A 56,819-nucleotide genomic window follows, 5' to 3' on the forward strand; every position below is an offset into this window, starting at 1 on the left:
GCGCGGATGACCGTCGAGACCGTCGGCGAAGACGTCTGTCTCACGGGTTACCCGCAGTACGCCGAGAAGGAGGGTTCATCATGTTTACCGGATTAATCGAAGAAATCGGCGTTATGCGCCGCATACACAAGCAGGGCCAGGCGATGGTCCTGACCCTCGGCGCACGCCTGGTGCTGGAAGATGTAAAGCTTGGCGACAGTATAGCGGTCAACGGCGTCTGTCTGACCGTCGTCGCCTATGACAAGGAGACCTTTTCCGTCGATGTCATGCCGGAGACGTACCGCAAAACGAACCTCGCATCGCTTCAGACGGGAGCACGCGTCAACCTGGAACGGGCGATGCCGGCGAACGGCCGTTTCGGCGGACATCTCGTGCAGGGCCACGTAGACGGCACCGCCCGGATCCGGGCGAGAACGCCGGAGGAGAATGCGGTCGTCTACCGGCTGGAGCCGGACGACGATGCTGTCCTCCGCTACATGATTGCGGGCGGCTCCATCACGATCGACGGTATCTCGCTTACGCTTACAGACGTGACCGACAGCACGTTTGCCGTTTCAATCATTCCGCATACCCTGGCCCAAACGATTCTGCAGGACAAACAGCCCGGGGACAGCGTGAACATCGAATGCGACGTGCTTGGGAAATATATTGAAAAGCTGCTCCGCGCGGGTCCGGGCGGGAAGACACATTCTTGCGGCGGACAGGGCGGGCTGACCGAGAAGTTTTTGGCGGAGAACGGATTTTTCTGACGGTAAGCCGAACGGTATTTTTTTGAAGGAGGGAACAAAATGACAGAGAGAGAAACCTATTCGTTTCATTCGATCGAAGAAGCGGTCAGCGACCTGGCCGCAGGGAAGGTCATTATCGTCGTGGACGACGAGGACCGCGAGAACGAAGGCGATTTCATCGCCCTGGCGGATAAAACGACGCCCGAGGTTATCAATTTCATGATCAAGGAAGGCCGCGGTCTCGTCTGCGCCCCGATCACGGAAGAACGGGCGCAGGAACTGGACCTGCCTCCCATGGTATCCCGCAATACCGATTATCACGGGACGGCTTTTACGGTGTCCGTCGATCATGCGGAAACTACGACGGGGATATCGGCCCACGAGCGCTCCCGGACGATCCGGGCCCTCATTGATCCGGAAGCGAAGCCGCTTCATTTCCGCAGGCCGGGGCACATATTTCCCCTGATTGCGAAAAAGGGCGGCGTCCTGCGCCGCGCGGGTCATACGGAAGCGGCCGTCGACCTGGCACGCATGAGCGGCTCGTATCCCGCGGCGGTTATTTGCGAGGTGATCAAGGAAGACGGAACGATGGCCAGGGTCCCCGATCTGATGGAGGTTGCCCGCATTCACGGGCTGAAGATCATTACGATCAAAGACCTCATCCATTACCGGAGTGAAAAGGAAAACCTGGTCAAACGCGAAGTGGAGGCGAAGCTGCCGACGGATTTCGGTACGTTCCAGGCCATCGCGTATACAAACCAGCTGGATCAGAAGGAGCATGTCGCGCTTGTCAAAGGGAATATCGACGGTTCGGTCCCGACGCTGGTGCGCGTGCATTCCGAGTGTCTGACGGGAGATGTGTTCCACTCCCACCGCTGCGACTGCGGTCCCCAGCTCGCTGCCGCTCTACAGCAGATAAACGATGAAGGAGCGGGCGTGCTGCTCTATATGCGCCAGGAAGGGCGCGGCATCGGACTGATCAACAAGCTTAAGGCCTACGTGCTGCAGGAAGAAGGCCTCGATACGGTCGAAGCGAACGTCAAGCTGGGATTCGCTCCCGATCTGCGCGACTACGGAGTAGGGGCCCAGATTCTGAAAGATCTCGGAATCCGGCAGATTCGCCTTCTTACGAACAATCCTCGCAAGATCAAGGGTTTGGAAGGCTACGGACTGGAGGTCGTCGAAAGAGTCGCGATCCAGATGCCGCATAATGAAGATAATGCCAGATATCTGCATACCAAGCAGGAAAAGCTCGGTCATTTGCTCCAATTTGATCCAAACTGATGGTTTTTTCTAAAAATCTCTTTTTATCTGCGTCATCAATTTGTATACTAGAAGGAGTCGGTTATTGTGGTAAAAAATTATGAAGGTCATCTGATTTCCCAAGGACAGAGATACGGCATCGTTGTGGGCCGTTTCAATGAATTTATTACGTCCAAGCTGCTGGGCGGAGCGCTCGACGCGCTAAAGCGCCACGGAGTGGAAGATACCGAAGTCGAAGTCGCCTGGGTACCGGGCGCATTCGAAATTCCTCTGATTGCACAAAAACTGGCGGAAACCGGCAAGTATGACGCCGTCATTACGCTGGGTACCGTTATTCGCGGCTCCACGCCTCACTTTGATTATGTTTGCAACGAAGTGGCCAAAGGCGTTTCCGCCATTTCATTAAAAACGGGTGTTCCGGTTATTTTCGGAGTCCTGACGACCGACTCCATCGAACAGGCGGTGGAACGGGCCGGCACGAAAGCGGGCAACAAAGGCTGGGATGCCGCCGTTACCGCGATAGAAATGGCTAATCTTACGAAGCAGCTGCAGGGCTGACCGCGGTTTTTGAACTCGCGCCTCCCTACAGCGCTTAGCAAGCGATTCGGAGCCCCGGCCACTTAGGACGGGGATCTTTTTTTGGGAGAGCAGATTCATGAAAATGCTGTATAAACTTGAAGCGTTCGAAGGGCCGCTCGACCTGCTGCTTCACTTGATCGATAAGTCCGAGGTCGATATTTACAATATCCCGATCAAGGACATTACGGAGCAGTACATGGAATATGTCCAGGCTATGCACGAGCTGGAGCTGGAAGTGACGAGCGAATTTCTGGTCATGGCCGCCACACTGCTGGCGATCAAGAGCAAAATGCTGCTGCCGAAACCTCCCGTACTCGATCTGGACTTCGATTATTACGAAGAGGACGACTTCGATCCGCGGGCCGAACTCGTGCAGAAGCTGATCGAATACCGCAAGTACAAAGCGGTTGCCGATCTGCTGCGCGACAAGGAAGTGGAGCGGAGTCTTGTGTTTACGCGCGAGCCCGAGGACTTGACGCCCTACGTTCCCCAGGTGCAGGAGAATCCCGTTAAAGGGCTGGACGTCAATGACCTGATGCTGGCCTTCCAGCGGACGCTTCGGAAGATGGTGCACCGCAACCAGGTCACCAAAATCCGGCGGGACGAAATATCCGTGAAGGACCGGATTGTGGATCTGGTGGAGCTTCTGCGCAATAAAGGCGGGCGGCTCCTGTTCTCGAAGCTTTTTGAAAAGGAATGCAGCCGCGAGGAAATCGTGGTCACGTTTTTGGCATTATTGGAACTGATGAAGATGAAAAAGATTCAATGCTTTCAGCACCGGCTGTTTGAAGACATCGTCATTCAGGCCAAAGAGGGAGAGATGACGGATGGACTTTCAACAGATGAAATCGATTATTGAAGGGCTGCTTTTCGTGGCGGGAGACGAGGGCCTAGACAAGAAACAGCTCGCCGATATTCTGGAGACGGACGCGCACATCGTCACCGAGCTGGTCGAAGAGCTTCAGGAAGACCTGCGCAGCGGAGGCAGGGGGATCCAGATCACGAGGGTTGCCGGTGCCTATCAGATGACGACGGTTCCGGAGCATGCGCCTTATTTCGAACGGCTGGCCTATTCTCCTTCCCGTTCCTCTTTGTCGCAGGCCGCGCTTGAAACGTTGTCCATCATCGCTTACAAACAGCCGATCACACGGGTGGAGATCGAGGAAATCCGCGGGGTCAAATCCGAACGGGCCCTTCATACGCTTATGGCGAAGGAGCTCATTGTGGAAACAGGGCGCGCGGAAGCGATCGGACGGCCGATTTTATACGGGACGTCGAAGCCTTTCCTGGAATACTTCGGCCTCAGTTCGATCGACGATCTGCCGGAGTCGCCGGCTTTTGTCGGCGATTTCGATCTGGAGGAAGAGACGAAGCTTCTTTTTGACAAATTGAACGGGGACGAAACCGACCAGCTGACTTTCGAAGATTTGGGACGGGATCTGCTGGACGGGCTGGATGCCAAAAACGCCGGTTTGTCCGTGGACAACGGGGAGGACTTGACGCTCTTGGAAAATGACGGTGAGAAGCCCGCCTCTATTCCGGAACGGTACGAATTTACGTCATCGTCACCGAACGATTGGGAATTTCCAGAAGTGCCTGAACTGCCGGAACTGCCTGAAGGGCTTGCCAAAGATCCGGACGTACCTGACAAAGAATAAGCAAAAAGAGAAGCGTCTTGGCTTGCGGTATGCAAGCGGGGCGCTTTTTTTGGGTCGGGACCGATGCCCGGGTCTCACAAAATGTTTGAATGATCTGGATGGAGCGGGTGATACTAGGAAGGTCGGTTTGCGGGAGGAGGGTACCTGTGTTAATCGGGGGAATAATAATCGCCATTGCGCTTGTTTTGGTCCTGGCGGCCGTCTTGGCCATGCTCAGCTCCGTTCAATTTACGTTTTACTGGAACCGGGTCGGGGAAAATGACGAAATGTACGTTCAGGTCCGTGCGCTGTACGGCTGGATTAAATACCGGTTTAATGTGCCGGCCATTCAGTTCAACAATCTGGTTGATGGACTGACGCTGAAAATCAACCAAGCCGATCAGAATAAGATGGATATCACTAAAAAAAGCAAAAGCAAAATCGATAAAGAGTATATTCAGGCTTTTTACCGCGAAGGAAAAGACCTGCTGCGGCACACGCAAGGGCTAAACGCCTGGTTTAAACGCACCATGAGCGCCTTTCGCTGCACGGAGCTAAAATGGAGCACGGGAATCGGGGCCGGCGACGCGGTACAGACCGCTATTCTGTCCGGAACCGTATGGACTTTGAAATCGGCGGCTGTCGGGCTGCTGACGAAATATGTGCCGCTGTCCGCCATTCCGAAACTGGCTGTAAATCCGCAGTATAACCGTACCGCTTTTCAAATCGAGTTTGTGTGTGTCATTCAGGCTAAAGCGGCGGCAATCGGTCTTTCCGGATGCAGACTGATCTACAGGATTATCAGAACGCCCGGAGGATTGCGCGCCTGGTTCCGGCTCCTTCGTCAAGTCATTCCCGGAGACAGAACGCGCGCCAAAAGGCCGGAGCCGGCCGCGACGTAAAACCGGCACGGGCTTAGGGCGGTTTACATACGAAGATCATTCCCGGGGCAACCTATCGGATGCAGACCTAACACTCCTTCAAGCATGGAACTTCCGCTTTGAAGGAACCAAAGGAGGAGACTTCATTGACCGATCATCCGATTCAAGGGCTGATGAAAACAGCCATGGAAAACATCAAGCAAATGGTGGATGTGAACACCATTGTCGGCGATCCGGTAGAAACACCGGACGGCAGCGTCATTATGCCGATCAGTAAAGTCGGGTTCGGTTTCGCGGCAGGCGGCAGCGAATTCACGACGGAAACTCTTCCGGACGTGGGGAGCCGGGGCGGGCTTGAGAAAGCGGCCGTGGAAATGCCGTTCGGCGGCGGAAGCGGCGGCGGTGTCTCCATTACCCCGATCGCGTTTCTTGTCGTAGGCAAGCATGGCGTCAAGATTGTGCCGCTCGACAATCAGACTCATCTGATTGAGCGTCTGATCGACTCCGCTCCGCAAATCGTGGACCGTGTGCAGTCCATGATCAAGCAGGGCGGAAGCGCTTCGGGTCTTGGCGGTGCGGGTACTTCGAACATTAATATCGAAGCGGACACCATCAAAATGTAACTTCTTCTCCCGCCATGCGAAAAGCCCGGAATCGGATCAAACCGATTTCGGGCTTTTTTACCGTTTTGGCAGGGTAACGGATTTCCGTGGTCAGGGCAGAAAAATCATGTAGCGGAAATAGAGATACAACTGTGAAATAAGCAGCGAAACGAAGGTAATGGGCGCTCCGATTTTAAGGAACTCCAAATAGCTGAATCCTTTGCCTTCTTTAGCGGCAATGCCGGCTACAATGACATTGGCGGAAGCGCCGATCAGAGTCCCGTTGCCTCCAAGACATGCTCCCAGGGCCAGAGACCACCAGAGCGTGTTGATCTCCATGGAATCGACAGGAAGCTGCATGTTCACGGCCATATCTTTAATAAGAGGGATCATGGTGGCGACGAAGGGGATGTTGTCGATGGTGGCGGATGCTATCCCCGATCCCCATAAAATAAGCGGAGCGGCGAGCCTCACGTCTCCTCCCGTAACGTTCAGCACCTGCAGAGCCAGACTTTTAATGATGCCGACTTCCTGCAAGGCTCCGACCAGGGAGAACAAACCGGCGAAGAAGAAAATGGTGACCCATTCCACGGAATCGAACGCCTCTTCAACTTCTTGTTCTTTTAATCCGAAAAGCATTAAAAGCACGGCGCCCGTGATGGCTACGACGGCCGCTTCCACATGAATGACGGAATGAAGCACGAATCCGATAATGGTCAGCCCGAGAATGATCAGCGATTTTTTCATGAGGACCGGTTCTTGTATATAGGCTTTTTCGTCCAGCTTCATCAGTTTTTCTTTGTGTTCGGGGCTGGTTTTAAGCTGCTTTCTATAGATGACGCGCAGCATCGCCAGCGTTGCGATGAGGACGAGAGCGGTCACCGGCGCGAGATTGCTCAGAAAAGCGTTAAACGTGAGATGGGGATTAGCCGACCCGATCATAATATTGGGCGGATCTCCGATCAGAGTAGCGGTCCCTCCGATATTGGAAGCGATGATTTCGGAAATGAGAAAAGGCACCGGGTTAATGTTCAGCATCCGGGTGATCGACAAGGTGACCGGTACGACCAGAAGCACGGTCGTCACGTTATCGAGCATGGCCGAACCGATTGCGGTCAGAAGGGATAGGAAGATGAGGATGCGCATCGGGTCTCCCTTGGCCATTTTTGCCGCGCGTACGGCTACGTATTGGAACACGCCGGTCTTGTTGGTGATGCCGACAAGAATCATCATGCCCACCAATAGAGCGATGGTTCCCCATTCGATATATTCGGTGTACACCTTGTGGACGTCTACAATACCGAAGATGACCATAATGGCGGCCCCGAGCAGGGCGACGACGGCGCGGTTTTTCTTCTCCGATATAATGACGGCATACGTCGCCAGAAAAACGATAAGTGCGATCCAGACTTGATTCATAGGGTGAACTCTCCTTCTTGTTAGCGGTTTACAAGCGTTTCCCGCATCCCCATTCGGGCGGATTTAGACTGCTGCGCGGGTGTCCGGCGGAACGGATGCGGAGGAAAAAAACGCAAAAAGGAGCCTGCGATGACAGGCTCCTCCGGTGATTTCCATATTCACTTGATAAGTGTTCTCGGCCGTTTCTTAAACAATCCTAAAGAAGTATACCGGAGTTCCGGGAATTTGTAAAGAACCGCCCGCACTCAGACAAGCGGGTCATAAGCGGACGGGTCAAGCATATACTTGTACAAAGTTCCCTGTAGGGAAGACAAGTCTTGACCCGGATGCGAGGGGCAATGGGAGGAAGGGCATATGAGCAAGCGGATGTGGGTATCCGGTATGCTGGCGTTTTTGTGCATGCTGAACCTGTTGGGTACAGCGGCCTTGGCGGCGGAACCCCCGGCGATAGGAACGAATGCGGAGGCCGCGGCCCTCGTCGACGTGAAATCGGGCAGAGTTCTTTACTCGAAGCGGGGAGACAGGCCGATGAGGATAGCGAGCCTGACTAAAATCATGACGGCGATCGTGGCCATCGAGGAGAGCAAGCTGACGGACATTGTCAAAGTGAGCACCCGAGCCGCCGGAAAGGAAGGCTCATCCTTGTACCTGAAGGCGGGGCAGGAAATGAGCCTGAAGCATATGCTCTACGGGCTTATGCTCCGTTCCGGCAACGATGCGGCGACAGCCATAGCCGAGCATGTAGGCGGCAGCGTGGAAGGTTTTGCGGTAATGATGAACCGGAAAGCCGAGCAGATCGGTCTCGATCACTCGAACTTCACCAACCCGTCGGGATTGGACGAAAGTGCCGATCATTATTCCAGCGCCGACGATTTGGCGAAGCTGGCGGCTTACAGCCTGAAAAATCCGACTTTCCAGGAAATTGTCCAGACGAAAATGATCAAAGTGCCGAACCCGAACGAATCGTGGGAATACACCTGGTTTAACAAAAACAAGATGCTGGGTCTTTTCGATGGGGCCGACGGGGTTAAAACCGGCTATACGAAGCTGGCCAAGCGGTGCCTGGTGTCATCGGCAACTCGGAACGGCCAGCAGCTTGTCGTCGTGACGCTTAACGACGGCGATGATTGGGCGGACCATACCAGACTGCTGCGGTGGGGATTTGAGCATTATCCGCTGGTTCCTCTGTTGCAAAAGGGCCAGGCGGTTGACGGAACGCCTTATGTGGCCGAGCGGGATTTCTCGTACCCGCTGCTCTCCGTGGAAAAAGACCGCGTCACCGCCGAACCGGAGCTGTTCCCGCCGGACTCGCTGGACTCGCGTCTCGGCGAAAAAGGGACTCTCCGGCTTAAGCTGGACGACCGCCTGATCGGGACCGTACCGCTGGTGGATCCGGCAAGCCCGAGGCTGAAAGCGGCCGACAAGGCGGCATTCGGCTTTCAGGCTACCGATGCGGACATGAGCGTCTGGAACGCATGGAGTGTAACCTTGCGCAAAGCCATCCGGGCGATGTTTTCACCCGGCGTGTAAGCAAGTACAGGAAAGGAGGAAGGCACGATGGTGAATTGGATCTGGTTGTTTTTCATCGTAACCGGCTTTGCGGTTGCCGCAGTCCAGGGCAACGTGGAAGCCGTAACGCAGGCGGCCTTCGACGGCGCCAAAAGCGGCGTGACGGTCTGCTTCGGCCTGATCAGCGTGCTGGTCTTCTGGCTCGGCATGATGAGAATCGCCGAGGATGCCGGCCTGTTGTCCAAGCTGGCGGTCCTGCTTCGTCCGGTCGTCCGCTTCCTGTTTCCCAGCATTCCGAAGGATCATCCTGCGCTGGGATACATCATGTCCAACATGAGCGCGAACATTCTGGGGCTCGGCAACGCCGCTACTCCGATGGGAATTAAGGCGATGCAGGAGCTGCAGAAGCTGAATCCCCATAAGGATACGGCCAGCCCCGCGATGTGTACGCTCCTGGCCCTGAATACGGCCAGCATCACGCTCATTCCGACGACCTTGATCGCCATCCGGATGAATTACAATTCCATAAATCCGTCGGAAATCGTCGGGACGACACTGCTGGCTACGATCGTATCCACGGCCGCCGCGATCATCGTCGACCGCTGGTACAGGCGCAGGCTGCCGGCGAACCCCGCAGTGAAAGGATGAGCCGCTGATGTACGAATGGGTTAACGTGCTCTCGGCGTGGGCGATCCCGGTCCTTATCGTCTTCATTCCGCTGTACGCCGCCTACCGGAAAGTGCCCGTGTACGAATCTTTCACCGACGGTGCCAAGGAAGGCTTCGATACGGCGGTCAAAATCATTCCCCATCTCGTCGGTATGATGGTCGCGATCAGCGTGTTCCGGGCATCGGGGGCGCTGGAACTGACCCTCGGCTGGTTGAAGCCGCTGTTCCAGGCTCTCGGCGTCCCGTCGGAGGTGCTCCCGCTGGCTGTCCTGCGCCCCATCACGGGCGCGGGATCCCTTGCCTTTACGACCGATCTGATCGCCCAGTTCGGTCCGGATTCGCTCGTCGGCCGGATCGCTTCAACGGTCCAGGGCAGCACGGATACGACGCTGTACGTCATAACGGTGTACTTCGGGGCTATCGGCATCCGCAAAGCCGGCTACGCGCTCAAAGTCGGCTTGATTTCCGATGTCGTCGGTTTCATCGCTTCCATCATCATATGTCTGCTCGTGTTCGCTACCTGAAGACCGCCCGGACCGGGCGGCTTCTTCGTTTTTCCGGGGAAACCGTTCAGCCCGGCCTGTATTTTGGCAAAAAATGATTATTTTCCTCCGCTTAAGGGAACGATTAGCAGAAGAACCTTCCAAACTCACGCCGCCGATACAACCGCCTGATGTAGCCGTCTCATCCGTCAACGCTCGTCCATGAAAGACGGGAAGGGAGGCTTCGGCCCCGTATCCCCCGAAAAACATTTGCGGATTCGCCGGGAGAGAACTTGTGATTTCACGCAAGGATGGTTATCATTAGCTTTGAGGTGAACGTTGAGGATGGAGAGATTGCAGAAAGTGCTGGCCGAGGCGGGCATAGCTTCCCGCAGGAAAAGCGAGGAGCTGATCCTGGCCGGCCGTGTGAGCGTGAACGAAGAAGTCGTCACGCAGCTTGGCGTGAAAGTGAATCCCGCTGAGGATATGATAATGGTAGACGGACGGGCCATTAAGCAGCAGACGAAAGTGTACGTGATGCTGAACAAACCTAAAGGCGTTATTACGAGCGCCGCGGACCCGAAGGGCCGCAAAGTCGTAACCGATTACCTGCCGGGGATCAAGGAGCGCGTCTATCCGGTCGGCCGTCTTGATTACGATACGGAAGGTCTGCTGATTCTGACGAACGACGGGGAATTCGCCAACCTGATGATGCATCCTAGGCATCATGTGGCCAAGACGTATCATGCGACCGTCAAGGGTGTCGTGCACGGTTCCGTTCTCGACCGATTGAGAGCGGGCATCGAGCTGGAGGACGGCATGACCGCTCCCGCCGAGGTCGAATACGTCGATGTGCGCCCGGAGCAGAATGAGAGCGTTATTTCCATTACGATTTACGAAGGCCGGAACCGTCAGGTGAGAAGAATGTTCGATGCCGTATCTTTTCCGGTAGTCAAATTAAGACGGGTACAATACGGACCCTTATTGCTTGCCGGTCTTCCGAGAGCAAAGTACAGAGTCCTGCGCAATGACGAAATTAACAGCCTGCGCGATGCGGCCTTGCAGTCACATAAAATTCAAAAAGGCCGCTAAGCTTGGCCTTTTTTTTCGTTATAATGAGGATAGTTATGTCTTATTTTTGAGGGTGCTCGCTATGAAAAAGAACAAAAAATGGGTTCAGATTATCATTTTAGGCCTTGTTCTTATCATCGGTGTATTCACGATCGTCAACAACTTAACATCCGCCGACGATAAAAAATATCCGGTCGAGGGCTCCAAAGCGCCGGACTTTACACTCACCGGACTCGATAACAAGTCCTACAAGCTTTCCGACTACAAAGGCAAAGGCGTCCTGATCAATTTCTGGGGAACCTTCTGTCCTCCCTGCAAGAAAGAAATGCCGGCTCTGCAGAAGCAGTACGACATTTGGAAAAACAAGAACGTGGAGTTTTTGGAGGTCAACTTGGACACGAGCCGCGTGACGGTTCAGAACTTCGTGGACCAGTACAATTTGAATCTGCCGATCCTGCTCGACAACGAGGAGAACGTACGGAAACAGTACGGGGTCGTGGAATATCCGACGACGTTCTTCGTCAAACCCGACGGGACGGTCATGAAGATCCATAAAGGCGAGATGGACGAGGCTTTTATCGCTGACACGCTGAAAAAGCTGACAGCCGGTACCGGCGGCGGCCAATAAGGTATCCATTCAACAGCATAGAGGGGGAATGCGGCGTGTTTCAGAACACGAAGTGCGATTGCGGGCACCAGAACCATGTAGGGACTCTGCTCTGCGAATCGTGCGGCAAGCCGCTGACCGAAGAAGCGTTTTCCAACGAACCGCTGGAAATGAAATATGATGGGGTCGCGCGTCGATCCCAGCGGGAAAATCCGTCCTGGCTGGACCGGGTCTGGAATTTCTTTTCATCGGTGAAGGTGGCCGTGACGATTATCGTCCTGACCTTGATCGGTTCTTCGCTTGGCACCATTTATCCGCAGGAAAGCAATTTTATTCAGGTAGACCCTGCCACTTACTATAAGAATACATACGGAACACTGGGCCATGTGTATTATTTGCTGGGCTTATCCCATACGTACGAATCGTGGTGGTTTAAGCTGCTTATTCTGATGATCGGAGCCTCGCTCGTCATCTGCAGCCTGGACCGCGTTCTTCCGCTGTACCGGGCGCTCTCCAAGCAGAAGATCCAGAAGCACCACAGCTTCCTGCTCCGCCAGAAGGTCTCTTACGACGGACGCATTCCGGAAGGAATCAGCGAAGAAGAGTGGACAGGGCAAATGGCCCGCCAGCTCCGCAAAAAACATTACCGCGTACATACGGACGGAGCCGCGCTTCTTGCCGAGAAGTACCGGTTCAGCCGCTGGGGACCTTACGTGCTTCATATCGGCCTCATTATTTTTCTGCTGGCCGTGCTGATGCGCAGTTTCCCGGGCTGGCAGATGGATGAATATATGGGGCTTCGCGAAGGGGAGATCAAGAAAATTCCCGATACGTCGCTCTATATCAAGAATGAGAAGTTCACCATCGATTTTTACAAGCCGGAAGAAATGACCGAAGAGTTTAAAAAAAGGGAACGGGCCGTCCCGAAAATTTATGAAACCGAAGCCGTGATCTACACCTGTAAAGCGGACTGCGACACTCCCGGCCAAAAACCGGAGCTGCAGGAAGTGCACCGGCAAAAAATTATCGTGAACGAACCGCTCGATTACAAAGGCCTTCTCGCTTTTCAATACGATTATAAGGAAGCGCCGCTGCTCATTTCGGTCAAGCCTACGCTGACGAACAAACAGACGGGCGAATCTTACGGAAGCTTCGAGCTTCCGATGAAGGATCCTCAGGATACGTACCAGGCAGGCCCTTACAAGCTGTCGCTGAAGGGATATTTCCCGGAATTCGGCCTGGACGACAAAGGGGAGCCTATTACGAAATCGAATGAAGCGAAAGCGCCTGCATTTATTTTTCAGATTACGGGGCCGGGGCTTTCTCCAAACGGTGAGCCTTACATCTATTTCCCGAGACAAATAGACAAGCAGGAGTTCCGCCAGGACGAAATTAACGGATCAATAGGCGCTAAATTCGACTTATCTGTCGGATCGATGGAAAACGTCACGTTTTCCTCCTATACCTCTTACCTGAATATCCGGACGGACCGTGCGCTTCCCTACATCTGGATCGGGGCCGCGATCGGAATGATCGGTCTCATCATGGGCTTCTACTGGCAGCACCGCCGAGTATGGCTCCGGATCGACGACGGACGGCTCGTACTGGGCGCGCACACGAACAAGAACTGGTTCGGCGTCCGCAAGGAAGTAGCTGCCTCGTTGAACAAAACAGGCATTACCGTGGATCAGAAAACGCTTGAAAAAGGAGGGAAAGCTACATGAATTGGTTAAATTTCAGCGGGAACGCGCTGCTGGTTTCATTTGTTATCTACTGTGTGGCTTTTCTGGTGTTTGTACTTTCAATCGCCGGTAAAACATGGAGCAACCGGGATCCCGAAGTTCATGCGCGCAAATGGGGCAGAGCCGCTTACGGCCTGTCCGTTTTGGGCCTTGTGTCCCAGCTTCTTTATTTCTTCACCCGCTGGTACGGGGGCGGACACATTCCGACCAGCAACATGTTCGAGTTTATGACGATGCTCGGTATGATGATCATGATTGCCTTTATTATCGTATACGCCATCTATCGTACCCCGGTTCTCGGGGTATTTGCTCTGCCGGTCGTCGTGCTCATCATTGCGTACGCGGCCGTCTTCCCGAACGAAGTCCAGCCGCTGATTCCGGCGCTGCAGAGCTACTGGCTTAAAATCCACGTAACGACCGCGGCCGCGGGTGAAGCATTCTTCGCCGTAGGCTTTGCCGCGGGTTTAATGTATTTGATCCGGACGGTGAATTTTCAGGGGAAAACGGCCTCCGACCGCAAGGAACAAAGAGGGGTGGAATTCACCCTGCTCATTATTTTTATGCTGATCGCTTTTATCGCTTCCGTATTCACATTCAATGCCGCAGGCTATGAAGCCAAGTTCGTCAAAGAACAAATCCTGGCCAAAGAAGACGGCACCCAGCAAAAAGTAAGCCAGACCGTCACTTATGTGCTGCCGCCTATCGTGGCTCCGTACCAGACGACGCTCGAATCAATGGACACATTCCTCGGCATGGACAAGCCGCTCTTCACGGCGCCTTCCTGGATGAGCGGTGAAAATGCCGGCCGGAAGTTCAATACCGTGATCTGGACGGTTCTGATCGGCGTCCTTCTGTATGCGCTGCTCAGACTAATTCTGCGCAAGCCGATCGGGCAGGCGATTTCACCTATTATGAAAGGCATGGACCCGGAGGACCTTGACGAGATCGGGTACCGTTCCATCGCGATCGGCTATCCGATTTTTACGCTCGGCGCCCTCATCTTCGCGATGATATGGGCTCATAAAGCATGGGGCCGATTCTGGGGCTGGGATCCGAAGGAAGTGTGGGCATTGATAGTCTGGCTCTTCTATGCGGTATTCCTGCATCTCCGTCTTTCCCGCGGCTGGCAGGGCAAACGTTCCGCATGGCTGGCCGTAATCGGCTTTATCGTGGTTATGTTTACGCTAGTCGGGGTAAACTTGGTCATCGCTGGCCTGCATTCCTATTCGGGTGTATAATTTTAACCAATCATTTACTACAATCGTTTATGGACGGAAGGGATTGTGAACGTCATGGAACAGAGATTGAATATTCTGGTTGTAGACGATGAAGAACGGATCAGACGTCTGCTTCGGATGTACCTGGAGAAAGAGGGCTACGGCATCGAGGAAGCCGAAGACGGCGAAACGGCCCTGACACTGGCGACCGAGCGCGATTTCGATCTGATTCTGCTCGATCTGATGCTGCCGGGGATTGACGGGACGGAAGTTTGCGCCCGTCTGCGCCAAGTCAAGTCCACGCCGGTGATCATGCTGACCGCGAAAGGCGAAGAAACGAACCGTGTTCACGGGTTCGAAGTCGGTGCCGACGATTACGTCGTGAAACCGTTCAGTCCGCGCGAGGTGATTTACCGGGTCAAGGCGATCCTGCGGCGGTCGTCCGCTACGGCTTTTCTGTCCAAGGATGCGAATTCGAGCAACAACATCGTATTTCCGCACCTGGTTATCGAGCACGATGCTCACCGCGTAACGGCAGGCGGGCAGGAAGTCGCTCTGACGCCCAAAGAGTACGAACTGCTCCATTATCTGGCGGTATCGCCGGATAAGGTATTTTCGCGGGAAGAGCTGCTTAAAGATGTCTGGAATTACGAATTTTTCGGGGATTTGCGCACGGTCGATACCCATGTGAAAAGATTGCGCGAAAAGCTCAACAAAGTATCGCCAGAAGCGGCTGCGATGATTACGACGGTCTGGGGCGTAGGCTACAAGCTAGAGGTGCCGAAGTAACGTGTTTAGCCTGCGCAGCGTAGTCGGCAAGCTGTGGCTGACAATTATCGGTCTTGTGGCGGTTATTCTGATCACGCTCGGCGTGTTTCTCGTGCAGTCGCTGGAACAATATTTTTCCCAGTCCGAGGATCAGGTTCACAATCTGAAACAGCTTGCGGGCGATTATTCGAACGGAGCCGCCCTTCATCTGCAGGACGAAGAGTTTTACAGGATGGCCAATCAGCTCCTGGAACTTCAAGATGCGCGCATGATTGCGCTGGATAAAGATCTGAAAGAATTGAATCCGTCGGTCGAGGGCAAAAACCAGGAGCTTCTCCGGTTCAAAGCGGCCGACTTTTTTTCGGAGGCGGAGCTGAAATCCGTCTTGAACGGCCAGATGCTGGAGAAGCGAATCCCCTACAACAAGCAGGGTAAAATCAACCAGCGCAACGATTATATCGCCGTGGCCGTGCCGCTCTATCATACGCCGGACGGAGGGGTCAAAGATACGCAGGGCGCTATTGTCCTGTATCAATCCCTGAAATCCCTGGAAGCTACCCAGTGGGACGTATTCCGGCTGTTCGTAATCGTTTCGATTATCGGCTTTCTGATGACGACCGTGTTCGCGTTCTTCCTGTTCTACCGGATCACGCGGCCGCTGCTTCAGCTCAAAGATGCGGCGGGAAGAATCTCCCGGGGGGAATACGGCACGAAGGTTCCGATTCTTTCTTCCGACGAGATCGGAGAGCTCGCCAAATCGTTCAACGTGATGGGAGAAGAGCTTCAAGAGAACGTGAAAGCCTTGCGGCATGAAAAAGAGAACCTCTCCAGCGTTCTTCGGAGCATGACCGACGCGGTCATGACGTTCGATGCCGGGGGCAAAGTCATTGTGACGAACCCGCAGGGGGACAAAATCATCCAGGAGTGGGAAGAACTCTCCTGGAACCCGGACGGGCCGCCCGTCAACGGGGGCGTTCCGGCAGCGCTTCCTCTGCCGCTTGACCGACATATTCCCGCTCCGCTGCAGCCTATGTTCCATCAAGTGGTGACGGAGGCGCGGGAGCAGACCGACAAGCTCCACGTCGAGAACGAGGTCTGGTCCGTCGCGATGACGCCGCTGCATTCGCGCGACGGGGTACGCGGCGCCGTCGCCGTGCTCCGCGACGTGACGGAGGAGTTCCGGCTCGACAAGCTGCGCAAGGACTTCGTCGCGAACGTTTCGCACGAATTGCGCACGCCGTTGTCGATGGTGCAAGGCTACAGCGAGGCGCTGCTGGACGACATCGCCGGGTCCCCCGAGGAGCGCAAGGAGCTCGCTCAGGTCATCTATGACGAAGCGCTGCGGATGGGCCGCCTCGTCCGGGATCTTCTCGATTTGGCCCGCATGGAAGCGGGGCATCTCGAGATGAACTTCAACAGGACCGATATCGGCGGGCTCGTGAAACGGATGCACCGCAAATTTACGGTCCTGGCGAGGGAGAAAGACATCCGCCTGAATTTCGAGCTCCCGCAAGGGGAGCTGGTTTGTACGGCGGATGAGGACCGGCTGGAGCAGGTGCTGACCAACCTGCTCGACAACGCCTTCCGGCACACGCCGGGCGGGAAGACGATTACGATTAAGGCGGAGCCTTACGCGTACAAGTCTTCTCCCGGCTGCAAGCTGGAAGTGACGGACGAAGGCCAGGGGATTCCGGCCGAAGATGTCCCTTACGTGTTCGAGCGCTTCTATAAAGCGGACAAAGCCCGGACACGGGGAGCGACCGGCGGCACGGGCCTCGGACTGGCCATCGTCAAGAACATCGTGGACGCCCATCAGGGAACGATCACGATGCGCAGCAAGCTGGGGCAGGGGACGACGTTTACCATCGTCCTGCCGTGCAAAGAGTGTTAAGGCTCGCACGCCCCTTTAGTCCCCGTAACGTCTCTAACGACGAAGAGGGGATATTAGAGCCGACATCGGGAGCGGAGCCAACAAACCGTAAAAGGCTCCGGACGGCTTCGGCCCGAGCTCTGCAAGAATACATGCAAAAGGCGGAAAGCCTGCTGAGTCATTCAGCTGCTTTCCGCCTTTTTTGTTGAAAAAACGAATTAAATCTTGTTGTTCGTGAAACATTTCGCAGGCCGGATAAGAAGAGGCCGTAGCCATAACGTATGTTACAAGCGCCGGCCCCGTATAAATCGGCCGAGAAGTGCTTAAATGCCCAGCTGACGAACGTTGACGATTTCCGGCAGTTTCTCAAGCTCGGCAATAACTTCTTTCGGAGCGGTCTTATCGATGGTCAGAACCATGATCGCCGATCCGCCGACGACCGTACGGCCTACCTGCATGGTCGCAATGTTCACGTCATTGCTTCCGAGCAGCGTACCTACGCGGCCGATAATGCCGGGTTTGTCGTTATGCGAGATGAGAAGAAGCGAGCCTTCCGGTGCAAAGTCCACCGGGTATTGATCGATGCGCACGATGCGCTCGCCGTAACCGGCCAGCAGCGTACCCGCCAGTGTGCGGTCGCCTTGTTTGGATTTAACGGTAATCGTCACGAGATTGGTGAACGTTCCGGTTGTGGACGATTGCTGCGTCGTGATATTGATATCGCGGGATTTGGCCATATGCATGGCGTTCACGAGATTGATGCCTTCGAGATGCTGCGTGAAAACGCCTTTAACGATATAACGAGTCAACGGATTCGTGTCCACGTCGGCGAGATCGCCGGAGTAACTGACGACGATTTCATTGACCGGTCCTTCGGTCAGCTGACCGGCGATAAGACCGAGCTTTTCCCCGAGGTTGAAGTAAGGCTGGAGTTTGCTCATCACGGTAGCCGGCACAGGCGGCATATTCACGGCATTTTTGAACGGTTCGTTGCGCAGAATATGCAGAAGCTCTTCCGAGACGTCAATGGCTACGTTTTCCTGAGCTTCAATAGTCGATGCGCCCAAGTGCGGTGTGACGATGATGCTTGGATTGTTCAGGAACGGGTGGCTCGCCTGAGGAGGTTCCTGCTCGAATACGTCAAACGCGGCTCCGGCTACAGTGCCGTTTTCGATTGCGGCCACGAGGGCGTTCTCGTCAACGATTCCGCCGCGTGCGCAGTTGATGATCCGTACGCCTTTTTTCATGATGGCGAATTGAGCCGGGCCTACGATATGGCGCGTTTCATTCGTCAGCGGCGTATGGACGGTAATGAAGTCGGCTGCGGCCGCGATATCGTTGACCGTTCCGAGCTTGACGCCGATTTTCTCGGCTCTGTCTTCCGTCAGGAACGGATCGTAGCCGATGACATTCATGCCGAACACTTTGGCGCGTTTGGCGACTTCGCTTCCGATGCGTCCCATTCCGATGATGCCGAGTGTTTTGTTTCGAAGCTCGACGCCGACGAACGATTTGCGGTCCCATTCACCGCTGACCGTCTTTTTGTAGGCTTGCGGAATGGAGCGGGCTACCGACATCATCATCGCGAAAGTATGCTCGCAGGTTGCGATCGTGTTGCCGTCCGGCGCGTTGATCACCACGATGCCGTGTTTGGTTGCCGCTTGGAGGTCGATGTTGTCGACGCCGACACCCGCGCGGCCGATTACTTTCAGTTTAGGCGCGGCTTCCATGATGCGCGGTGTAACCTTGGTCTGGCTGCGTACGAGCAGGGCGTCGTATTCGCCGATGATCGTAACAAGCTCGTCTTCGCTTAATCCCGGTTTCTTGTCTACCTCAACATCGCTTGCGTCGTAGAGCATTTGGATCCCCATATCGCTGATCGGATCCGATACAAGTACTTTAAACATGTATATAGCCTCCTCTTGGGAAATAAAAAAACTCCCGAACCTCATACGTAACCCGTATGAAGGGACGAAAGTTATCTTCGCGGTGCCACCCTACTTCACCCGGCGTTCTCACGCAAGGCCTTATTGGTCCGTGTCGGGACCTGAACGATAACGGGTTCTGCCGATTGAGCCTGCGGCTTTCGCTTCGGTTCAATGCTCCGGAGTGCTTGGTATGCATGCGTCCTGCCGATTTCCACCAACCATCGGCTCTCTGAAAGGCTGTCCATGCGTACGTGTCTCCGTCAACGCTTTAACGTGGTATATGTCGTTAAGTTTCACTTAATGTAACATGGCCCCGGCAACGTGTCAATAGGGTTACCCGAATATTCACGCCGTTTTAACAAACGAAACGCCAAATAGGGTGAAAAATCCGTACTATTACTCTTGTATTCGGATATAATATTCGCTATTCTTCAGTTATTACGAAAATTTTCCACATGTAAGCGCATGTAAAAAAAGGAGAAGCCTGCATGAAACATATTGCGCCCGAAAAATTTCTTGAACTTCTGGACAAACCGGAGATGCTCAAGGGGATTCGAATTGTCGATGTCCGCGAACCGTACGAATGGGACCATTACCATCTGGATGAGCCGGAGCTCATCCCCATGAATACCATTCCGGAGCGATTGGACGAACTTGTCGGTGACGCCGACCTGTATGTCTTGTGCGCGCATGGTGTGCGCAGCGAGATGGTGTGCGGTTATCTGGAGAGAAACGGCTTCGAGCCGGACAAGCTGGTCAATGTCGAAGGCGGTATGGCGGCTTTGGCGATGCTCCGCGGTTTTGCCTACGATTAAGAGACATCAGACTTGTCATGTCTTTGAGGAAGCGGAAGCGCCTCACCCGGCTCAATGTTAAGCGCCATCCACTGTGGAGGGGCGCTTTTTTTATGTCCGGAGCGGAACTTTTGCAGGACTTATCCGTTCTATTAAGAAGGACAAGATTTCCTCTATGTGAGATTCATGGTATGTTAATAAGGATGAAGATGATGGTATCGAGACTCGGCATCATAGACAACTAATACCGCGTAATAGGGGAAACTCCCTGGGAAGGACCATCATGAGAAAATGGAACTGGAAATGGAAAGATCTGAAAAATATCCGCATTAAGACGGACATCCGGGTCGATGACCTTAATGACCGGATGCTGCTTATTAACTTATATGGAACCCAGGCGATTCTGCTGGTGGTCGGCGTTATCATGCTGTTCGTTCAAGGGGCGGACTGGCGGAGTCTTTTCAGCTTTGCGCCCGGCTGGTCCATCGTCCTCTGGGGAGGCGGTATCGCACTGGCCGTGCTGGCCGCGGACCTGATCGTGTCCAAATATGTCCCCGAGGAAGTTACGGACGACGGGGGAGTGAACAAGCGTATCTTCGGCAGGCGTCCGCTGTGGCATATCGCGCTCATCTGCGTGCTGGTTTCGATATGCGAAGAACTCCTGTTCCGCGCGGGCCTTCAGCATTACCTGGGTCCATACTGGACAAGCATCGTTTTTGCGGCCATTCATATCCGTTATCTCCAGCATTGGCTGATGACGGGTCTTGTTTTTTGCATTTCCTACGGGATCGGCTGGATTTTTATCCATACCGGGTCCTTGTGGACCGCTATTTTCGCCCATTTTATGATTGATTTTATTTCGGGCTGCATCTTACGTTACGGCAAGGAGGAGTAATCCGGCATGGAAGGCAACAAGACACAGGGGATAGAGTACGAACAGCCGATACTCGCGGAAAGCGATTTAGTCAATGACAATGAAGAAGAAAGCCACTACCTCCCTCCGAGAAGCTCGGTACATCCGTCCGAACGGGCCAAAGTTACACGCTGGTTTTACCGTCTGCTTCTGTTTTTGTTCATTCTTCTCGTCATGGGGCTCGGCTGGTGGGGAATCCGATATACATCCGGAACTTGACAAGTCAAGTCCGGCCGCAATCCAGATGCCTGACAAACCCGGAAGACGCGCGGCGCATATAAGCCGTTTGGTCACAAGGTTCGTCGGGCTTTTTGTTGTGCTGCAGGGGGCTTATTTCCTGTGGTCCGAATCCCCTCCTATTCCCACTTTACGGGCGAATGGCCCCCGGCTATCGGACGCAACCTAATCAAGACTCATACATTCTAAAAACTTGGAGGGATATGGGATGAAATTAGGCAGTTTCCTTATCGGAAGCGTCGCGGGCGCTGCACTTGCTATGTATGCCGGCAAACGGATAAAAAGCATGCGGTCCGCGATGTTCAGTTCGGAAAGCAGCGGAATCGGCAGCTCATTGAACGATGTAATCGGCCAGACCAAAAATTTTGTTTCCGGTTCCGGCCGCAAGGAAAGCTCCAAGCAGCAGTCGAATCAGAGCTCCAGCTCTTCTCACGGTTCCGGCGGATCTCATTCTTCGGACGGCAAGGAAGCGCTGGAAAATCTGATTGCCAAAGATTCGCAGGTAAAAGCGGCTGTAGACGAAATCCTGGTGAAAAACGCCGCGTCATCCCAGGCGACTCACTGAGTGTAAAGCTGCGCTGACCGCTCCGCGGGGAGCGTGAAAGACCGAAAGGCACCTCTTCTGCATTCCGCAGAGAAGGTGCCTTTAAATTTTTGCCGTATAGCTAACATTTTGGCTTTAACATGGTATACTAATACTAGGTGGCACCCATAAGCGTGCTTGTTTCCGCAAGCGCACACACCATGGTTTTCAAACCGGCATATTTTGTTTATAACCATTCAAACAGAGGTGTCATGGAAAGGAGGATCCTGTCATGAAAATCGAACGTTTAAGCCCGGACAAAATACGGATTTTCCTTACATTCGATGATTTGACGGAACGGGGCATCCAGAAAGACGACATGTGGAGGGAAATCCCCAAAGTTCACGATCTTTTCAGCGACATGATGGATCAGGCCTATTCCGAATTGGGTTTCGAACCTGCAGGACCTTTAGCTGTAGAAGTTTTTGCGCTCCCTGCCCAAGGAATGGTCGTCATTGTGACCAGGGGCAGCATGGACTTGTCCTTGCAAGCCGACTTGCTGGATGACCATGATGACGAAGAAGTGTACGAAATGGAAGTGACGCTTGAACAAAGCGACATCGTTTCATACGCCTTCCGCGATTTCGAAGATTTGCTTCGTGCTTCAAAAGTCGTCAATCCGATGCTAACGGATGGTGGAGCGCTTTATACGTATAAAAACAAATGGATCCTTCAGCTCGAACCGACCGAACTGCCGGAAGGCAAGTTCCAGACGCTCATCGCCGTTCTATCCGAGTACGGAGATGCGACCAACGTGACGAAGGCCGTACTCGAAGAGTATGGAAAAGCTGTAATTGAAGCTAATGCGGTCCAGGAATTATGCCGGCATTTCGCATGATTATGCCTTACACTCCAACTACCGGCGTGGACCATTCCCGACCTTGCCCGAATGTGCACGGCTCCGGGTGGCTGCATGCCGGACAAGATATAGGCGGCACCTGCTTCATAAAGCATTCTCCAAAAACAAGTGTTTTTGCAGGATGCTTTATTTTCATTGCGTTATAATACATAAACGAGGTGGTCAACATGGCTAACACCGAAAACTTGAACGTACTGGAATCTACTCAAACGATTATTGAAGATGCCCTGAAGAAACTTGGATATTCCGACGAAATGTACGAGCTTCTCAAGGAGCCGCTCCGCGTGCTGACGGTTCGGATTCCGATCCGGATGGACGACGGCAAAGTCAAGGTATTCACAGGCTACCGCGCCCAGCATAACGATGCGGTCGGTCCTACGAAGGGCGGAGTCCGGTTTCATCCCGGCGTGACTGAAGACGAAGTGAAAGCTCTCTCCATCTGGATGAGCTTGAAGTGCGGCATCGTGGATCTTCCTTACGGCGGCGGCAAGGGCGGCATCATCTGCGACCCGCGGAGCATGTCTTTCCGTGAGCTGGAAGTGCTCAGCCGCGGGTACGTAAGGGCGATCAGCCAACTGGTAGGTCCGAACAAGGACATTCCGGCGCCGGACGTCATGACGAACTCCCAGATCATGGCCTGGATGTTGGACGAGTACAGCCGCATCCGCGAGTTCGATTCCCCGGGCTTCATCACGGGCAAGCCGATCGTGCTGGGGGGTTCCCACGGACGCGAGACGGCGACTGCCAAAGGCGTCACGATCATGATCAACAAAGCGCTGGAGAAGCGCGGCATTCCGCTTCAAGGCGCCCGTGTCATCGTTCAGGGATTCGGGAACGCGGGAAGCTACTTGTCCAAGTTTATGCACGAAGCCGGGGCCAAAGTGGTCGGGATTGCCGATGTGAACGGGGCCTTGTACAATCCGGACGGACTCGACATCGAATATTTGCTCGACCGCCGCGATTCCTTCGGTACCGTGACGAACTTGTTCCCGAACGTAATGCCGAGCACCGAAATTCTGGAGCAGGATTGCGACATTCTGGTGCCGGCCGCAATCGAGAACCAGATCACGCAAGAGAATGCCCATCGCATTAAAGCGGGTATCGTAGTCGAAGCGGCAAACGGACCGACTACGCTGGAAGCGACCAAAATTTTGACGGAGCGCGGCGTGCTGCTCGTTCCGGACGTCCTGGCTAGTGCCGGCGGTGTTGTTGTGTCCTATTTCGAGTGGGTACAAAATAACCAAGGATATTACTGGACGGAAGAAGAAGTTCATTCCAAACTTCAAGAAGTGATGGAAAAAGGCTTCGAAAATGTCTATACTATTCATAAAACACGCGGAATCGATATGCGTCTGGCGGCCTATATGACCGGCGTACGCAAAATGGCGGAAGCCGCCCGTTTCCGTGGTTGGGTATAAGAAGGACGGAATCGTTCACCGGATCAGAAAGGGGGAAATGGGATGAACGTGTTTTCCGTTCTAATGGCGGCGGTTGCTCCCGGAATCTCCCTTCTTGCTTATTTTTATTTGAAGGACCGTTATGAAACGGAGCCGATCCACCTGGTCGGCAAGCTGTTTTTGTGCGGAGTCTTACTCGTTATTCCGGCTATGGTGCTTCAGAATTCGTTTATGCAGGAGATCGGCGGGGATAATCATTTTACCTTTGCTTTCTTTATCTCCGGCGGGTTGGAAGAGTTTTTGAAATGGTTCGTTGTGTACCATTTGATATACCGTCACGATTCGTTCGACGAGCCTTACGACGGGATCGTTTACGCCGTGGCCGTCAGCCTTGGATTCGCTACACTGGAAAATATCCTCTATGCGTTCGCCAATGGGATCAGCATGTCTTCGCTGCTCATGCGCGCCCTTCTTCCCGTTTCGGGACATGCGCTTTTCGGCGTTATGATGGGCTATTATCTCGGCAAAGCCAAGTTTATGCGTTCCCACGAACGCAAGTATTTGCTCGCCTCTTTGTTCCTGCCTATTTTGTGGCACGGGGCGTTCGACTACATTTTGCTGGTGGCGGCGAATAACTGGATCTGGTTTATGCTGCCCTTTATGACGCTTCTCTGGATCCGCACGCTCTGGAAAGTGGACCGTGCCAACGACCGTTCTCCGCTCCGCATCGTCCGCGGGGAAGAGGAGTTTAAAATCGGATAACGGTGACCATACTGGTTGTGAAAACACTTATTTGGTGCGCAAGCGAAGGCGCGGAAGGTGAACACATGACCGTGAACCGGGTGAAAGTTACGATCCGTTGCAGACAGTGCGGAGAACGATTTATCCTGAAGGGACGCCGCGACAAAGGCAGAATCGAAACCGGCTTTAAACGCTGCATCTGTGACAACGAGCATGATTTAGAGGTTGAAACTGAAGATTGAAGATTAATCCAACCGAATGCAAGTAAGAAGTGCAAGAAAGTCTGCGCATGGCGTGCAGGCTTTTTTGCTGTATAAACTTCGTTTCGAAGGCAGACAATAACGGCAATATCGCCTAAGAAAGGAGCTTACAAGCATGTACAGAAAAATGAGTATGGTTTTATTTCCAGTCTGCGCTGCGGCATTGGTCGGTACGGGGGTTTGGGGGTATTCTCAGCAAAAGCAGAAAAATCAAGTCTCCATTAAGGCGGAAAACCAGTATCAGCGTGCTTTTCACGATTTGTCCTATCATATCGAGAAGCTACATACGGAACTGGGCAATACGTTGGCGATCAATTCCACCTCGAATGACACCTACCGTAAAGGTCTGGTGAATGTCTGGAGGCTGACCAGCCAGGCGCAAAACGAAGTGAACCAGCTGCCGCTGGGTCTGCTTCCTTTTAACAAAACGGAAGAGTTCCTGTCCAACGTCTCGAAATTCAGTTACCAGACCTCGACGCGGGATTTGACGAAAAAGCCTCTGACGGACGGCGAATTAAAAACGCTGAGCACCCTGTATGAGCATTCAAAGGAGATTACGGGGGATTTGCGCGGAGTCCAGGAGAAGGTTATCGCCAATAACCTGCGCTGGATGGACGTGGACTTGGCGCTCGGAGCCAATAAGGAACCGAACGACAATACGATTATCGACGGTTTCAAAACGGTGGACAAAAAAGTCGGGTCCTACAACGATTTGAAAGAAGGCCCCTTCACCATGTCTACGCAGTCGAAATACACGGCTCAAATGCTGGACGGTCCCGAGATCGACGAACAGGAGGTCCGTAAGAAAGCGGCGGCATTCCTTGGGGTAAACAACCCGGCCGTCTTTAATGTGGTCAAAAACGGCAACGGCGCGGTCGAGTACGAATCGTATACGTGTTCCCTACCCGGTAAGAATGGTGCCGATATCACGATGGACTTTACGAAAAAAGGCGGGCAGCTGATCTACTTCATGAATCCCCGCGATGTGAAGTCGACCAAACTTCAGGTTGAGCACACGCGTGAAGCGGCGGCCCAGTTTCTGGAGCGGCACGGTTATAAAAATATGACTGCGGTCAGCTTCGACCGTCACCAGAATATCTGCAATATGACGTTCGCCAAGCAGGAAAAGGATACCGTTATTTATCCGGAGAAGCTCGTCGTAAACGTCGCTCTGGACGACGGTCAGATTCTTGGGCTCCAGAGCACGGATTTCGTGTTCGCCAACCGGAATCACAAAAATATCGACCAAGAGCCGAAGCTTTCGAAAGAAGAGGCGAGAAGCCACCTGAGCCCTCAGTTGAAAGTGACCCGGCACACCAAGGCGCTTATCGTCAACGATCTGAATCAGGAAGTGCTCTGTCATGAATTTATCGGCAGTCTGAACGGTCAAACGTACCGGATCTATGTCAACGGCGAGGACGGTACGGAGGAAAAAGTGGAAACGATCCGCAAGGAAGACGCCGAGCAGGCCAAGCAGCAGCCTGTCACGCAGGGGACTTGACGGGATCCGTTCAGACAAGCGGCTTCGGGAATCCCGGGGCCGCTTTTTTGTGTCTTCCTAAATGGTCGAGGCGTGCTATAATCAAGTAGAAACAGGCAGGATTTAACCGAAAAAAGGATGAGGTTACCGTGGCTCAGCTTATGAAAATCAACCAGCTGCTGCATCTTCATGTCAATACGATTGACGAGGAAGAAGCGAAACAAGAATACAAAGCGAGAATTTCGGACGTGCTCCCGGACCGTCTGTGGATCGAAACGCCTATGAACGAGCGGACGGGCCGTTTGAAACGGCTGTACACGGGGGACGAAGTAAGCGCCTTTTTTGTGACGGACGGAGGCGTGAAAAATTATTTCCAGACCTCGGTCATCGGCTTCAAAGAAGAAGGAATCCGGCTGGTCGCGCTGGCCATGCCCGATCCGGCCTCGATTACGAAAGTCCAGCGCAGGAGCTTTCTGCGGATTCCCGCGGAGCTGGAAATTTCCGTACAGGCTGGCGACACCGTTCCTATCGTAGCGTTGACGGAGGATGTCGGAGGGGGCGGGGTTTCCTTCACCTGCAAGGGCAGCGAATTTCCGGACAACGTCACTCAGGTGAACTGCTGGCTTCTTGTGACTTACAAGAACGGAACCTTGGAGCATCTGCCTTTCAAAGCGGAGGTCGTACGGGTTAAAACGCTGGAAACGGGACGCAAAATCGTCATGCTGCAGTTCAGCGAAATTACGGATCGCGACCGTCAGAAGCTGATTCAGTACTGCTTCGAGAAACAATTCGATTTCCGCAAAAAGTAACTTACATAAAACCGGCCCGTTCGGGAAACACTGCATTCCAAACCAAGCTCGTTTGCGGGAGGATGCCAGTGAAAATCCGGAGGTCCGGGCAGCAGCAACGCCCATTAACTTACGAACATTACGAACGGCTGTTTGTTGAATTTTCCGAGCGGGTCGAGAAGATGCTCTTAAGATCTTTATATGTACTGTTGGCCGGTTTGCTGATCAGCCAGATCCTTCTCCAATTTCCGGCTGTGCGAAAAGAAATCACCCGGGTCGATCCTTTGGAGGGAGTGCCGTACGTCCGGCATGGGGAGGAATAGTCGCTTTCCGGAAAATTCAGCCAGGCCGCAGACTTTTGCATCTGTCTTCCGGCTATGGTATAATTTACAGCGTTAGCAGGCTGCGCCTGCTTTTTTGTTCGTAAGGTTTTGTTAGGAGGAGCCTTTGTTTTGACTAAATTTAATATCGCGATAGATGGGCCAGCCGGTGCAGGCAAAAGCACCATAGCCCGCAAGGTCGCAGGCGAGCTTGGTTTTGTCTATGTGGACACGGGAGCGATGTATCGGGCGGTCACCTGGAAGGTGCTGCAGGACGGGGTTGATCCTCTGGACACGGAGGCTGTCGCAAGAACCGCTGCCGGCATGAAGATCGAACTCGTACCGGGACCGGACGGACAGCTGGTGTTTGTAGACGGCCGGGATGTATCTTCCGATATCCGTACCAAACTCGTCACGGACCAGGTTTCACAAATCGCCGCCATTGCGGAAGTGAGGAAGCTTCTGGTAGACAAGCAGAAGCAGATGGCCGCTTCCAAAGGCATCGTGATGGACGGCCGGGATATCGGCACGCATGTGCTTCCTGATGCGGAAGTGAAGGTGTTCCTAACCGCGAGCGTGCGTAAGCGCGCCGAAAGAAGATTTCAAGAAGTTCAGGGCACGGCAATGGCGACCACTCTCGAAGAGATGGAAAAGGACATTGCCCGCCGCGATATGCTGGATGAAGGCAGGGAAGTATCTCCCCTTGTACAAGCGGCCGACGCTGTAATGCTGGACAGTACAGATCTGACCATTCCCGAAGTGGTGGAGAGCATCCTGGAGATGTGCCGGTTGAGAGCAGGCGGTGAAAGAGCATGAGCTTTTACCATTTCGCGCGGGGAGTCTGCAATGTCGTGTATTCCCTGCTGTTCCGGATTCGCGTGATCGGCAAGGATAACATCCCCGAGCACGGCGGTGTGCTGCTCTGTTCCAACCACATCAGCAACTTTGATCCTCCGCTTGTCGGCATCCGCCTCAAACGTAAAGTTCATTTTATGGCGAAGGCGGAGCTGTTTCAAATTCCGGTTTTAGGTCTAATAATTAGTAAAATTGGCGCTTTTCCGGTTAAACGAGGAGGCGTCAGCAAAGAAACGATCAAGGGAACGCTGAACTTGCTTCGGGATGGAAACGTACTTGGCATCTTTCCGGAGGGAAGCCGTAAAAATCCCGGTGTGGGAAAGAAGGGCGCAGCGATGTTTGCCCTGAAATCCGGCGCGGCCGTTGTGCCGACCGCTATCATCGGGGATTACAAGGTGTTCGGCAGAATGACGGTCATTTACGGGAAACCGCTTGATTTGACCCCGTTCAGCGAAGCCGGATCGGCCGATCTCGAGCAGGTAACCGAGTATATCATGCAAGAAATTCAGACTTTGATCCGGGAACACCGGAAAGAAGTCGCTTAACTAAAAACGAACCCGGTTGTAAGGAAATGCTGCCGCGCAATCCGCGCTGTGCAGATGCCTATACAAAATTAACCGTCGGTGTGTTTATTTTCGAGGAGGGTATCCCATGTCAGAAGAAATCAAAAACGAAAATCAAACGAACGAAAGCCAAGAAGCTCAAGAAGCGATGAGCCAAGTCGCAGCCGTAAAGAAAGGCGACATCGTCAAAGGCAAAATCATTAAAGTCGAGCAGGATCAAGCAATCGTAGATATCGGTTACAAGTACGACGGCACGATTCCGCTTCGCGAGCTGTCTTCCGTCCAAATCGAGAACGCGGATCAAGCGGTTCAAGAGGGCCAGGAGATTGAGCTTAAAATCGTAACGATTGACGACAACAAAGAAAAGCTGGTTCTTTCCAAGCGCTCTGTCGACAGTGAAAAAGCATGGGAAACCCTGCAGCAGAAACTGGACGAGAAAGTCATCATCGAAGCTGTCGTGGCCGAAGTGGTTAAAGGCGGTCTCGTTGTTGACGTTGGCGTGCGCGGCTTCGTACCCGCATCCATGGTAGAACGCAGCTTTGTCGAAGATTTCTCCGACTACAAGGGCCGCACTCTGCGCCTGAGAGTGAAAGAAATCGACCGCGAGAAGAACAAAGTGATCCTTTCCCAGAAAGACGTTCTGGATGAAGAATACGAAGCTCAGAAGAAAGACATCATCAGCAAAATCGAAGTGGGCAAAGTATACGAAGGTACCGTACAACGCCTGACTCAATTCGGCGCGTTCGTGGATATCGGCGGCATCGACGGCCTGGTGCACATCTCCGAGATGGCTTGGCACCATGTTGAGCACCCTTCCGAAATCGTCAAAGAAGGCGACAAAGTAAGCGTGCAGGTCCTGAAAGTAGATCCGGAGAAAGATAAAGTGAGCCTGAGCCTGAAAGCGACTCAAGAAGGTCCTTGGGAAAAGGCCGAGAAAACTTTCACAACCGGCGAAATCATTACCGGTACGGTAAAACGTCTTGCAGGTTTCGGCGCGTTTGTTGAAATCGCTCCGGGCGTTGAAGGTCTGGTTCATATTTCCCAAATCGCTCACCGTCACATCGCGACTCCACAGGAAGTTCTGAAAGAAGGCCAAGAAGTTAAGGTGAAAGTCCTTGACGTTAACGCGGCTGAGAAGCGCGTAAGCCTCAGCATCAAGGAAACGGAAGAAGCTCCGGCTCAAACCGCATCTTCCGCGCCTTCCAACTACTCTTCCAGACCGGAAAGATCCTCCAACCACCAGAAAGAACTGGCTGGCAACGAGAATGTTTCCCTGAGCAATCAAGGCCTGTCCATGACGCTCGGCGAGCGCTTCGGCGACAAGCTCTCCAAATTCAAAAAATAATAGACGACTTGAACAGGAGGAAGCGGAATGCGCTCATCGCGCAAAATGGATCACGTGCAGTTTGCGCTCCAGACGGGTCAGTCCGGCAACCAGGGGTTGACGGATGTCAAGCTGGTGCCTAACTGCCTGCCAGACGCTTCCACCGAGTCTGTCGCTCTCTTTACGACAATCGGCGAACTCAATTTGAGTTCGCCGATTGTCGTAAATGCGATGACCGGCGGAGCACGCGAAACCGAAGAAATAAACCGCGAGCTTGCAGTGGCGGCCAGGGAACGGGGACTGGCAATGGCCGTGGGCTCCCAGATGTCCGCTTTGCGGGATCCCTTGCAGGAATCAAGCTACCGCATCGTCCGTCAAATGAATCCGGACGGGCTCGTCTTTGCCAATTTGGGAAGCGAAGCGTCAGTGGAGCAGGCGGCACGCGCCGTGGACATGCTTCGCGCGGATGCGCTTCAAATCCATTTGAACGTCATGCAGGAGCTGATCATGCCTGAAGGCGACCGCAGCTTCCACGGCATGCTGGAGCGCGTAAGCCGCATTGCGGCGGGCACAGGAGTGCCTCTGATCGTCAAAGAAGTCGGTTTCGGCATCCCGCTTGAAAACGCGAGACTGCTCAAATCGGCAGGCGTACAAATTTTGGATGTCGGCGGTTCCGGCGGCACCAATTTCGCCGCGATAGAGAATGCGCGGCGAAAATTGCCCCTCGATTGGCTGAACGACTGGGGCATGAAAACGAGCGTGACTCTGATCGAAGCGCTCCAAGTCTACGAACGAGGCAGGGTCATGGCCACGGGAGGCATCCGCACCAGCGAAGACATCGTCAAGGTGCTTGCCCTTGGCGCTTCGGCGGCCGGAATGGCCGGAGCCCTGCTTAAAATTTTGCAAAACGAAGGTACGCAAGCTTTAATCGATCACATCGACGAGCTGCATCACGGGATCGTTCTGATGATGACCGCTCTAGGAACGGTACGCATCGAACAGCTGTGGACACGTCCCGTGATTATCACGGGATCGACCGCGGAATGGTGCAGGGCCCGCCGGATCGATTTAACTGAATATGCCTGCAGAACGGAAGCGGAGTAAAAACGGGATGTTTTGTCATACTAGGAGTAACGAAACGAGCTAGGGTGACAAACTATGAATCCAGGTTATCTTGCTTCCGTACTCCTCGCCATCTCTGTCATATTTCTGCTCAGCGGATGGCGGGAAATTTTTATGAGAAGTATATCCGGACGTGACATACTTCTTTTTTTTATGTTCGCGCTGCCTGCCGCTTGGATGACCTTCTCCGTGGGAGGCGCTCTAATCAACGGCACCGTGCCGGTTGCCTTCTGTGCGGCTCTTCTGATCGGTATCCGTAAAAAGAGCCTCTGGGAAGGCGGGCATCTGTTCGCGACCGGTCTGCTTCTCGGGGCCGTTCATCTGCTGATGCTGGAGTTGTACAGCGTGGATCCCGTCATGATTGTGCTGAAACCCGAATGGGATATCGCCGTTGTCCTTGCGGTATTGGTAATGGGAATGCACCGGGGAGCGGCCGAGCAGTATGTTTCGCTGACGGTAGCCATGATTGCGGGAGACCTTTCTTTTGCCTGTATGCACGGCGGCACGATGCCGGTTCATCTCGGTACACCCTCGTTTCTGGACAAATGGTGGCTCTCCTTTTTTACGGCGCGGTTGCTGACCGTCTTCCTTGAATCGGTTTATTCGGGATGCAGGACAACCGCCCGGCAATGGATCCAGCGAAAGCGAGGTTGGAGGAAATGATTGCGCATATGCTGTCGCAAAAAGAAACGGTCGCTGTTTTTGTCGGATTGTTTTTCGGGATCGCGTCGCGTCTGTACTTATTAAGAACGGATTATCGTCAATATCCGACTTATCCCCACGGCAAAATCATTCATGTTTCGCTGGGAGTGATTGCAGCCGGTCTGGGTGCGGTGGCGGTACCTGCATTGCTCGACAAAAACTACACGGCTGTCACGTTTTTGACCGTTGCGGCCCAGCAGTTCCGCGATGTGCGGAATATGGAGCGTCAAAGCCTGATGCAGGTGGATCAGATGGAGCTTGTCCCGCGGGGCGTTTCGTACATTGAAGGCATTGCGATGGTTTTCGAAGGCCGAAACTATCTGGTGATTTTTACCTCGATGATGGCTTCGCTGTTCACTCTGGTTTTTGCCTGGTATTGGGGGGCGGCTGCCGGGCTGGCTGCTGTCGGAGTATCGATTTATTTTAAGACGGGAAAAAATATGACCCACATCGCGGATATTGGGATCAGCGAAGTGCGGCTGGACGGGCCTAATCTGTATGTAGGCGATATTTACATCATGAACGTCGGGCTGGAGAGCGACCGGGAGCTGATCGCAAGGCAGGGGGTAGGCCTGCTGGCCGTACCGAAAAATCCCGACGCCCGCGTCACACTGGCGAATCTGGGCCAGCGGCAGGCCATTCTGCATGATATTTCCACGGTCCTCGGCGTGTACAGGGACAGCGGAGAACCCGCTCTGATGCCGATGGCGAAGCTTCATCTGGACTCGGGGACGCTCGGTATTTTTGTCCTTCCCCAAGTGAAGGACCCACAAAAGGCGGCTGCCGCGCTCAAACGGGTGCCGGTACTGGAAAGCGCCATCCGCATGCCGACGGAGTCGGCGGCCGGACCTCACAAGGAGGCGTGAAGAGTGGCAACGATCAAAGCGGTTGCGGTTGTGGAAGGCGTTAAAGTCGATGGCGGGGCTCCCATTTTTTATGCAAAAGATGAAGCGGAGCTCCAGCAGCTCGCTTTTAATTTGGAGAAAATTCTGGATGTCAATGCTCACGTTTTAAAACCGGGAACCTTCATCCTTGTCGATCACAAGGGATAGCGTTCACTGAAAACATTAGCCAATCCAGCGCTTTTTTGCTATGATGAAGAATGTGAAATTTCCAATAATGAGAACTTGAGTGACCATCAGTAAGGAGTGAACCGAATGGCAAGACCCATTCTAGCGATTGTGGGGCGTCCGAACGTCGGTAAATCGACGATATTTAACCGGATAATCGGCGATCGGCTGGCCATCGTTGAAGATAAACCGGGCGTGACCCGAGACAGATTGTACGGGATCGGCGAATGGCTGGACCGTGAGTTCAGCGTCATCGACACCGGCGGTATCGAAGTCGAAGGCGAAGACCAGATCATGAAGTCCGTACGCGTCCAGGCCGAGCTCGCGATTGAAGAAGCGGACGTTATTATTTTCATGGTAGACGCGAAAGCGGGCGTTACCTCGGCGGACCAGGAGGTTGCCCAGCTTCTTTTCCGGTCCCGCAAGCCGGTTGTCCTGGCCGTTAACAAGGTGGACAACATTCAGCGGCAGGATGAAATTTATGAATTTTACAGCCTCGGCTTCGGGGACCCGATCGGGATTTCCGGCGCGCACGGCCTCGGAATCGGCGATATGCTGGAAGCCGCGGCAGCCCATTTCCCGGATCATCCGGATGAAGAATACGGCGAGGAAGTCATCAAGGTCGCGCTGATCGGGCGTCCGAACGTCGGCAAGTCATCGCTTGTAAACGCCATCCTCGGAGAAGACCGGGTCATTGTCAGCGACCAGGCCGGTACGACCCGGGATGCGATTGATACGCCTTTCGAGCTTGACGATCAGAAATACGTCATTATCGATACGGCCGGCATGCGCAAACGCGGCAAAGTGTACGAGAATACGGAAAAATACAGCGTAATGCGCGCGATGAAAGCCATTGAGCGCGCAGACGTCGTGCTTGTGGTCATCAACGGCGAAGAAGGGATTATCGAGCAGGACAAGCATATCGCCGGCTATGCGCACGAAGCGGGCAAAGCGGCTATATTCGTCGTCAACAAATGGGACGTGGTGGAGAAGGACGACAAGACCATGCACCAGTTCACGCAGAAAATCCGCGATCACTTCCTGTTTATGACGTACGCGCCGGTTCTGTATGTGTCCGCCCGCACGACCCAGCGTGTCCAGAAACTCCTGCCCATGGTCAACCAGGTGGCGGAGCAGCACACGATGCGCGTTCAGACTCACGTTCTCAACGATGTGGTCTCCGATGCGGTCATGTTTAATCCTCCTCCGACCGACAAGGGCAAGCGTCTGCGTATTAACTATGCCACGCAAGTTTCCGTTAAGCCGCCGACCTTTGTTTTCTTTGTGAATGAGCCGGATATGATGCACTTCTCATATGAGCGCTATCTTGAAAACAAAATTCGCGGAGCTTTCGGTTTTGAGGGAACCCCGATCCGTTTGTTCACGCGAAGAAAATCCGACGACGAATAGGGGAGAGTTCGTTTGATCTACATCATTCCCGCAGTAGCAGCTTATTTGCTGGGTTCGCTCAGCTTCAGCTTTATCATTGGGAAAATGGTCAAGGGGATTGATATCCGGGCGCACGGAAGCGGAAATGCCGGAGCCACCAACACGCTGCGCGTGCTTGGCAAAGGACCGGCTGTCCTGGTACTTGCGCTGGATGTCGTGAAAGCGATTCTGGCTGTCTGGATCGGCAAGTGGATGGCTCCGGATCTGATCTGGGTCCATGTCGCTTGCGGGCTCGCCGTAATTATCGGTCATAACTGGCCGGTATTTTTCGGTTTCCGGGGCGGTAAAGGCGTAGCTACTGCTATCGGTGTAACGGCTACCCTATGCTTTCTTCCCGCGCTCTTCGCGGGCATTATCGCCATTGCATCCATTTTTCTGACCCGTTACGTCTCACTCGGCTCCCTGCTGTTTACCGCATTTTTACCTTTTTTCGTATGGGGCATGGGAAGACCGGTCGAAATCTTGTGGGGCGTTATCGTAATCGGGGTATTTACTTTTTGGCGGCACCGTACAAATATCAGTAAACTGGTTCAAGGCCGAGAAAATAAGATCGGCTCCAAAAAGGCGTAGCCTGCTCGATGAATCGGCTTAGAAGGGAGACAGCCATGACTAAACACGTATCCGTACTGGTAGCGGGAAGCTGGGGAACGGCTCTTGCCTCCGTACTGGCCGCTAACGACCTGGACGTAACGATTTGGACGAGAAACGCCGGACAGGCGAAAGAGATCAATACCTTACATACCAACAGCCGTTATTTGCAGGACATCGCGCTGTCCCCGCGCATCCGTGCCACTACATCGATTCGTGAAGCGGTTGAAAATAAAGACGCCGTCGTATTCGTGGTACCTTCGGCAGGAATGCGCGAGGTGGCGTCACAAGTGAGAGAATTCTTAAGCCCGGATACGCTCGTGATTCACGCGACCAAAGGCTTTGAATCGCTCACGCTGAAAAGGATGACCACCGTGCTGGCCGAGGAGCTTCCGCAGTGCGATCCGGGACGTATCGTCGTTCTGTCGGGACCAAGCCATGCGGAAGAAGTGATTCGGGAATGCCCGACGACTGTCGTTGTGGCATCTCCGACGGTCGAAGCGGCCGAAGCGGCGCAGGATCTGTTCATTAATTCGTATTTCCGCGTCTACACGAACCCGGACGTAACGGGAGTCGAAGTGGGCGGCGCGCTCAAAAATATCATCGCCCTCGGCGCGGGTCTCTCCGACGGTCTCCGGTTCGGCGACAACGCCAAGGCGGCCCTCTTAACCCGGGGGCTCGCCGAAATCGCACGCCTCGGGGCGGAGATGGGCGCTAACCCGATGACCTTCGCAGGCCTGGCCGGAATCGGCGACCTCGTGGTCACCTGTACCAGTACGCACAGCCGAAACTGGAAGGCGGGCTATCTGCTGGGCCAGGGAGAGCCTCTCGACCAGGTTCTCGATAAGATGGGCATGGTCGTCGAGGGTGTCAAAACGACGAAGTCCGCCTATGCGCTTGCACAGGAGTACGGCGTCACAATGCCCATCACGAACGAGCTGCACCACGTTCTGTTCGAAGGGAAAGCGCCGCGAGCGGCGGTTGAAGATCTGATGGGCCGCGGCCGAACGCATGAGATCGAAGAGGTCGCCAATCAGACGGATAAATGGATTCTGTAGCCTACACCATTCCTGCCGAGCCTTCATACACTACCATAGATTCAAGTCCAGTTCCTTATAGCGGACAATATGGTTGGGAGGCGGCAGCGTGCCTAAAAATCCGAAAGACATTCTTAATGCCGTTAAGAAAAAAACGGGTAAAAGCGTAACCGAGAAAGATATCCAGAAGCTGGCCAGCGGTGTGAAACCGTCGACCGTTCAGGATGAAGCACAGCTGCGGCAGCTGATTAAGCAGGTTTCCCAGCTTGTCGGGATTAACGTGCCGGAAGAAACTGTCAAGGATATCATTCATGCGGTTAAAAGCAGCAAGCTGGACGGCAACAACATGCAGCAGATGATGAATCTCATCATGAAAAAATAGCGATAAACGCCAGCGGAAGCGCAGGGGGACCGTAGGAGGCCGAAAGGCAGCCCGCGGTCCCTTTACTCGTGATTCACAAAGTTTCGGCCGAAATGCTATAATCAACCTAGGAATGAAGCAGCATCGTTTACACGAAGGGGGAAGCATAGATGATTACACTGCGCACGAGAAAAGGGGACAAGACGGTCGAAAGCGAGACGGGACTTACCGTACTTGAACTGGCCCTCAAACATAAACTCGAATGGGGACATTCCTGCAAGCGCGGTACATGCGCGCGCTGCCGCTGTTTTGTCAAAGAAGGCCGGGAACGGCTCGCACCGCCTACGGAAGCGGAACTTGACCGTTTGGAACCCGAAGAAATTGAGCTGGGCTACCGTCTGGGTTGTCAGGCCGTGATTCAGGAAACCGGCGATGTTTCCGTTACTCACAAGCCTTACTTCTAGGAGGACCGGCATGAAAAGCGAACGTTCAAATGAGCGGCCGATTGCGCTCGAAATGCGTCGGGACCTTCCGCTGGAGGAGTCGTTAGTCCGGGTCATGTGTCAGGCGGCCCGTCTTCTCGACGGCACCGGAACCGGCTGGCTGATCGGCGGGAGCTGCGGTCTGGCGCTGCAGGGCGTGGAGATCGGAGCCCAGCCGCGGGATCTGGATCTGTACGTGGATACGGATCAGGCGTCAGCGGCAGCGCGTATCCTGGAACCCTATGCCGTGGATGAGCAGAAACTGGACCGTACGGGCATCTACGAATCGCTGCTCAGCCATTACGCCATCGGCGGAATTCAAGTGGAGCTCGTTGGCGGGTTTAAAGTTTGTGCGGCGGGATCGCTGTACATAGTCGAGGCGGCCTACTTGAGGGAGAAGCACGCGGAAGTGCGGCAGTTGGAAGGCGAGAGTCTGGCGATAATGCCCCTTGCGCACGAATTGCTCTTTAACATCCTGCGCGAACGTCCCGACCGGTACGAGGCTATCGCAAGGACGATAAACAGCTGTCCGTCCCGGCACGAAGCGGCTCTGACAGACCTGCTTTCCAGAAACAGCTGGGGAGAGCCTGCATTGTCCGTCGTCAAGCGACTTATTCCCGGACTATAGAAGCAATCGCGGTTTGCGGCAGCGGCGGCTTCCGTCTCCTTGACCGGAGGCCGGAGCGCAACGGGAACGAGCCGCGCCCTGAAAAGAAGCAAATGCTTAGACGGAGGGAGGGACGAGAATGAGCCAGACCAACCCGAAAGTGACCTTTATGCCGGACAACCGCAGCGCTTCCGTCCGCTTGAACACCACCCTGCTGGATGCGGCACGGCGGGCCAATGTGCACATCCGCACCCGGTGCAGCGGGCAGGCCGCCTGCCTGATGTGCAAAGTGCACGCCGGGGACCAGAGCGGCCTGGCCGAGCCCGGCAAGAACGAGCGGCTCAAGCTCGGCAGCCAGCTGCAGGAGGGGCTGCGCCTGTCCTGTCAGGCCCGGATTACGGGCGATGTGACGGTTAACGTCCCCGAAGACCCGCTGAAAGCCGCTGTACGCGCCCAATTGGCCAAGCAGCGGGAAGAAGATGACTGGCCTTAGAACCTCTCAGCGATCCGGAGAAACGAAACCAAAGGAGAACCGATGATGACAATCGTAAAGGGCGCTCTAGCCGGGCGCCTGACGGTACTGATGGCCGCTTTATTTTCGCTGGCTTTGCTTGGCGGCTGCATGTATCCCAAAGAAATGCGCAAAGAAAACCAGACTAACCCGGGCGAGTTTATTGCCGTAGTCCAGCAGAGTATCGACGAATATCATACCAAGAAAAGCGTCTTTCCCATTAAAAACAGCGATATGGAAACACCGCTTTATGAAAAATACGTCATTGATTTTCAAAAGCTGAAAAACAGCGGTTATTTGTCCAACCTTCCGGGCAATGCCTACGAAAGCGGCGGAGATTTTATTTATGTGCTCGTCGACCCCGACACGAAGGCAAAAGTGAAGCTTTTCGATCTGGTAGCTTACCGGACCACGGCTGACATCCAGAAGAAAGTAAACGACTATATCAGCAAAAACAACGGCGCCGTTCCGGGCGGAGAAACCTATTCTCCCGGCTTCAAGTATGTGGATTTCGGCAAAATCGGCATGAAAACGCCTGAACTCAAAAGTGTTTACAACCGTCAGAGCCTGATTAATTTCCTTGTTCATGACTCCGGCAAAGTTGCGATTGATTATGCACCCGATCTGGCTCAAAAGATCAGGGACAAGCAGCTTCAGGCTGCCCTGAAGGACGGTCAGGACCTTCTTCCCCTTCTGGTGGAGGACTCCTATTTCGTGCCTATCATGTCGTTTGAGTACAAATGGGACAGCGTGACGAGCAAACCTGTTCCCGTCATGAAATAGCCGGCCGTATACGTCTGCAAGGCGGTCTTATCCGCTGTATACGGGCTTTCGAACCCCTTTTCTTCCTCATGGAGAAAAGGGGTTTTTCGCGTCCGGCGCATATTCGGGTTCCGGGAATCATATATTTTTTCAGAGATTATTGCCAGGCATATTTCGACGACCGGCACATATATTTGTTACAAGTCCAAATGATGTACGAGTTATGTCGCATACGGATGGCAAAGGGAAGGCCGGCTGAAGAACGTATCGTGGCTCTCGCTTCATTTAACAACCTGTAGGAGGGATTCTCTTGGAGAAAGTGGATATCTTTAAGGACATTGCTGAGCGAACGGGAGGAGATATTTACCTGGGGGTCGTTGGAGCGGTCCGTACGGGAAAATCGACCTTCATCAAACGCTTCGTGGAATCAGTTGTACTGCCTAACATCCAGAGTGAAACCGATCGCATCAGAGCCACGGATGAGCTCCCGCAGAGTGCGGCAGGGCGCACGATTATGACGACCGAACCGAAGTTCGTGCCGAATAACGCCGTGCAAATTTCCGTAGCGGAAGGACTGAACGTCAACGTCCGGCTGGTCGATTGCGTCGGCTATGCGGTGGAAGGCGCCAAAGGCTACGAGGACGAGAACGGCCCTCGGATGATTTCGACGCCGTGGTTCGACGAACCGATCCCGTTCCAGGAAGCGGCCGAAATCGGCACACGCAAAGTCATTCAGGAACACTCAACGCTGGGGGTCGTCGTGACGACCGACGGAACGATTTCAGATATTCCGCGTTCGTCTTATGTGCTGGCGGAAGAAAGAGTCATAGCGGAGCTGAAGGAAGTCGGCAAGCCGTTTATCGTAGTCATCAACTCGCAAAAACCGAACAGCGAGCCGGCCCAGGAACTGCGCAGCGAACTGCAAAGCAAGTACGACATTCCGGTCGTCACGATGAGCGTAGCGACGGCAGGCGAAGACGAGATGATCGGCGTGCTCCGTGAAGTTCTGTACGAATTCCCGGTGCATGAAGTGAACGTAAACCTGCCGAGCTGGGTAATGGTGCTGCCCGAGAAGCACTGGCTGCGTACGCATTTTGAAAATTCCGTCCGCGATACCGTTCAGGACATCCGGCGTCTGCGCGACGTGGAGCGGGTTGTCGGACAATTCTCCGAATATGAGTTCATCGACCGGGCGGCTCTTGCCGGAATGAATATGGGGCAGGGTGTGGCCGAGATCGACCTGTACGCACCGGATGAACTGTACGATAAAATTTTGGTCGAAGTGGTCGGCGTCGAGATTCGCGGTAAGGATCACCTGCTTCAACTGATGCAGGAGTTCACCCATGCGAAAAGGGAATACGACCAGTTCGCCGAAGCGCTGGAAATGGTCAAAACGACCGGCTACGGCATCGCGCCGCCTACGCTTGCGGAAATGGCTTTGGATGAGCCGGAGCTTATCCGTCAGGGTTCCCGCTTCGGTGTAAGGCTGAAGGCGACGGCTCCTTCGATACATATGATCCGTGTCGACGTGGAGTCGGAGTTCTCCCCGATTATCGGAACGGAGAAGCAGAGCGAGGAGCTGGTCCGCTACCTCATGCAGGATTTCGAGGACAACCCGCTCAAAATTTGGGAGTCCGATATTTTCGGCCGCTCTCTGCACTCCATCGTCCGGGAAGGTATTCAGGGGAAGCTTGCCATGATGCCGGACAATGCCCGCTACAAGCTTCAGGAGACACTCGGACGTATTATCAACGAAGGTTCCGGGGGGCTCATCGCCATTATTTTATAACGAGCTTGACATTTCGTTTTTCTACCGTTTCCGGCGGGGAAATTCTTCAGAGAACTTCACGTTCTCCAAGAATTTCCCTGTTTTTTTGTGCATTTTCCACAAAATCAGCGACTTTGACTTGAAATAAGCTCTAGCGTATATTACTATAAGTTTGTTTCGTTTTCTTCGGTACTCGTTTTTCGTTGATGGGCTTGGGCTTTTGCCCGGTTCATGTATATTTTTTAACGAAACGGTGAAAACAGAAAGTAAAACAGTAGATATTTTGGGAGGGAGGTGAAAGGCATGAATAAATCCGAACTGATTGCTAAAGTATCTGAGACCTCCGAGCTTTCCAAGAAGGATGCGACGAAAGCGGTTGACGCTGTATTCGATGCAATTTCCGAAGCTCTTCAGCAGGGCGACAAAGTTCAGCTTGTTGGTTTCGGCAACTTCGAAGTTCGCGAGCGCTCCGCACGTAAAGGACGCAACCCGCAAACAGGCGATGAAATCGAAATCCCTGCAAGCAAAATTCCTGCTTTCAAACCTGGCAAAGCGCTGAGAGACGGCATTCAATAATCGCTTCTCTTACATATGGATTTTGTGTAGACCGTGTGCCTTCGGGCGCGCGGTTTAGTTTTTATCAGCCCTTTTTTTCCGCATTGACAACTTGCGATTATCCGGTATAATAGGGATACGGCGTCGGGGTATGGCGCAGTCTGGTAGCGCGCACCCTTGGGGTGGGTGAGGCCGTGGGTTCAAATCCCGCTACTCCGACCATGAAACCCATACATACACCAAATGCTTTCGCTCAGGATCAAATCCTGACGGAAGCATTTTTTAATGCGGCCGGGAGAGCTCCTTCCTCCCTTCGGCCAGGCGGCGGTCTCTTTTGGAAGCGGCGCCCGATTGTGTTACGATAGAATCAACAAATCCGCGGGAGGGGAACGGACATGCGGCAGAACGGTCAAACACGTGTTAAAAGCGCCCTGTTTACGGCAGCGGCGGCGATAGCCGTCATGACGTCGGGGTGTGAAGGGAAGCCTGCTTCCACAGGCGGCACGGGAGCCGGCCCTGCAGGCACGGAAGCGCCCGGGCCAACCGACGCCGGCCAGGCACGGGGGAGCGGCTCCGGGAATGCTCCCGTCGTGCCCGAACTCATAGAGCAGAAGGCGGCGGACTACACGCGGGAGATCGTGGCTTCCGGCCTGAATGTGCCGTGGGAACTGGTTTTTGCGCCGGATGGCCGCATATTTTTCACGGAGCGTCCGGGACAGCTGAGGATGATCCGGGGCGGCAACCTGCAGGAGAAGCCGCTTTTGAAGCTGCAGGACCCTTTTATCAGCAGCGGGGAGGGCGGGCTGCTCGGCTTGGCGCTCGATCCCGATTTCGCCGCCAATTCCTACCTGTATGTTTACCACACGTACGCCGGGGAAGGAGAGACGAAGAACCGGGTGCTCCGGCTGAAACTGCAAGGTGACGAGGCTCTAATAGACCGCGTGCTGCTCGATGGCATACCGGGGGCGGAGAATCATAACGGCGGACGAATCAAATTCGGCCCCGACAACATGCTTTATGTCACAACGGGCGAGAAATACGATCCGCCCCTGGCTCAGGGCAAGAACAGCCTCGGCGGCAAAATTCTGCGGATAAAGCCGGACGGTTCGATTCCGGAAGACAATCCGTTTCAAGGTTCGCCCGTGTACTCCTTGGGTCACCGCAACGCGCAGGGCCTGGCGTGGGACCCGCGAAGCGGCGCGCTGCTAAGCTCCGAACACGGACAGTCGGCTCATGACGAGCTGAACGTCATCGTCCCGGGGGGAAACTACGGCTGGCCTCTGATCGAAGGGGACGAAACGGGATCGCCCAAGGCGGCCGGACCGCTTATCCCTCCGCTTCTGCACAGCGGCAAAGACACATGGGCCCCTTCGGGAATGACGTTCATCCGCCAGGGGCCGTGGCAGGGACGACTAGCCGTCGCCGGGCTGAGAGGGACGAAGCTGCTGCTGTTCACGCTTGAACCTGACCGCACGTCAGCTCCGGGAGCAGCGGCTTCCGTACCCGTTTACAAGCTGACCAAGACGGAAGCCGCGTTCGCAGGCATCTTCGGACGGCTTCGCTCGGTAACGGAAGGCCCTGACGGCTCTCTGTACCTGCTGACGAACAACCGGGACGGGCGGGGTAAACCGGCGGGAGACGACGACAAAATCATCCGCCTGAAGCCGAAGCGGTCCGGCGCGGAATAAGGGTTGACAGGCGGCTTCTTTTTAAAGCATGATAAATTGTAAGCCACATACGGATAAGCAGTACGGATAGAAGGGGGTACCGATTTATGGATCAGACACAGGGAGATTATTTTATTATTAAGGCGAAAGAAAACGGCGTACATGTGATCGGCCTGACAAGAGGACACGACACGCGCTTTCATCATACCGAAAAGCTGGACAAAGGCGAGGTTATGATCGCCCAGTTCACGGAGCACACTTCGGCGGTGAAGGTCCGCGGCAAGGCGCTGATCATGACGAAGTTCGGCAATATCGAAACCGAACAATAATTTGCGTCGGCAGGCATAGCCTGCTTTTTTTCATTGTACAATGGGATATAGACAGGAGGTGCCCTTGTACGATGAACAAAATTGCCCGTCTGCTGACGATAGGCGGCCTGTCGGCGGCCGTTGTGCTGACTATGGCGTTCGTCCCGTTTCTGGACAGAAAGAACAGCGGACAAGGATCGGAAGCCTGGAGAAGTATTTCCGGCCCGGAATTGACGGAGGCTAATCTGCCCGATTACGTAAACGGACTCCCGCTTCAGCTGCGCGTGCGCAAGGTGGAACTTACACATTCCATTCTCTCGCTCGATCTGCTGCTGCCTGGTACGGCCGAAAAGAAGGTTGTTTACGGCGATCTGCTGCGGATCGCGCAATCGTCCCTGCTCCGGACCTCCAACATTAGCCGGGTGCTCGTCAGGATCGTGGAATACGGCGCAAAACCGGGCGAGAACGGTCCGCAGCTCGTCATGGCGATGGAAGCGGCCCGTACGGAGGCGAAGGCACTGTCTTCCTTGAAGGGAACCGACGGCGAAGAGAAGGTCGCTGCCGAACTACAGCGCAGATTTCTTCTGACCTTTACAAAGAAATGGCAGCGGCACTTTCCAGAATAATTGCTTGTGCGTCACTCAAAAGGTTATGCTATAATTACTTAGATACGATCTATGAAACTGGCACACGTACGGAGGCTTTTGTATGAACCCATATCGGATCCCTGAGATCGCTAAACAATATACGGATTATGACATGATCCGCCAGCATACGGATCTGCCTGATTTCCCGAACTTCCGGGCGCAGCTTCTGTATGCTTTTTTGAGCAGGGATTCCCGGCTTAACCCTTCGTCCGAATTGTTTGCGCTCGTCACTTCGCTTGTCCAGATGGGACTCGATACGCATGACGAGGTAACGGTTTCTAATGAGGTGAAAGAGAAGAAAGCCGCCAGGTCCCGTCAGCTGAAAGTGCTGGCCGGCGATTATTTCAGTTCCCGATTTTACCACCTGCTATCGCAAGCCGGTCAAATCGAACTTATCAAACGGTTGTCCACGGCCATCTGCGAGCTGAACCGGCTCAAAACGAACCTGTATGTGACGATGAAGCATCTTAAAGTCACGGCAGAGGACTACGTGCGGCAGTCCGTGGATATCAAGTCCCATCTGTTTAAGTCGTTCGGCGGACTGATGGAAGAAGTAAACCGCCGCGCCTGGCCGGAAATTCTCGAAGCGTTCACCCGCTGCGAAGTGATTTTCAAGGAAATTTTCCGTTCGGAATCTCTTCAGGATTTTCACGGGAGCTGGGGCTATTGGCACATTATCCAGAACGGCTCCAAAGAAGAGCGGAAGCTGCTCGAAGCTGAGGAGCAGGACCCGGCTAAACTCAAAGCGCTGATTCACAAATACAACGTGCCGTCCCAATTGTACAACCTGCTTGCGGCCCAGCTTCAACAGCTGGAAGTGAAAGTAAAGCAGCTTGATTCGGACAAGCTCGCAAGTGAACTGTTTCACATTGGCGAGCCATTTTTTCGTTTCATTTCCAAAACCAGATTACTGGAAGAGAGATAAAGGTGGGGAAAGCCGTGCAAGGCAAAACGAAAGAACAATTTGTTCATTCCGTGTTTGAAAGTATCGCTCCCAAATACGATAAAATGAACAGTATCCTAAGCTTCCGCAGGCACAAGGCCTGGCGGAAATTTACGATGGCCAAAATGAACGTCAAGCCGGGATCGACCGCGATCGATATTTGCTGCGGCACCTGCGACTGGACGATCTCCATGGCGAAGGCGAGCGGCACGGGACAAATGGTCGGGCTGGATTTCAGCCAGAACATGCTCGATTACGGCGCGGGCAAGATTCGTGAGGAGAGGCTGGACAACCAGATCCGTCTCGTGCACGGCAATGCCATGAGCCTCCCTTTCGACGATAACACTTTCGATTATGCCACCATCGGATTCGCGCTTCGGAACGTGCCGGACGTGGAGCAGGTGCTGCGTGAAATGCAGCGCGTTGTGAAACCGGGCGGGCTTGTCGTTTCTCTGGAATTGTCCAAGCCTACTTGGCGGCCTTTTAAAGCTTTGTATTATTTTTATTTTCAGAAAGTGCTTCCGATGCTCGGCAAATTGATTGCCAAGTCTTACGAGCAGTATAGATGGCTTCCGGAATCGCTAATCAGTTTCCCAGACTATAAAGAGCTTGCCGAAATTTTTCGCCAAACGGGGCTTCAGAAAGTCGAAGCTTACCCGCTGACCTTCGGAATTGCGGCGCTTCATATAGGCGTCAAAGGGAATTCGAGTCAGGAGAGTAAGACAGATGCGACAACTCATTCATAAAACAAAAATTTTCCTGGAAATGATCAAATTTGAGCATTCCCTTTTCGCCCTTCCTTTTGCCTATATGGGTTCTATTCTTGGAGCCGTTGTGGAAACGGGGGTCCTGCCAACGTGGACGCAGATCATGTGGATCACGCTTGCGATGATCGGCGCCCGCACGGCCGCGATGTCCCTGAACCGGGTCATCGACAAGAAGTACGACAAGAAAAACCCGCGGACGGCAAACCGGGCGATCCCGGCGGGCCTGATTTCAGTCGCGGAAGTGACGATATTTATTATCCTTTCATTCCTGCTGCTTTTCTGGTCAGCCTACCACCTGAACATGCTGTCCGTTTACCTGCTGCCGGTTGCGGCCTTTTTTCTTGTCTTTTATTCGTACACCAAACGTTTTACGTGGGCGTGTCATTTTGTCCTCGGCATTACCCTGGGCCTCGCTCCGCTCGGCGGATGGGTGGCGATTACCGGAGGAATCACGCCGGCCGCGCTTGTCCTATTTATTACCGTAGCGATGTGGAGTGCCGGCTTCGACTTGCTCTACGCCTGCCAGGATGTGGAATTTGACCGCGAGGAAGGCCTGCATTCCTACCCGAGCCGCTTCGGTATTCCGACGGCGCTGATTACGGCGCGCGTTCTCCATACGCTGACCGCCGTAGGTCTGATCTCGCTTTTCTTTATGACGAATCTCAGTTGGTGGTACCTCGTCGGCATTATCATCGCGTACATCATTTTGTTTTACGAGCACCGCCTGGTTTCGCCGACGGATTTATCTAAGCTGAATACGGCGTTTTTCACCATGAACGGGATACTCAGCACGGTCGTTTTCGTCTTCACGCTGGTGGATATTCTGGTGGAGACGTTCCGATGAAGAAACGCGGCTGGGTCGTCGGCATTACGGGGGCAAGCGGCGCGATTTACGGAGTGACGCTCGTCAAGGAACTTCTGAAAAGGGGTGTTCCCGTCCATCTGGTCATTACGGATGCCGGCTGGCGGGTGCTTCACGAAGAGCTGGATTGGGTGGCCGCCAAGCGGAAAGAAACGCTGGAAGCTCATTTCGGCGGTTTTCCGGGCCCGTACACGTATTATCCGCTCCAGGACATCGGGGCCGGCATAGCAAGCGGCTCGTTCCGCACCGAAGGCATGGTGGTTATGCCCTGTTCGATGGGCACCTTAGCGGGAATTTCCCGCGGCGCCTCGGACAACCTTCTGGAGCGGGCAGCCGACGTGATGCTGAAAGAAGGGCGCAGGCTCATTCTGGTTCCCCGGGAAACGCCGCTGCACGCCATTCATCTGGAGAACATGCTTGTCCTTGCCAAAATGGGCGTGAAGCTGATTCCGGCCATGCCGGCCTTCTATCAGCGACCTGAGACATTGGAAGACATCGTTGCCTTTCTCGTGGGGAAGGTACTAGACAACATGGATTTGGATCATGAATTGTTCAGAAGATGGGGAGAAAGCAATGACGACAACAGAGAAGAAACTGCGCATCGGGAGAATTGAATTTACGAATGCTTGGCCTGTGTTTTACCATTTTCCGGTGCAGAAGCTGGCAAATTCAGTAGAGTTCGTAAGTCAGGTTCCGACGGGTTTAAACCGGGCTCTGGCGGCGGGAGAGATCGATATGAGCGCTATCTCCTCGTTCTCGTATGGAGAAAATTTCCGGGATTACGTCCTGTTTCCCGATTTGTCGGTTAGCGCTTACGGGTATGTGAACTCACTGCTGCTTTTTCATAAAAAACCGCTGGACCAATTGAAAAACGGAAGATTTGCGCTTCCGACGACCTCCGCAACGACGACAAACCTGCTGAAAATCATCATGAACAAAAAATACGGCGGCAATCCGACCTACAGTTATGCTCCGCCTGTGCTGGAAGACATGATGAAAGACAACGACGCGGCGCTCCTGATCGGCGACCATGCCATCAAAGCCAGCTGGCAGGGCAGCGGGTATATGGTAACCGACCTGGGGCAAGAATGGAAGGAATGGACCGGGCATTGGATGTCGTTTGCCGTGTGGGCCGTCCGTAAAGATACTATCGAACGGTCGCCGGAGCTGGTTAAAAGCATCTTTGACGGTTTTGTGGAAAGCAAACGCAAGTCGCTGGACGACCTTACGGGCGTTGTGAATGAAGCCGTCCTCAAAATCGGCGGTTCGGAATCTTACTGGGAACATTATTTCAGAAATCTTTGCTACGAATTCGGTCCCGAGCAGTGGAGCGGTCTGGAGCTGTATTACCGCTATGCTTGGGAGCTTGGTTTTTTACCGGAAGAGGTCTCCATCCAGATCTGGTCCGATAATACGAGGGTGCGGGTGACGGAATGAAAATTCTTAACATATACGTGCGCAAGAAAAAAGACGTGGGCGCTATCGAGCGGGAATTGGAAGTGAGCCTGCAGACCGACCACGCATTATTGACGGAAACGTCCATGCATCTGCTAAAGGCCGGGGGCAAAAGAATCCGGCCTGTTCTTGTCCTGTTGGGCGGCGAATTCGGAACCTATGATATTGAACGGTTGAAAATGATAGCGGTGCCGCTGGAGCTTTTCCATTCGGCCTCGCTCGTTCACGACGATGTGATAGACGATGCGGACACCCGGCGCGGCCAGGATACCGTAAAGTCCAGATGGGACAACCGGATTGCGATGTATACCGGGGATTTTATTTTTGCCAAGGGTCTTGAGATTGCCGCCAGACTGGAAGATCCGCGTGTCCATTTGATCCTGTCAAAGGCACTGGTGGAGATGTCCATCGGTGAAATGGAACAGATCCGTTTCTTCTTCCATACGGAGCAGACGCTTCGGGATTATCTTCTCCGCATCAAGCGGAAGACGGCTCTTCTTATCGCGATTTCCTGCCAGCTCGGAGCTATGGTGGCGGGAGCCGACGAATACGTATCCAACCGGCTGTATTCTTTCGGCTACAACGTCGGGCTCGCATTCCAGATCCGGGACGACATCCTTGATCTGTGCGGTACCGAGAAGGAGATCGGCAAACCTCCGGGAAGCGATATCAAACAGGGCAACATTACACTGCCCGTTATTTTCGCCCTGCAGGAGGAGAAGCTCAGAGGCCCGATTCTGAGCGAGATCGAACGCATCCAGCAAGCGGACGGGCAGACGGACGTCAGCCGCGTTCTGGACATGATCCGCGGGAGCGGAGGGATCGAGAAATCCAGTGCGCTTGCCGACCGCTATATCGCAAAAGCCATTGCGGCTCTGGATACGCTTCCGAACATCCGGGCCAAGCAGGATCTCATCCAGGTCGCCCATTTTATCGGCAACCGCACGCACTAATCCTATATTTTATCGGCCCGGCGGGCTCCGGTTTCACGGATGTGTGCAATTGTTCATTGTACGTGCTGCTGAAACGGTGGTACAGTAAGAGAGATTACTTTTCTACCAATTGGAGGCAGATTACATGGAAAAAACTTTTCTAATGGTAAAACCGGACGGCGTCCAGCGCGGACTGATCGGAGAGATCGTCAAGAGACTGGAGCAGAAAGGCTTCCAGCTGGTAGCCGCTAAACTGATGCTGATGACAAGAGAGCAGGCGGAAGAGCATTATGCCGAGCATAAAGGCAAAGACTTCTTCGAGCCGCTTGTAGAGTTTATTACTTCCGGTCCCGTATTTGCCATGGTGTGGCAGGGCGAGCAGGTTATTGCGCTTTCCCGCATTCTGAACGGTAAAACGAACGTACTGGAAGCGGCTCCCGGAACGATCCGCGGCGACTTCGCCTTACATACGAGATTAAACCTGATTCACGGCTCGGATTCACCCGAGAGCGCAGAGCGCGAGATCAACCATTTCTTCAAGCCGGAAGAAATTTTGGATTACAAGCGCGACGTATCCCGCTGGTTGTAATCGGACTAGGGAAAAAGATATGGGCATTTTTGCCTATATCTTTTTCTTTTTTGCAGGAGAATTCGCCCGGGATAGGGAATATCAACACCTGGACAAATACATCAGAGGTGGGATACAACTTGGAAAACGACGATTTTCCGTTATTTATCCGCAAAATCAAGGACTTCACATCGATAGATCTCGCATTATACAAAGAAGCTCAGATGAAAAGGCGTCTGACGACGCTGCGGATCAAAAAAGGCTACAATACCTTCTCGGCCTATTTCGATGCCATGTCGAAAGATAAAGAACTCTTTTACGAATTTCTGGACCGGATGACCATCAATGTTTCCGAATTTTGGCGCAACCCGAACCGCTGGGAAGTGATGGAACAGAAATTTTTGCCGGAACTGCGCAACGCGAGCCGGAATCTCAAAGTATGGAGCGCAGCCTGCTCGACCGGCGAGGAGCCGTATACGCTGGCTATGATCTTGTCCCACATGGGCGCTTTGCGTGACGCCTCCATCCTTGCGACGGACATTGACGAAGGAGCGCTGGAAAAGGCGCGCCGCGGCATTTATGTGGAAAGATCGCTCAAAGACGTTCCGCCCCACTACGTGAAAACGTATTTCAAACAGGAGCAGCTCGGTTTCCATGTCACCGACGAGCTCAAGAAAGCGGTGAAATTCCAGAAGCAGAACCTGCTGGAGGATCGTTTCGATAGCGGCTTCGACCTGATTGTTTGCCGCAATGTCATCATTTATTTTACGGAAGAAGCGAAGCACCGGCTGTATCAGAAATTTTCAAAAGCGTTGAAACCGGGAGGCATTCTGTTCGTGGGTTCCACCGAGCAGATTTTTTCTCCGGCCCAGTATGACCTCGAACCCGCGGATACCTTTTTTTACCGGAAAAAGGGGTAGGAATGTATAACTTTTCCTTTTGAAACCGATACTTGGAGTACTGTCTTTCAAGGAGGACTCAAATGGATAAACGAAAGGTTATTGCCGCCTATCGCCGGGGGTTTATCACCATGCAGGAGTGTGCGCAGATTCTAGGCATAGATTCCGTGCAGATTCTCGGGATGATGAACGATCCGAAGATGGCCGGTCCGTCCGGTCCCTGGCAGAAGCAATCGGCCGGCGGCTGACGATCGGAAGCTCAGGTCTAATGGAAACCGGATAAAACACGCTTTGATGCCGCCTGGCACGCAGGGCGTGTTTTTTGTGCGTGCGGTTGTCAAACGCATAGGGGTATACTATAATGATAGAAAAACTTAGGCACTTGAAAGCGCTAAAGTGTTTGTCGGTACCGTAGTTGTACGGATTAGAAGGGAGCAAGAGTAGTGAGATATTTAACGGCGGGGGAAACACATGGTCCGCAGCTGACTGCGATCATTGAAGGATTTCCGAGTAATGTAACGATTGATTTTGAAGCCATGAACTTCCAATTACATAGAAGGCAGAAAGGCCACGGACGCGGACGCCGGATGCAGATCGAGAAAGATACCGCAAGCATTGTCGGCGGTGTGCGCCACGGCAGAACGACAGGTGCGCCGATTGCCCTGGTCGTCGAGAATAACGACTGGAAGCACTGGACTTCCATTATGAACATAGAAGAGCAGCCGGATACGGACGAAGGAAAACGGCGGGTTAACCGGCCGCGTCCGGGTCACGCGGATCTCAACGGCGGTTTGAAATACAACCAGCGCGACCTCCGCAACATTCTGGAACGCTCCAGCGCCAGGGAAACGACGATGCGCGTAGCTTGCGGCGCTGTTGCGAGACAGCTGCTTGAAGCGTTCGGCATCAAGCTGGCGAGCCACGTCGTCCGCATCGGCGAAGTGGAGGCGAAATCTCCGCAGCTGCCGATCGACGAGCTCATCGCGATTACGGAAGAGTCTCCCGTAAGAGTGACGGATCCCGAAGCGGAAGCGGCGATGATCGCGGCTATTGACGCGGCGAAGGCCGACGGAGATACGCTTGGCGGCATCGTGGAAGTTATCGTGGAAGGCGCGCCGGTCGGTCTGGGCAGCCACGTGCAGTGGGACCGCAAGCTGGACGGCCGCATCGCTCAGGCGGTTCTGTCCATTCAGGCGTTTAAAGGCTGCGAAATCGGAATCGGATTCGAAGCGGCCAAACTGCGCGGCTCCAGCGTGCACGACGAGATTCAATATGATCCCGAGAAGGGCTTCCGCCGGGCGAGCAACCGCGCAGGCGGTTTCGAAGGCGGAATGACGACAGGCGAACCGATTGTCGTAAGAGGCGTCATGAAGCCGATCTCGACTCTATACAAACCGCTTCAGAGCGTGGATATCGATTCCAAAGAAGCATTCACGGCTCAAGTGGAACGCTCCGATACCTGTGCCGTGCCGGCTGCCGGCGTCATCATGGAGAACGTGGTGGCCTGGGAAGTCGCGCAGGCGTTCATGGAAAAATTCGGCGGAGATTCTCTCGAAGAGATTCGCCGCAATTATGAGAATTACTTGAAGCAAGTGGAGAGCTACTAAGATGATGGAGCTGAAAGTTGATCTCGGCGAGCGCTCGTATCCAATCTACTTGGGAGAAGGGCTGCTCAAGGACTGTGCCGCGTATTTCGACAAACATGCCATCAGCAAACGCGCCCCGCTGCTGGTCGTTACGGATGAGTCGGTTGCGCGTCATCATCTTCAGCCCGTCATGGACAGCCTGACAGCCGGCGGATACAAGGCGTCTTCTTTTATCGTGCCGCCGGGCGAGGGCTCGAAATCTTTGCAGATGCTGGAGCAAATCGTTACAGCCGCTCTTGAAGCCGGGCTGGACCGCAAGTCCACCATCGTCGCACTGGGCGGAGGCGTCGTCGGAGACCTCGCCGGTTTCGCTGCGGCAAGCTTTATGCGCGGCATCGCCTTTGTACAAATGCCTACCACCATTCTGGCTCATGACAGCAGTGTCGGGGGTAAGGTTGCGGTCAATCATCCTTTGGCGAAAAACATCATCGGCGCTTTTCACCAGCCGGAGATGGTGCTGTACGACGTAACCACGTTACAAACCCTGCCAAAGCGGGACATTTCCGCGGGATTGTCGGAAATGATCAAGCACGGTCTGATCTGGGACGCCGATTTTGTGACGTGGCTGGAAAACAACCGGGAGAAGCTGCTTTCCCTGGACCCGGAAGCTCTGCAGTACGGGCTTTACCAGGGCTGCAAGGTTAAATCTCTGGTTGTATCGCAGGATGAGCGCGAGAACGGCCTCCGGGCGATTTTGAACCTCGGCCACACGATCGGCCATGCTTTAGAGGCGGTCGCCGGCTACAACGAGCTCTTGCACGGCGAAGCCATCTCTATCGGGATGGTCGGTTCGGCGCGGCTTGCCGTGAAGCTCGGATACTCCGAGGACATTTACACGGTGACCAAGCGTATCCTGCAAAGTTTCGGGCTGCCGGTCCGTCTGCCGGAGCAGTACGACACGGCCCGGATTATGAGCGCATTGATGCACGACAAGAAGTTCAAGGAAGGCACCATGACGTTCATTATACCTACGGCTGTCGGGCAGGTGGAAATCCGAAGCGATGTCCGCCGCGAATGGGTGGAAGAAGTCGTGGAACAACTTAAGCGGGAGGCATAACCATGTTCGTTAGAGGAATCCGCGGCGCAACAACCGTGGAAAGCAACGAAGAAGGACAGATTCTGGCGGCTACGCTGGAGCTTTTGGAAAAGATTGTCCGCGAGAACGACGTGAAACCCGATGAAATTTCCTCGGTCTTTATTACGGTCACCAAAGAACTGACCGCGACGTTCCCGGCGAGAGCCATCCGCCAGATGCCGGGCTGGGATCTCGTACCGCTTATGTGCTCCATCGAAATCGATGTAGACAACAGTCTTCCGAAATGTATCCGGCTTATGGTGCTGGCCAATACGACGAAACGGCAGGATGAAATGCGGCACGTTTATTTAAAAGGCGCGCAGGTTCTGCGTCCGGATATTGTAAAATTGACAAATCCCTAATCCGGGTAGTATAGTCAATATAGATGAGTAGAGCTTAGATGAGATCAGTTGAGTAGAGTTGAGCATAGACAGCGCATAACTATCGTTAGCATTTCGCATGAGTTGCGAAAGGACGATAATAACCGTTCCGTCCCTTTGATAGTAAGGGGGTTCTGTAGTTTTTCTACAGAGCGGAGAACTGTAGTCTTACAGCCGGTTCTTTTAACGAACCTTTACGGCTCTAGACGGTGCGCCTTGAATTCCTGCACTCTTACCAATCAAATGAACTCAACCAAACCTCTACGGATGCGTAGAGGTTTTTTTATTTTTTCAAATGCTGCCCGTAGAAAGGGGAAAACAAGAATGAATACCGAGCTTCAAGAAGTGATCCGCCTGGGAAAAGAATACAATCTGATACCGATTGTACGCTGCCTGCTGGCGGATACGGAGACACCGATCCGAGTATTTCAGCATGTTGCCGACGAGAAACGCGCGTTCCTGCTCGAAAGCGTAGAGGGCGGCATTAAGTGGGCCCGGTATTCGTTCATCGGCACAGACCCGTTTCTCATTATAAGGGCACGCGACGGCAAGACTCATCTGGAGACGCAGGGAAGAACGATCACGACGGAAGAAAAGCCGCTTGAAGCTTTGAAAAGCCAGCTTGCGTTATTCCGGAGCCCTTCGATTGAGGGACTGCCTAGATTCACGGGCGGAGCGGTCGGATTTTTCGGGTACGATCTTCTCCAGTATTATGAGAACCTTCCCAAACACCGCGTCGACGATATTCAGATGGATGATATCCAGTTCATGTTTTGCGACCAGGTTATTGCCTTCGATCACTTCAAACAGCAGATGAATGTGATCGCGAACGTGCACATTCCCGACGGAGCCAGCGAGGAAACGATAGCGGAAGCTTACCGGCAAACCTGTCAGAAGCTGGACGCGACGATACAAAAGCTCAAAAAGCCGCTCCCTTCGACCATGATGACCCATAGCGAAGTGGAAACGACTACGGATCTGAGCGGCTTCCGTTCCAATCTGAGCAAAGAACAGTACGTGTCCAATGTGAAAGCGGCCCAGGAGTATATTAAGGCCGGCGACATCTTTCAGGTGGTGCTGTCCCAGCGTTTCGAAACGGATACGGATGTCTCTCCGCTGCAGGTTTATCGGGTACTCCGTACATTGAATCCTTCTCCTTACATGTACTATTTGAAAATGGACGATGAAGTCATCGTGGGAACCTCTCCCGAAATGCTGGTGCGAGTGGAGGACGAGAGAGTGGATACAAGAGCCATTGCGGGCACACGACCGAGAGGCAAAACGCCCGAACACGATCTTGAGCTTGAGCGGGATCTGCTCGCGGACCAGAAGGAACGTGCGGAGCATCTGATGCTGGTGGATCTCGTGCGTAACGATGTAGGCCGGGTTGCCGAGTACGGCACGGTGTCCTGCGACAGCTTTATGCAGATCGAGCGCTACTCACACGTGATGCACATCGTGTCGAACGTGTCGGGGACGATGAACAAAGAGAAGGACTTCTTCGATGCCTTCCTGTCCTGTCTGCCGGCAGGCACGGTGTCCGGGGCGCCGAAGCTGAGAGCGATGGAGATAATCGCCGAATTTGAAAATGAAAGAAGAGGTACCTACGCCGGTGCTATCGGCTACCTTGGTTTCTCGGGGAATATGGATTCGGCCATTACGATCCGGACCATCGTTTTCAAGAACGGCAAAGCGTATATCCAGGCCGGAGCGGGTGTTGTTTTCGATTCCGATCCGGTGAAAGAGTACGAGGAGACGGTGAACAAGGCGCGGGGGATGATGACAGCGATCCGTACCGCGGAAGCGATGTTCAAGCGGGCGGCGGATAATCCGAACCTCGACTACTATGTCCACGTCCCGGCCCTTTAGGCGGGAAGGGTCGGAACTAGACGACGGAACGAACGGCAGATGAACGGTACATGAACGGCAGGTTAAAATCCATTTCGAAGAAGGAGGACGGTCAGATGGCGGCGAATGGTACCATTCAGCGGGCGATTTCGACACTCATTGGAGGCGGGAACTTATCCCGGGATGAAGCGAGGGAGGTCATGCTGTCGGTTATGGACGGGGAAGCAACCCCCGCCCAAATCGGCAGTGTGATGACCGCGATGAGGATTAAGGGAGAAACAATCGAAGAGGTGACGGGCTTTGCCGAAGCGATGAGGCTTAAAGCGACCTCGGTGCAGACCATCCAGGATAATCTGCTGGATACTTGCGGAACCGGAGGCGACGGAGCGGGAACGTTCAACATCTCGACCGCCTCCGCTATCGTGGCGGCAGCCGGGGGTATCCGGGTCGCCAAGCACGGCAATCGTGCGATGTCCAGCAGCAGCGGCAGCGCGGATGTGCTGGAGGCGCTCGGAGTGAACATCGAGCTCGACGGCGGTCAGGCGGCGCAGTGCCTCGATCAGATCGGCATTTGCTTCATGTACGCCCAGCGGTATCACCAGTCGATGAAGCACGCTGCGGGTCCGCGCCGTGAGCTGGGAGTCCGGACGGTGTTTAACCTGCTGGGCCCGCTGACCAACCCGGCCGGCGCCGACCGTCAGGTGCTCGGCGTGTTCGAACGCGGCAAGACGGAGCTGGTCGCCGAAGTGCTGGGAGCGCTCGGCCTTAAACGGGCGGTCGTGGTTTCCAGCTACGACGGTTTGGACGAAATCAGCATTTCCGCACCTACGCAGGTGACGGAATTGAAAAACGGAACGGTGAACACCTACACCATTACACCGGACGATCTCGGCCTGCAAACTTACTCCCTGCAAGACATCCAGGGAGGGAACGCGGCGGAGAATGCGGAAATCATCCGCACGATTTTCACCGGCGCCACAGGCGCACACCGCGAAATCGTGCTTGCCAATGCGGGCGCCTGCTTCTACGTGACCGGAATTGCCGGCACGCTTCAAGAAGGCGTCAAGGTAGCGGCCGATGTCATTGACAGCGGCAAAGCTATGGAAAAATTACAGCAATTAGCCCACTATACAGGAGATCTGAGCTATGTTTCTTGATAAAATCGTAACAACCAAGCGCAGAGAAGTTGAGGAACTTCGCGGACTTGTAAGCTCTTCCGAGCTGGAGCGTCGTATTTCCGGCCTGCAGGCGTGCAGAGGGTTCGAACGTGCCCTGCGGGACGGAAGAAATCGGCCGACGGGACTCATTGCGGAAGTGAAGAAGGCTTCCCCTTCCAAAGGCCTTATCCGTGCCGATTTCGATCCCGTCCAGTTGGCTTCGGCCTATGCCGAAGCCGGGACGGACTGCATTTCGGTGCTGACGGACAAAGATTACTTCCAAGGCGCCAACGACTACTTAAGCGCCGTCCGCGAAGCGGTAAACGTGCCGCTGCTCCGCAAAGATTTTACCATCGACCCGCTGCAGGTTCTGGAAGCGAGAGTCATCGGCGCGGATGCCGTCCTGCTGATTGCGTCCATCCTCAAGCCTTCCGAGCTAAAGGAACTCAAGCAGCTCGCGCAGGATGTCGGGCTCGACGTTCTCGTGGAAGTTCACGACCGCCGGGAGCTGGAGACGGTCCTGGAGCAGGACGCGACTCTAGTCGGCATTAACAACCGGAATCTGA

At 54.0% G+C, this 56,819-nt stretch carries 64 protein-coding genes, 1 tRNA gene, 1 pseudogene and 1 other annotated feature (2 of these 67 running past the window's edge); of the genes and pseudogenes, 64 read left to right on the forward strand and 2 right to left on the reverse strand.

The window, feature by feature from the left end:
• From ribD to ytfJ, 8 genes and pseudogenes are all read left to right on the forward strand, one after another.
• Window positions 1-96 carry the end of a bifunctional diaminohydroxyphosphoribosylaminopyrimidine deaminase/5-amino-6-(5-phosphoribosylamino)uracil reductase RibD gene (ribD, locus tag ABH899_RS08000; RefSeq protein WP_369995402.1) on the forward strand. The gene continues 1,044 nt to the left of window position 1, outside the view, so only the last 96 of its 1,140 coding nucleotides appear in the window; its start codon lies off the left edge, out of view; its stop codon occupies window positions 94-96.
• Window positions 81-749 carry a riboflavin synthase gene (gene ribE, locus ABH899_RS08005; protein WP_369995404.1) on the forward strand — a complete coding sequence of 223 codons (669 nt, stop codon included), beginning with the start codon at window positions 81-83 and terminating at the stop codon, window positions 747-749. Before ribD ends, ribE begins: the two co-directional genes overlap by 16 nt.
• Window positions 750-788: 39 nt before the next feature.
• On the forward strand, window positions 789-2,012 hold the full coding sequence (locus ABH899_RS08010) for a bifunctional 3,4-dihydroxy-2-butanone-4-phosphate synthase/GTP cyclohydrolase II (protein ID WP_009674405.1): 1,224 nt from the start codon (window positions 789-791) through the stop codon (window positions 2,010-2,012).
• 66 nt (window positions 2,013-2,078) lie between these two features.
• Window positions 2,079-2,549 (forward strand): 6,7-dimethyl-8-ribityllumazine synthase, encoded by a 471-nt coding sequence (gene ribH / locus ABH899_RS08015; RefSeq protein ID WP_009674421.1) that lies wholly within the window; start codon window positions 2,079-2,081, stop codon window positions 2,547-2,549.
• Window positions 2,550-2,646: 97 nt separating this feature from the next.
• A complete protein-coding gene (locus ABH899_RS08020) occupies window positions 2,647-3,429 on the forward strand; it encodes a segregation and condensation protein A (RefSeq protein WP_009674406.1) in 783 nt (260 codons plus the stop codon).
• A pseudogene (gene scpB / locus ABH899_RS08025) lies at window positions 3,398-4,000 on the forward strand (SMC-Scp complex subunit ScpB); the annotation flags it as partial. The gene ABH899_RS08020 and the pseudogene scpB, both read left to right, overlap by 32 nt.
• A gap of 374 nt (window positions 4,001-4,374) precedes the next feature.
• Entirely contained in the window at window positions 4,375-5,109 is a 735-nt protein-coding gene (locus ABH899_RS08030) for a DUF2953 domain-containing protein (protein WP_369995406.1), read from the forward strand.
• 125 nt (window positions 5,110-5,234) lie between these two features.
• Window positions 5,235-5,711: a GerW family sporulation protein gene (gene ytfJ, locus ABH899_RS08035; RefSeq protein ID WP_009674430.1), complete on the forward strand. Its 477-nt coding sequence runs from the start codon at window positions 5,235-5,237 to the stop codon at window positions 5,709-5,711.
• Window positions 5,712-5,801: 90 nt separating this feature from the next.
• Here the strand turns inward: ytfJ and ABH899_RS08040 are convergent, their stop codons facing one another.
• A complete protein-coding gene (locus ABH899_RS08040) occupies window positions 5,802-7,109 on the reverse strand; it encodes an ArsB/NhaD family transporter (protein WP_369995408.1) in 1,308 nt (435 codons plus the stop codon).
• 354 nt (window positions 7,110-7,463) lie between these two features.
• Between ABH899_RS08040 and ABH899_RS08045 the strand changes: the two genes are divergently transcribed.
• The 9 genes from ABH899_RS08045 to ABH899_RS08085 all read left to right on the forward strand — a co-directional run bounded on the left by ABH899_RS08045 (window position 7,464) and on the right by ABH899_RS08085 (window position 17,064).
• Entirely contained in the window at window positions 7,464-8,639 is a 1,176-nt protein-coding gene (locus tag ABH899_RS08045) for a D-alanyl-D-alanine carboxypeptidase family protein (protein WP_369995410.1), read from the forward strand.
• Between the two features lie 27 nt (window positions 8,640-8,666).
• Window positions 8,667-9,266 (forward strand): nucleoside recognition domain-containing protein, encoded by a 600-nt coding sequence (locus ABH899_RS08050; RefSeq protein WP_369995411.1) that lies wholly within the window; start codon window positions 8,667-8,669, stop codon window positions 9,264-9,266.
• Between the two features lie 7 nt (window positions 9,267-9,273).
• The gene (locus ABH899_RS08055; protein WP_009674402.1) at window positions 9,274-9,810 is read left to right on the forward strand and encodes a spore maturation protein; all 537 of its coding nucleotides are present in this window, start codon (window positions 9,274-9,276) and stop codon (window positions 9,808-9,810) included.
• 303 nt (window positions 9,811-10,113) lie between these two features.
• Window positions 10,114-10,860, forward strand: coding sequence for a pseudouridine synthase (locus ABH899_RS08060; RefSeq protein WP_009674383.1), 747 nt, complete (start codon window positions 10,114-10,116; stop codon window positions 10,858-10,860).
• Between the two features lie 61 nt (window positions 10,861-10,921).
• Complete coding sequence (gene resA / locus ABH899_RS08065) at window positions 10,922-11,467, forward strand: thiol-disulfide oxidoreductase ResA (protein ID WP_369995414.1); 546 nt, start codon at window positions 10,922-10,924, stop codon at window positions 11,465-11,467.
• Window positions 11,468-11,502: 35 nt separating this feature from the next.
• Window positions 11,503-13,170, forward strand: a complete 1,668-nt coding sequence (gene resB, locus ABH899_RS08070; protein WP_369995415.1) for a cytochrome c biogenesis protein ResB — start codon at window positions 11,503-11,505, stop codon at window positions 13,168-13,170.
• Window positions 13,167-14,426: a c-type cytochrome biogenesis protein CcsB gene (gene ccsB, locus ABH899_RS08075; protein WP_369995418.1), complete on the forward strand. Its 1,260-nt coding sequence runs from the start codon at window positions 13,167-13,169 to the stop codon at window positions 14,424-14,426. The genes resB and ccsB overlap by 4 nt, the downstream gene beginning before the upstream one ends.
• A gap of 54 nt (window positions 14,427-14,480) precedes the next feature.
• A complete protein-coding gene (locus ABH899_RS08080; RefSeq protein ID WP_016423993.1) occupies window positions 14,481-15,194 on the forward strand; it encodes a response regulator transcription factor in 714 nt (237 codons plus the stop codon).
• A gap of 1 nt (window position 15,195) precedes the next feature.
• Window positions 15,196-17,064: a sensor histidine kinase gene (locus ABH899_RS08085; RefSeq protein ID WP_009674433.1), complete on the forward strand. Its 1,869-nt coding sequence runs from the start codon at window positions 15,196-15,198 to the stop codon at window positions 17,062-17,064.
• Window positions 17,065-17,366: 302 nt separating this feature from the next.
• Here ABH899_RS08085 and serA read toward each other — a convergent pair whose 3' ends face one another.
• Window positions 17,367-18,950: a phosphoglycerate dehydrogenase gene (serA, locus tag ABH899_RS08090; RefSeq protein ID WP_369995420.1), complete on the reverse strand. Its 1,584-nt coding sequence runs from the start codon at window positions 18,948-18,950 to the stop codon at window positions 17,367-17,369.
• Between the two features lie 57 nt (window positions 18,951-19,007).
• Window positions 19,008-19,244 (reverse strand) — a binding site (T-box leader).
• Between the two features lie 215 nt (window positions 19,245-19,459).
• Here serA and ABH899_RS08095 point away from each other — a divergent pair.
• The 47 genes from ABH899_RS08095 to trpC all read left to right on the forward strand — a co-directional run.
• Window positions 19,460-19,786: a rhodanese-like domain-containing protein gene (locus ABH899_RS08095; RefSeq protein WP_369995422.1), complete on the forward strand. Its 327-nt coding sequence runs from the start codon at window positions 19,460-19,462 to the stop codon at window positions 19,784-19,786.
• Window positions 19,787-20,048: 262 nt separating this feature from the next.
• The gene (locus ABH899_RS08100) at window positions 20,049-20,660 is read left to right on the forward strand and encodes a CPBP family intramembrane glutamic endopeptidase (RefSeq protein ID WP_369995424.1); all 612 of its coding nucleotides are present in this window, start codon (window positions 20,049-20,051) and stop codon (window positions 20,658-20,660) included.
• Window positions 20,661-20,666: 6 nt separating this feature from the next.
• Window positions 20,667-20,897: a hypothetical protein gene (locus tag ABH899_RS08105; RefSeq protein WP_009674397.1), complete on the forward strand. Its 231-nt coding sequence runs from the start codon at window positions 20,667-20,669 to the stop codon at window positions 20,895-20,897.
• 226 nt (window positions 20,898-21,123) lie between these two features.
• Window positions 21,124-21,480 (forward strand): hypothetical protein, encoded by a 357-nt coding sequence (locus ABH899_RS08110; RefSeq protein ID WP_009674391.1) that lies wholly within the window; start codon window positions 21,124-21,126, stop codon window positions 21,478-21,480.
• A gap of 250 nt (window positions 21,481-21,730) precedes the next feature.
• A complete protein-coding gene (locus tag ABH899_RS08115; RefSeq protein WP_009674407.1) occupies window positions 21,731-22,336 on the forward strand; it encodes a genetic competence negative regulator in 606 nt (201 codons plus the stop codon).
• Between the two features lie 188 nt (window positions 22,337-22,524).
• Window positions 22,525-23,775 (forward strand): Glu/Leu/Phe/Val family dehydrogenase, encoded by a 1,251-nt coding sequence (locus tag ABH899_RS08120; protein WP_009674390.1) that lies wholly within the window; start codon window positions 22,525-22,527, stop codon window positions 23,773-23,775.
• A gap of 42 nt (window positions 23,776-23,817) precedes the next feature.
• On the forward strand, window positions 23,818-24,516 hold the full coding sequence (gene prsW, locus ABH899_RS08125; protein WP_009674403.1) for a glutamic-type intramembrane protease PrsW: 699 nt from the start codon (window positions 23,818-23,820) through the stop codon (window positions 24,514-24,516).
• Between the two features lie 17 nt (window positions 24,517-24,533).
• The gene (locus tag ABH899_RS08130; protein WP_148498308.1) at window positions 24,534-24,737 is read left to right on the forward strand and encodes a hypothetical protein; all 204 of its coding nucleotides are present in this window, start codon (window positions 24,534-24,536) and stop codon (window positions 24,735-24,737) included.
• Between the two features lie 133 nt (window positions 24,738-24,870).
• Window positions 24,871-26,256: a germination protein YpeB gene (ypeB, locus tag ABH899_RS08135; RefSeq protein ID WP_369995431.1), complete on the forward strand. Its 1,386-nt coding sequence runs from the start codon at window positions 24,871-24,873 to the stop codon at window positions 26,254-26,256.
• A 128-nt stretch (window positions 26,257-26,384) separates the two neighbouring features.
• On the forward strand, window positions 26,385-27,044 hold the full coding sequence (locus tag ABH899_RS08140) for a flagellar brake protein (RefSeq protein WP_009674400.1): 660 nt from the start codon (window positions 26,385-26,387) through the stop codon (window positions 27,042-27,044).
• A 62-nt stretch (window positions 27,045-27,106) separates the two neighbouring features.
• Window positions 27,107-27,346, forward strand: a complete 240-nt coding sequence (locus ABH899_RS08145) for a hypothetical protein (protein WP_369995433.1) — start codon at window positions 27,107-27,109, stop codon at window positions 27,344-27,346.
• Between the two features lie 129 nt (window positions 27,347-27,475).
• Window positions 27,476-28,159: a (d)CMP kinase gene (gene cmk / locus ABH899_RS08150; protein ID WP_369995436.1), complete on the forward strand. Its 684-nt coding sequence runs from the start codon at window positions 27,476-27,478 to the stop codon at window positions 28,157-28,159.
• Window positions 28,156-28,743: a lysophospholipid acyltransferase family protein gene (locus ABH899_RS08155; protein ID WP_326051923.1), complete on the forward strand. Its 588-nt coding sequence runs from the start codon at window positions 28,156-28,158 to the stop codon at window positions 28,741-28,743. Before cmk ends, ABH899_RS08155 begins: the two co-directional genes overlap by 4 nt.
• Window positions 28,744-28,849: 106 nt before the next feature.
• Window positions 28,850-30,106, forward strand: coding sequence for a 30S ribosomal protein S1 (rpsA, locus tag ABH899_RS08160; protein WP_009674424.1), 1,257 nt, complete (start codon window positions 28,850-28,852; stop codon window positions 30,104-30,106).
• A gap of 27 nt (window positions 30,107-30,133) precedes the next feature.
• A complete protein-coding gene (fni, locus tag ABH899_RS08165; RefSeq protein WP_369995440.1) occupies window positions 30,134-31,189 on the forward strand; it encodes a type 2 isopentenyl-diphosphate Delta-isomerase in 1,056 nt (351 codons plus the stop codon).
• 54 nt (window positions 31,190-31,243) lie between these two features.
• On the forward strand, window positions 31,244-31,870 hold the full coding sequence (locus tag ABH899_RS08170; RefSeq protein ID WP_369995443.1) for a YphA family membrane protein: 627 nt from the start codon (window positions 31,244-31,246) through the stop codon (window positions 31,868-31,870).
• Window positions 31,867-32,775 carry a YIEGIA family protein gene (locus ABH899_RS08175; RefSeq protein ID WP_218230201.1) on the forward strand — a complete coding sequence of 303 codons (909 nt, stop codon included), beginning with the start codon at window positions 31,867-31,869 and terminating at the stop codon, window positions 32,773-32,775. Before ABH899_RS08170 ends, ABH899_RS08175 begins: the two co-directional genes overlap by 4 nt.
• A gap of 3 nt (window positions 32,776-32,778) precedes the next feature.
• Window positions 32,779-32,961: a capping complex subunit for YIEGIA gene (locus ABH899_RS08180; RefSeq protein ID WP_009671973.1), complete on the forward strand. Its 183-nt coding sequence runs from the start codon at window positions 32,779-32,781 to the stop codon at window positions 32,959-32,961.
• 105 nt (window positions 32,962-33,066) lie between these two features.
• Window positions 33,067-34,389 (forward strand): ribosome biogenesis GTPase Der, encoded by a 1,323-nt coding sequence (gene der / locus ABH899_RS08185; RefSeq protein ID WP_369995446.1) that lies wholly within the window; start codon window positions 33,067-33,069, stop codon window positions 34,387-34,389.
• 12 nt (window positions 34,390-34,401) lie between these two features.
• Window positions 34,402-34,998, forward strand: a complete 597-nt coding sequence (gene plsY / locus ABH899_RS08190) for a glycerol-3-phosphate 1-O-acyltransferase PlsY (RefSeq protein ID WP_009671988.1) — start codon at window positions 34,402-34,404, stop codon at window positions 34,996-34,998.
• Between the two features lie 35 nt (window positions 34,999-35,033).
• On the forward strand, window positions 35,034-36,074 hold the full coding sequence (locus ABH899_RS08195) for an NAD(P)H-dependent glycerol-3-phosphate dehydrogenase (protein WP_369995448.1): 1,041 nt from the start codon (window positions 35,034-35,036) through the stop codon (window positions 36,072-36,074).
• An 88-nt stretch (window positions 36,075-36,162) separates the two neighbouring features.
• Window positions 36,163-36,435, forward strand: coding sequence for a stage VI sporulation protein F (locus tag ABH899_RS08200; RefSeq protein WP_369995450.1), 273 nt, complete (start codon window positions 36,163-36,165; stop codon window positions 36,433-36,435).
• Between the two features lie 149 nt (window positions 36,436-36,584).
• Window positions 36,585-36,878 carry a 2Fe-2S iron-sulfur cluster-binding protein gene (locus ABH899_RS08205; protein ID WP_042228465.1) on the forward strand — a complete coding sequence of 98 codons (294 nt, stop codon included), beginning with the start codon at window positions 36,585-36,587 and terminating at the stop codon, window positions 36,876-36,878.
• Between the two features lie 10 nt (window positions 36,879-36,888).
• Window positions 36,889-37,524 carry a nucleotidyltransferase domain-containing protein gene (locus tag ABH899_RS08210; protein ID WP_369995453.1) on the forward strand — a complete coding sequence of 212 codons (636 nt, stop codon included), beginning with the start codon at window positions 36,889-36,891 and terminating at the stop codon, window positions 37,522-37,524.
• A gap of 118 nt (window positions 37,525-37,642) precedes the next feature.
• Window positions 37,643-37,996, forward strand: coding sequence for a 2Fe-2S iron-sulfur cluster-binding protein (locus ABH899_RS08215; RefSeq protein WP_369995456.1), 354 nt, complete (start codon window positions 37,643-37,645; stop codon window positions 37,994-37,996).
• A 45-nt stretch (window positions 37,997-38,041) separates the two neighbouring features.
• Window positions 38,042-38,797: a hypothetical protein gene (locus ABH899_RS08220; protein ID WP_369995459.1), complete on the forward strand. Its 756-nt coding sequence runs from the start codon at window positions 38,042-38,044 to the stop codon at window positions 38,795-38,797.
• A 289-nt stretch (window positions 38,798-39,086) separates the two neighbouring features.
• Window positions 39,087-40,565: a stage IV sporulation protein A gene (spoIVA, locus tag ABH899_RS08225; protein ID WP_009672005.1), complete on the forward strand. Its 1,479-nt coding sequence runs from the start codon at window positions 39,087-39,089 to the stop codon at window positions 40,563-40,565.
• A 282-nt stretch (window positions 40,566-40,847) separates the two neighbouring features.
• Window positions 40,848-41,120, forward strand: coding sequence for an HU family DNA-binding protein (locus ABH899_RS08230; RefSeq protein WP_009671985.1), 273 nt, complete (start codon window positions 40,848-40,850; stop codon window positions 41,118-41,120).
• Between the two features lie 124 nt (window positions 41,121-41,244).
• Window positions 41,245-41,321, forward strand: a tRNA-Pro gene (locus tag ABH899_RS08235).
• Between the two features lie 173 nt (window positions 41,322-41,494).
• Window positions 41,495-42,787 (forward strand): PQQ-dependent sugar dehydrogenase, encoded by a 1,293-nt coding sequence (locus ABH899_RS08240; RefSeq protein ID WP_369995461.1) that lies wholly within the window; start codon window positions 41,495-41,497, stop codon window positions 42,785-42,787.
• Window positions 42,788-42,873: 86 nt separating this feature from the next.
• Complete coding sequence (gene mtrB, locus ABH899_RS08245; protein WP_009672001.1) at window positions 42,874-43,095, forward strand: trp RNA-binding attenuation protein MtrB; 222 nt, start codon at window positions 42,874-42,876, stop codon at window positions 43,093-43,095.
• 71 nt (window positions 43,096-43,166) lie between these two features.
• Window positions 43,167-43,700, forward strand: coding sequence for a hypothetical protein (locus ABH899_RS08250; RefSeq protein ID WP_369995464.1), 534 nt, complete (start codon window positions 43,167-43,169; stop codon window positions 43,698-43,700).
• Window positions 43,701-43,782: 82 nt separating this feature from the next.
• Entirely contained in the window at window positions 43,783-44,646 is an 864-nt protein-coding gene (locus tag ABH899_RS08255; RefSeq protein WP_369995465.1) for a heptaprenyl diphosphate synthase component 1, read from the forward strand.
• A 14-nt stretch (window positions 44,647-44,660) separates the two neighbouring features.
• On the forward strand, window positions 44,661-45,410 hold the full coding sequence (locus ABH899_RS08260; RefSeq protein ID WP_369995972.1) for a demethylmenaquinone methyltransferase: 750 nt from the start codon (window positions 44,661-44,663) through the stop codon (window positions 45,408-45,410).
• On the forward strand, window positions 45,391-46,275 hold the full coding sequence (locus tag ABH899_RS08265; RefSeq protein WP_369995468.1) for a UbiA-like polyprenyltransferase: 885 nt from the start codon (window positions 45,391-45,393) through the stop codon (window positions 46,273-46,275). Before ABH899_RS08260 ends, ABH899_RS08265 begins: the two co-directional genes overlap by 20 nt.
• Window positions 46,272-46,907 (forward strand): UbiX family flavin prenyltransferase, encoded by a 636-nt coding sequence (locus ABH899_RS08270; RefSeq protein ID WP_009671983.1) that lies wholly within the window; start codon window positions 46,272-46,274, stop codon window positions 46,905-46,907. Before ABH899_RS08265 ends, ABH899_RS08270 begins: the two co-directional genes overlap by 4 nt.
• A complete protein-coding gene (locus tag ABH899_RS08275; protein WP_218229813.1) occupies window positions 46,867-47,730 on the forward strand; it encodes a menaquinone biosynthesis protein in 864 nt (287 codons plus the stop codon). Before ABH899_RS08270 ends, ABH899_RS08275 begins: the two co-directional genes overlap by 41 nt.
• Window positions 47,727-48,701, forward strand: coding sequence for a polyprenyl synthetase family protein (locus ABH899_RS08280; protein WP_009671975.1), 975 nt, complete (start codon window positions 47,727-47,729; stop codon window positions 48,699-48,701). Before ABH899_RS08275 ends, ABH899_RS08280 begins: the two co-directional genes overlap by 4 nt.
• Before the next feature lie 124 nt (window positions 48,702-48,825).
• A complete protein-coding gene (gene ndk, locus ABH899_RS08285) occupies window positions 48,826-49,269 on the forward strand; it encodes a nucleoside-diphosphate kinase (protein ID WP_009671982.1) in 444 nt (147 codons plus the stop codon).
• Window positions 49,270-49,388: 119 nt separating this feature from the next.
• The gene (locus ABH899_RS08290) at window positions 49,389-50,168 is read left to right on the forward strand and encodes a CheR family methyltransferase (RefSeq protein WP_369995470.1); all 780 of its coding nucleotides are present in this window, start codon (window positions 49,389-49,391) and stop codon (window positions 50,166-50,168) included.
• Between the two features lie 62 nt (window positions 50,169-50,230).
• Entirely contained in the window at window positions 50,231-50,395 is a 165-nt protein-coding gene (locus ABH899_RS08295; protein WP_218229815.1) for a hypothetical protein, read from the forward strand.
• Window positions 50,396-50,590: 195 nt separating this feature from the next.
• Window positions 50,591-51,754 carry a chorismate synthase gene (gene aroC, locus ABH899_RS08300; RefSeq protein ID WP_009671979.1) on the forward strand — a complete coding sequence of 388 codons (1,164 nt, stop codon included), beginning with the start codon at window positions 50,591-50,593 and terminating at the stop codon, window positions 51,752-51,754.
• A gap of 1 nt (window position 51,755) precedes the next feature.
• Window positions 51,756-52,850, forward strand: a complete 1,095-nt coding sequence (gene aroB, locus ABH899_RS08305; protein ID WP_369995473.1) for a 3-dehydroquinate synthase — start codon at window positions 51,756-51,758, stop codon at window positions 52,848-52,850.
• A gap of 2 nt (window positions 52,851-52,852) precedes the next feature.
• Window positions 52,853-53,230, forward strand: coding sequence for a chorismate mutase (gene aroH, locus ABH899_RS08310; protein ID WP_009672004.1), 378 nt, complete (start codon window positions 52,853-52,855; stop codon window positions 53,228-53,230).
• Between the two features lie 342 nt (window positions 53,231-53,572).
• Window positions 53,573-55,117, forward strand: coding sequence for an anthranilate synthase component I (trpE, locus tag ABH899_RS08315; protein WP_369995476.1), 1,545 nt, complete (start codon window positions 53,573-53,575; stop codon window positions 55,115-55,117).
• Window positions 55,118-55,212: 95 nt separating this feature from the next.
• A complete protein-coding gene (gene trpD, locus ABH899_RS08320; RefSeq protein ID WP_369995478.1) occupies window positions 55,213-56,253 on the forward strand; it encodes an anthranilate phosphoribosyltransferase in 1,041 nt (346 codons plus the stop codon).
• A protein-coding gene (trpC, locus tag ABH899_RS08325; RefSeq protein WP_369995481.1) for an indole-3-glycerol phosphate synthase TrpC crosses the window boundary here: on the forward strand, window positions 56,243-56,819 show its 5' portion. Its footprint extends 227 nt past the window's final position; the window shows 577 of its 804 coding nt (coding positions 1-577); the start codon lies at window positions 56,243-56,245; its stop codon lies off the right edge, out of view. Before trpD ends, trpC begins: the two co-directional genes overlap by 11 nt.

The sequence above is a fragment of the Paenibacillus sp. RC84 genome (assembly GCF_041260495.1).
Lineage (GTDB): Bacteria > Bacillota > Bacilli > Paenibacillales > NBRC-103111 > Paenibacillus_F.

Bases quoted from the DNA above. Each gene is read 5' to 3' on its own strand.
- ABH899_RS08155 (WP_326051923.1), top strand. From the start codon at position 28,156: ATGAGCTTTTACCATTTCGCGCGGGGAGTCTGCAATGTCGTGTATTCC.
- ccsB (WP_369995418.1), top strand. From the start codon at position 13,167: ATGAATTGGTTAAATTTCAGCGGGAACGCGCTGCTGGTTTCATTTGTT.
- prsW (WP_009674403.1), top strand. From the start codon at position 23,818: ATGAACGTGTTTTCCGTTCTAATGGCGGCGGTTGCTCCCGGAATCTCC.
- ABH899_RS08050 (WP_369995411.1), top strand. From the start codon at position 8,667: ATGGTGAATTGGATCTGGTTGTTTTTCATCGTAACCGGCTTTGCGGTT.
- ABH899_RS08210 (WP_369995453.1), top strand. From the start codon at position 36,889: ATGAAAAGCGAACGTTCAAATGAGCGGCCGATTGCGCTCGAAATGCGT.
- ABH899_RS08040 (WP_369995408.1), bottom strand. From the start codon at position 7,109: ATGAATCAAGTCTGGATCGCACTTATCGTTTTTCTGGCGACGTATGCC.
- ABH899_RS08055 (WP_009674402.1), top strand. From the start codon at position 9,274: ATGTACGAATGGGTTAACGTGCTCTCGGCGTGGGCGATCCCGGTCCTT.
- ABH899_RS08095 (WP_369995422.1), top strand. From the start codon at position 19,460: ATGAAACATATTGCGCCCGAAAAATTTCTTGAACTTCTGGACAAACCG.
- ABH899_RS08175 (WP_218230201.1), top strand. From the start codon at position 31,867: ATGATTGCGCATATGCTGTCGCAAAAAGAAACGGTCGCTGTTTTTGTC.
- ABH899_RS08110 (WP_009674391.1), top strand. From the start codon at position 21,124: ATGAAATTAGGCAGTTTCCTTATCGGAAGCGTCGCGGGCGCTGCACTT.
- ABH899_RS08280 (WP_009671975.1), top strand. From the start codon at position 47,727: ATGAAAATTCTTAACATATACGTGCGCAAGAAAAAAGACGTGGGCGCT.
- ABH899_RS08115 (WP_009674407.1), top strand. From the start codon at position 21,731: ATGAAAATCGAACGTTTAAGCCCGGACAAAATACGGATTTTCCTTACA.
- ABH899_RS08080 (WP_016423993.1), top strand. From the start codon at position 14,481: ATGGAACAGAGATTGAATATTCTGGTTGTAGACGATGAAGAACGGATC.
- ABH899_RS08250 (WP_369995464.1), top strand. From the start codon at position 43,167: ATGAACAAAATTGCCCGTCTGCTGACGATAGGCGGCCTGTCGGCGGCC.
- ypeB (WP_369995431.1), top strand. From the start codon at position 24,871: ATGTACAGAAAAATGAGTATGGTTTTATTTCCAGTCTGCGCTGCGGCA.
- ribE (WP_369995404.1), top strand. From the start codon at position 81: ATGTTTACCGGATTAATCGAAGAAATCGGCGTTATGCGCCGCATACAC.
- ABH899_RS08265 (WP_369995468.1), top strand. From the start codon at position 45,391: ATGCGACAACTCATTCATAAAACAAAAATTTTCCTGGAAATGATCAAA.
- ABH899_RS08105 (WP_009674397.1), top strand. From the start codon at position 20,667: ATGGAAGGCAACAAGACACAGGGGATAGAGTACGAACAGCCGATACTC.
- ABH899_RS08215 (WP_369995456.1), top strand. From the start codon at position 37,643: ATGAGCCAGACCAACCCGAAAGTGACCTTTATGCCGGACAACCGCAGC.
- aroB (WP_369995473.1), top strand. From the start codon at position 51,756: ATGATGGAGCTGAAAGTTGATCTCGGCGAGCGCTCGTATCCAATCTAC.
- resA (WP_369995414.1), top strand. From the start codon at position 10,922: ATGAAAAAGAACAAAAAATGGGTTCAGATTATCATTTTAGGCCTTGTT.
- ABH899_RS08010 (WP_009674405.1), top strand. From the start codon at position 789: ATGACAGAGAGAGAAACCTATTCGTTTCATTCGATCGAAGAAGCGGTC.
- ABH899_RS08255 (WP_369995465.1), top strand. From the start codon at position 43,783: ATGAACCCATATCGGATCCCTGAGATCGCTAAACAATATACGGATTAT.
- ABH899_RS08230 (WP_009671985.1), top strand. From the start codon at position 40,848: ATGAATAAATCCGAACTGATTGCTAAAGTATCTGAGACCTCCGAGCTT.
- trpE (WP_369995476.1), top strand. From the start codon at position 53,573: ATGAATACCGAGCTTCAAGAAGTGATCCGCCTGGGAAAAGAATACAAT.
- fni (WP_369995440.1), top strand. From the start codon at position 30,134: ATGCGCTCATCGCGCAAAATGGATCACGTGCAGTTTGCGCTCCAGACG.
- ABH899_RS08295 (WP_218229815.1), top strand. From the start codon at position 50,231: ATGGATAAACGAAAGGTTATTGCCGCCTATCGCCGGGGGTTTATCACC.
- aroH (WP_009672004.1), top strand. From the start codon at position 52,853: ATGTTCGTTAGAGGAATCCGCGGCGCAACAACCGTGGAAAGCAACGAA.
- rpsA (WP_009674424.1), top strand. From the start codon at position 28,850: ATGTCAGAAGAAATCAAAAACGAAAATCAAACGAACGAAAGCCAAGAA.
- ABH899_RS08170 (WP_369995443.1), top strand. From the start codon at position 31,244: ATGAATCCAGGTTATCTTGCTTCCGTACTCCTCGCCATCTCTGTCATA.
- ABH899_RS08145 (WP_369995433.1), top strand. From the start codon at position 27,107: ATGCCAGTGAAAATCCGGAGGTCCGGGCAGCAGCAACGCCCATTAACT.
- ABH899_RS08120 (WP_009674390.1), top strand. From the start codon at position 22,525: ATGGCTAACACCGAAAACTTGAACGTACTGGAATCTACTCAAACGATT.
- ABH899_RS08100 (WP_369995424.1), top strand. From the start codon at position 20,049: ATGAGAAAATGGAACTGGAAATGGAAAGATCTGAAAAATATCCGCATT.
- ABH899_RS08060 (WP_009674383.1), top strand. From the start codon at position 10,114: ATGGAGAGATTGCAGAAAGTGCTGGCCGAGGCGGGCATAGCTTCCCGC.
- ABH899_RS08275 (WP_218229813.1), top strand. From the start codon at position 46,867: ATGACGACAACAGAGAAGAAACTGCGCATCGGGAGAATTGAATTTACG.
- ABH899_RS08205 (WP_042228465.1), top strand. From the start codon at position 36,585: ATGATTACACTGCGCACGAGAAAAGGGGACAAGACGGTCGAAAGCGAG.
- ABH899_RS08220 (WP_369995459.1), top strand. From the start codon at position 38,042: ATGACAATCGTAAAGGGCGCTCTAGCCGGGCGCCTGACGGTACTGATG.
- ndk (WP_009671982.1), top strand. From the start codon at position 48,826: ATGGAAAAAACTTTTCTAATGGTAAAACCGGACGGCGTCCAGCGCGGA.
- ABH899_RS08020 (WP_009674406.1), top strand. From the start codon at position 2,647: ATGAAAATGCTGTATAAACTTGAAGCGTTCGAAGGGCCGCTCGACCTG.
- ABH899_RS08195 (WP_369995448.1), top strand. From the start codon at position 35,034: ATGACTAAACACGTATCCGTACTGGTAGCGGGAAGCTGGGGAACGGCT.
- der (WP_369995446.1), top strand. From the start codon at position 33,067: ATGGCAAGACCCATTCTAGCGATTGTGGGGCGTCCGAACGTCGGTAAA.
- trpD (WP_369995478.1), top strand. From the start codon at position 55,213: ATGGCGGCGAATGGTACCATTCAGCGGGCGATTTCGACACTCATTGGA.
- ABH899_RS08045 (WP_369995410.1), top strand. From the start codon at position 7,464: ATGAGCAAGCGGATGTGGGTATCCGGTATGCTGGCGTTTTTGTGCATG.
- ABH899_RS08240 (WP_369995461.1), top strand. From the start codon at position 41,495: ATGCGGCAGAACGGTCAAACACGTGTTAAAAGCGCCCTGTTTACGGCA.
- mtrB (WP_009672001.1), top strand. From the start codon at position 42,874: ATGGATCAGACACAGGGAGATTATTTTATTATTAAGGCGAAAGAAAAC.
- ABH899_RS08270 (WP_009671983.1), top strand. From the start codon at position 46,272: ATGAAGAAACGCGGCTGGGTCGTCGGCATTACGGGGGCAAGCGGCGCG.
- serA (WP_369995420.1), bottom strand. From the start codon at position 18,950: ATGTTTAAAGTACTTGTATCGGATCCGATCAGCGATATGGGGATCCAA.